This window comes from Streptomyces angustmyceticus, assembly GCF_040701845.1.
In the GTDB taxonomy this organism is placed as follows: Bacteria; Actinomycetota; Actinomycetes; order Streptomycetales; family Streptomycetaceae; genus Streptomyces; species Streptomyces angustmyceticus_A.
Genome location: NZ_JBFBHQ010000020.1, coordinates 1 through 57,239, shown reverse-complemented (window position 1 = coordinate 57,239; position 57,239 = coordinate 1). Strand labels below are relative to the sequence as shown.

The 57,239-nt window shown below is 71.9% G+C and carries 51 protein-coding genes and 1 riboswitch (1 of these 52 running past the window's edge); of the genes, 29 read left to right on the top strand and 22 right to left on the bottom strand.

What is annotated here, in order from left to right:
- From AB0411_RS28890 to AB0411_RS28845, 10 genes are all read left to right on the top strand, one after another.
- Nucleotides 1-448, top strand: partial view of a sugar-binding transcriptional regulator gene (locus AB0411_RS28890; protein WP_366420221.1) — the 3' end only. The gene continues 569 nt to the left of window position 1, outside the view; only the last 448 of its 1,017 coding nucleotides appear in the window; its start codon lies beyond the left edge, outside the window; the stop codon is at nt 446-448.
- Nucleotides 449-565: 117 nt separating this feature from the next.
- Nucleotides 566-1,033: a ribonuclease domain-containing protein gene (locus AB0411_RS28885; RefSeq protein WP_366420220.1), complete on the top strand. Its 468-nt coding sequence runs from the start codon at nt 566-568 to the stop codon at nt 1,031-1,033.
- Nucleotides 1,030-1,473 carry a barstar family protein gene (locus AB0411_RS28880; protein ID WP_366420219.1) on the top strand — a complete coding sequence of 148 codons (444 nt, stop codon included), beginning with the start codon at nt 1,030-1,032 and terminating at the stop codon, nt 1,471-1,473. Before AB0411_RS28885 ends, AB0411_RS28880 begins: the two co-directional genes overlap by 4 nt.
- Nucleotides 1,474-1,662: 189 nt before the next feature.
- Nucleotides 1,663-3,126 (top strand): GuaB1 family IMP dehydrogenase-related protein, encoded by a 1,464-nt coding sequence (locus AB0411_RS28875; RefSeq protein ID WP_366420218.1) that lies wholly within the window; start codon nt 1,663-1,665, stop codon nt 3,124-3,126.
- 378 nt (nt 3,127-3,504) lie between these two features.
- The gene (locus AB0411_RS28870) at nt 3,505-4,977 is read left to right on the top strand and encodes an amino acid permease (protein ID WP_403151137.1); all 1,473 of its coding nucleotides are present in this window, start codon (nt 3,505-3,507) and stop codon (nt 4,975-4,977) included.
- A 10-nt stretch (nt 4,978-4,987) separates the two neighbouring features.
- Nucleotides 4,988-5,443 carry an Lrp/AsnC family transcriptional regulator gene (locus AB0411_RS28865; RefSeq protein ID WP_086719805.1) on the top strand — a complete coding sequence of 152 codons (456 nt, stop codon included), beginning with the start codon at nt 4,988-4,990 and terminating at the stop codon, nt 5,441-5,443.
- 243 nt (nt 5,444-5,686) lie between these two features.
- A complete protein-coding gene (locus AB0411_RS28860; RefSeq protein ID WP_366420216.1) occupies nt 5,687-6,502 on the top strand; it encodes a carbon-nitrogen hydrolase family protein in 816 nt (271 codons plus the stop codon).
- 92 nt (nt 6,503-6,594) lie between these two features.
- Nucleotides 6,595-8,295, top strand: coding sequence for a flavin monoamine oxidase family protein (locus tag AB0411_RS28855; RefSeq protein WP_366420215.1), 1,701 nt, complete (start codon nt 6,595-6,597; stop codon nt 8,293-8,295).
- 121 nt (nt 8,296-8,416) lie between these two features.
- Nucleotides 8,417-10,123, top strand: a complete 1,707-nt coding sequence (locus AB0411_RS28850; protein ID WP_366420214.1) for a right-handed parallel beta-helix repeat-containing protein — start codon at nt 8,417-8,419, stop codon at nt 10,121-10,123.
- A complete protein-coding gene (locus AB0411_RS28845; RefSeq protein ID WP_366420213.1) occupies nt 10,120-10,527 on the top strand; it encodes a hypothetical protein in 408 nt (135 codons plus the stop codon). Before AB0411_RS28850 ends, AB0411_RS28845 begins: the two co-directional genes overlap by 4 nt.
- Nucleotides 10,528-10,763: 236 nt before the next feature.
- On the opposite strand, the gene AB0411_RS28840 is transcribed toward AB0411_RS28845, so the two are convergent.
- From AB0411_RS28840 to AB0411_RS28830, 3 genes are all read right to left on the bottom strand, one after another.
- Nucleotides 10,764-11,693: a TIGR03619 family F420-dependent LLM class oxidoreductase gene (locus AB0411_RS28840; protein WP_366420212.1), complete on the bottom strand. Its 930-nt coding sequence runs from the start codon at nt 11,691-11,693 to the stop codon at nt 10,764-10,766.
- Between the two features lie 100 nt (nt 11,694-11,793).
- Complete coding sequence (locus AB0411_RS28835) at nt 11,794-12,429, bottom strand: DUF5995 family protein (RefSeq protein WP_437043756.1); 636 nt, start codon at nt 12,427-12,429, stop codon at nt 11,794-11,796.
- Between the two features lie 293 nt (nt 12,430-12,722).
- Nucleotides 12,723-14,096, bottom strand: coding sequence for a uracil-xanthine permease family protein (locus tag AB0411_RS28830; protein ID WP_366420210.1), 1,374 nt, complete (start codon nt 14,094-14,096; stop codon nt 12,723-12,725).
- 298 nt (nt 14,097-14,394) lie between these two features.
- On the opposite strand from AB0411_RS28830, the gene AB0411_RS28825 reads away from it, so the two are divergent.
- Nucleotides 14,395-14,883, top strand: coding sequence for an acyl-CoA thioesterase (locus AB0411_RS28825; protein ID WP_366420209.1), 489 nt, complete (start codon nt 14,395-14,397; stop codon nt 14,881-14,883).
- Between the two features lie 46 nt (nt 14,884-14,929).
- Here AB0411_RS28825 and AB0411_RS28820 read toward each other — a convergent pair whose 3' ends face one another.
- Nucleotides 14,930-16,159, bottom strand: a complete 1,230-nt coding sequence (locus AB0411_RS28820; RefSeq protein WP_366420208.1) for an MFS transporter — start codon at nt 16,157-16,159, stop codon at nt 14,930-14,932.
- Between the two features lie 70 nt (nt 16,160-16,229).
- Here AB0411_RS28820 and AB0411_RS28815 point away from each other — a divergent pair, with 70 nt between their 5' ends.
- Complete coding sequence (locus AB0411_RS28815) at nt 16,230-17,507, top strand: ROK family transcriptional regulator (RefSeq protein ID WP_366420207.1); 1,278 nt, start codon at nt 16,230-16,232, stop codon at nt 17,505-17,507.
- A gap of 86 nt (nt 17,508-17,593) precedes the next feature.
- Here AB0411_RS28815 and AB0411_RS28810 read toward each other — a convergent pair whose 3' ends face one another.
- Nucleotides 17,594-18,373 carry an SDR family oxidoreductase gene (locus AB0411_RS28810; protein WP_366420206.1) on the bottom strand — a complete coding sequence of 260 codons (780 nt, stop codon included), beginning with the start codon at nt 18,371-18,373 and terminating at the stop codon, nt 17,594-17,596.
- Between the two features lie 173 nt (nt 18,374-18,546).
- Nucleotides 18,547-18,677, top strand: a riboswitch (FMN riboswitch).
- A 181-nt stretch (nt 18,678-18,858) separates the two neighbouring features.
- Between AB0411_RS28810 and ribD the strand changes: the two genes are divergently transcribed.
- The 11 genes from ribD (at nt 18,859) to AB0411_RS28755 (ending at nt 28,240) form a co-directional block, all read left to right on the top strand.
- A complete protein-coding gene (gene ribD / locus AB0411_RS28805) occupies nt 18,859-19,953 on the top strand; it encodes a bifunctional diaminohydroxyphosphoribosylaminopyrimidine deaminase/5-amino-6-(5-phosphoribosylamino)uracil reductase RibD (protein ID WP_403151198.1) in 1,095 nt (364 codons plus the stop codon).
- Nucleotide 19,954: 1 nt separating this feature from the next.
- Nucleotides 19,955-20,590: a riboflavin synthase gene (locus tag AB0411_RS28800; protein WP_366420204.1), complete on the top strand. Its 636-nt coding sequence runs from the start codon at nt 19,955-19,957 to the stop codon at nt 20,588-20,590.
- Entirely contained in the window at nt 20,587-21,240 is a 654-nt protein-coding gene (locus AB0411_RS28795) for a nicotinamide mononucleotide transporter family protein (RefSeq protein WP_366420203.1), read from the top strand. The genes AB0411_RS28800 and AB0411_RS28795 overlap by 4 nt, the downstream gene beginning before the upstream one ends.
- A complete protein-coding gene (locus AB0411_RS28790; RefSeq protein ID WP_366420202.1) occupies nt 21,237-22,601 on the top strand; it encodes a bifunctional 3,4-dihydroxy-2-butanone-4-phosphate synthase/GTP cyclohydrolase II in 1,365 nt (454 codons plus the stop codon). Before AB0411_RS28795 ends, AB0411_RS28790 begins: the two co-directional genes overlap by 4 nt.
- A 75-nt stretch (nt 22,602-22,676) precedes the next feature.
- Complete coding sequence (gene ribH / locus AB0411_RS28785) at nt 22,677-23,162, top strand: 6,7-dimethyl-8-ribityllumazine synthase (RefSeq protein ID WP_086720683.1); 486 nt, start codon at nt 22,677-22,679, stop codon at nt 23,160-23,162.
- 81 nt (nt 23,163-23,243) lie between these two features.
- Nucleotides 23,244-23,516: a phosphoribosyl-ATP diphosphatase gene (locus AB0411_RS28780; protein ID WP_086720687.1), complete on the top strand. Its 273-nt coding sequence runs from the start codon at nt 23,244-23,246 to the stop codon at nt 23,514-23,516.
- A gap of 52 nt (nt 23,517-23,568) precedes the next feature.
- Nucleotides 23,569-24,417, top strand: coding sequence for an ATP phosphoribosyltransferase (gene hisG / locus AB0411_RS28775; protein WP_366420201.1), 849 nt, complete (start codon nt 23,569-23,571; stop codon nt 24,415-24,417).
- 70 nt (nt 24,418-24,487) lie between these two features.
- Complete coding sequence (locus AB0411_RS28770; RefSeq protein WP_366420200.1) at nt 24,488-24,940, top strand: PH domain-containing protein; 453 nt, start codon at nt 24,488-24,490, stop codon at nt 24,938-24,940.
- A gap of 174 nt (nt 24,941-25,114) precedes the next feature.
- On the top strand, nt 25,115-26,488 hold the full coding sequence (locus AB0411_RS28765) for a hemolysin family protein (protein ID WP_366420199.1): 1,374 nt from the start codon (nt 25,115-25,117) through the stop codon (nt 26,486-26,488).
- Complete coding sequence (locus tag AB0411_RS28760) at nt 26,485-27,615, top strand: hemolysin family protein (protein WP_366420198.1); 1,131 nt, start codon at nt 26,485-26,487, stop codon at nt 27,613-27,615. Before AB0411_RS28765 ends, AB0411_RS28760 begins: the two co-directional genes overlap by 4 nt.
- A 148-nt stretch (nt 27,616-27,763) precedes the next feature.
- Nucleotides 27,764-28,240 (top strand): GNAT family N-acetyltransferase, encoded by a 477-nt coding sequence (locus AB0411_RS28755; RefSeq protein ID WP_366420197.1) that lies wholly within the window; start codon nt 27,764-27,766, stop codon nt 28,238-28,240.
- A gap of 149 nt (nt 28,241-28,389) precedes the next feature.
- On the opposite strand, the gene AB0411_RS28750 is transcribed toward AB0411_RS28755, so the two are convergent.
- On the bottom strand, nt 28,390-30,285 hold the full coding sequence (locus AB0411_RS28750) for an AAA family ATPase (protein WP_366420196.1): 1,896 nt from the start codon (nt 30,283-30,285) through the stop codon (nt 28,390-28,392).
- A 478-nt stretch (nt 30,286-30,763) separates the two neighbouring features.
- Nucleotides 30,764-31,348: a uridine kinase family protein gene (locus tag AB0411_RS28745; RefSeq protein WP_366420195.1), complete on the bottom strand. Its 585-nt coding sequence runs from the start codon at nt 31,346-31,348 to the stop codon at nt 30,764-30,766.
- Nucleotides 31,349-31,554: 206 nt separating this feature from the next.
- Between AB0411_RS28745 and AB0411_RS28740 the strand changes: the two genes are divergently transcribed.
- Both AB0411_RS28740 and AB0411_RS28735 read left to right on the top strand, forming a co-directional pair.
- Nucleotides 31,555-32,961 (top strand): peptidase C39 family protein, encoded by a 1,407-nt coding sequence (locus AB0411_RS28740; RefSeq protein ID WP_366420194.1) that lies wholly within the window; start codon nt 31,555-31,557, stop codon nt 32,959-32,961.
- Between the two features lie 265 nt (nt 32,962-33,226).
- The gene (locus AB0411_RS28735; protein ID WP_366420193.1) at nt 33,227-33,370 is read left to right on the top strand and encodes a hypothetical protein; all 144 of its coding nucleotides are present in this window, start codon (nt 33,227-33,229) and stop codon (nt 33,368-33,370) included.
- 292 nt (nt 33,371-33,662) lie between these two features.
- Here AB0411_RS28735 and AB0411_RS28730 read toward each other — a convergent pair whose 3' ends face one another.
- From AB0411_RS28730 to AB0411_RS28675, 12 genes are all read right to left on the bottom strand, one after another.
- Complete coding sequence (locus AB0411_RS28730; protein ID WP_366420192.1) at nt 33,663-34,637, bottom strand: hypothetical protein; 975 nt, start codon at nt 34,635-34,637, stop codon at nt 33,663-33,665.
- Nucleotides 34,634-37,219 (bottom strand): hypothetical protein, encoded by a 2,586-nt coding sequence (locus AB0411_RS28725; protein ID WP_366420191.1) that lies wholly within the window; start codon nt 37,217-37,219, stop codon nt 34,634-34,636. Before AB0411_RS28725 ends, AB0411_RS28730 begins: the two co-directional genes overlap by 4 nt.
- Complete coding sequence (locus tag AB0411_RS28720) at nt 37,216-37,671, bottom strand: DUF6507 family protein (protein WP_366420190.1); 456 nt, start codon at nt 37,669-37,671, stop codon at nt 37,216-37,218. The genes AB0411_RS28725 and AB0411_RS28720 overlap by 4 nt, the downstream gene beginning before the upstream one ends.
- Nucleotides 37,672-37,796: 125 nt before the next feature.
- Nucleotides 37,797-38,108 carry a pore-forming ESAT-6 family protein gene (locus AB0411_RS28715; RefSeq protein WP_366420189.1) on the bottom strand — a complete coding sequence of 104 codons (312 nt, stop codon included), beginning with the start codon at nt 38,106-38,108 and terminating at the stop codon, nt 37,797-37,799.
- A 48-nt stretch (nt 38,109-38,156) separates the two neighbouring features.
- On the bottom strand, nt 38,157-38,489 hold the full coding sequence (locus tag AB0411_RS28710; protein ID WP_093642562.1) for a hypothetical protein: 333 nt from the start codon (nt 38,487-38,489) through the stop codon (nt 38,157-38,159).
- Between the two features lie 191 nt (nt 38,490-38,680).
- Nucleotides 38,681-40,099, bottom strand: a complete 1,419-nt coding sequence (locus AB0411_RS28705; RefSeq protein ID WP_366420188.1) for a DUF6177 family protein — start codon at nt 40,097-40,099, stop codon at nt 38,681-38,683.
- A gap of 82 nt (nt 40,100-40,181) precedes the next feature.
- A complete protein-coding gene (eccCa, locus tag AB0411_RS28700; protein ID WP_366420187.1) occupies nt 40,182-44,156 on the bottom strand; it encodes a type VII secretion protein EccCa in 3,975 nt (1,324 codons plus the stop codon).
- A gap of 36 nt (nt 44,157-44,192) precedes the next feature.
- Nucleotides 44,193-45,431 (bottom strand): MinD/ParA family ATP-binding protein, encoded by a 1,239-nt coding sequence (locus AB0411_RS28695; RefSeq protein WP_366420186.1) that lies wholly within the window; start codon nt 45,429-45,431, stop codon nt 44,193-44,195.
- Nucleotides 45,432-45,487: 56 nt separating this feature from the next.
- Nucleotides 45,488-46,843, bottom strand: a complete 1,356-nt coding sequence (eccD, locus tag AB0411_RS28690) for a type VII secretion integral membrane protein EccD (RefSeq protein ID WP_366420185.1) — start codon at nt 46,841-46,843, stop codon at nt 45,488-45,490.
- 159 nt (nt 46,844-47,002) lie between these two features.
- Nucleotides 47,003-47,353 (bottom strand): hypothetical protein, encoded by a 351-nt coding sequence (locus AB0411_RS28685; RefSeq protein WP_403151093.1) that lies wholly within the window; start codon nt 47,351-47,353, stop codon nt 47,003-47,005.
- Nucleotides 47,354-47,661: 308 nt separating this feature from the next.
- A complete protein-coding gene (locus AB0411_RS28680) occupies nt 47,662-48,339 on the bottom strand; it encodes a DsbA family protein (RefSeq protein WP_366420184.1) in 678 nt (225 codons plus the stop codon).
- Nucleotides 48,340-48,753: 414 nt separating this feature from the next.
- Nucleotides 48,754-50,913, bottom strand: a complete 2,160-nt coding sequence (locus tag AB0411_RS28675) for a SpoIIE family protein phosphatase (protein ID WP_366420183.1) — start codon at nt 50,911-50,913, stop codon at nt 48,754-48,756.
- 319 nt (nt 50,914-51,232) lie between these two features.
- On the opposite strand from AB0411_RS28675, the gene AB0411_RS28670 reads away from it, so the two are divergent.
- The 3 genes from AB0411_RS28670 to AB0411_RS28660 all read left to right on the top strand — a co-directional run bounded on the left by AB0411_RS28670 (nt 51,233) and on the right by AB0411_RS28660 (nt 52,511).
- On the top strand, nt 51,233-51,658 hold the full coding sequence (locus AB0411_RS28670; RefSeq protein ID WP_366420182.1) for a hypothetical protein: 426 nt from the start codon (nt 51,233-51,235) through the stop codon (nt 51,656-51,658).
- A gap of 219 nt (nt 51,659-51,877) precedes the next feature.
- Entirely contained in the window at nt 51,878-52,114 is a 237-nt protein-coding gene (locus tag AB0411_RS28665) for a hypothetical protein (RefSeq protein WP_366420181.1), read from the top strand.
- 118 nt (nt 52,115-52,232) lie between these two features.
- Nucleotides 52,233-52,511: a DUF6343 family protein gene (locus AB0411_RS28660; RefSeq protein WP_366420180.1), complete on the top strand. Its 279-nt coding sequence runs from the start codon at nt 52,233-52,235 to the stop codon at nt 52,509-52,511.
- A gap of 340 nt (nt 52,512-52,851) precedes the next feature.
- Here the strand turns inward: AB0411_RS28660 and AB0411_RS28655 are convergent, their stop codons facing one another.
- Complete coding sequence (locus tag AB0411_RS28655) at nt 52,852-54,036, bottom strand: NAD(P)/FAD-dependent oxidoreductase (RefSeq protein WP_366420179.1); 1,185 nt, start codon at nt 54,034-54,036, stop codon at nt 52,852-52,854.
- Between the two features lie 286 nt (nt 54,037-54,322).
- Nucleotides 54,323-54,889, bottom strand: coding sequence for a TetR/AcrR family transcriptional regulator (locus AB0411_RS28650; protein WP_366420178.1), 567 nt, complete (start codon nt 54,887-54,889; stop codon nt 54,323-54,325).
- Nucleotides 54,890-55,508: 619 nt separating this feature from the next.
- On the opposite strand from AB0411_RS28650, the gene AB0411_RS28645 reads away from it, so the two are divergent.
- Nucleotides 55,509-56,552, top strand: a complete 1,044-nt coding sequence (locus AB0411_RS28645) for a PP2C family protein-serine/threonine phosphatase (RefSeq protein WP_366420177.1) — start codon at nt 55,509-55,511, stop codon at nt 56,550-56,552.
- 102 nt (nt 56,553-56,654) lie between these two features.
- On the opposite strand, the gene AB0411_RS28640 is transcribed toward AB0411_RS28645, so the two are convergent.
- On the bottom strand, nt 56,655-57,239 hold a 585-nt coding region (locus AB0411_RS28640), incomplete at its 5' end, for a L,D-transpeptidase (protein ID WP_366420176.1).

The window sequence follows — 57,239 nt, the reverse complement described above, 5'->3', positions numbered from 1 at the left end:
GACCGCCGAGGCGCTGCGCCGCCAGACCGGCATCGCCCGTGCGTTCGACTACTTCGACAAGGTCACCGTCGCCTGCGTCTCCATCGGCTCCTGGGAGCCCGGCGTCTCGACGGTCTACGACATGCTGTCGGAGCAGGAGCGGGAGCACTACGCCTCGCTGGGCGCGGCCGCCGAGATGTCGGCGCACCTCTTCGATGCCCAGGGCCGCCGGATCGGCCGGGACCTCGGCGAGCGCTGCATCACCGTCGAGGCGGACCGGCTCCGCCGGATCCCCGAGGTCGTCGCCATCGCCGGCGGCCGGCGCAAGGCCGACGCGATCGGCGCGGTGCTGCGCTCCGGGCTGGTGACGAGCCTGGTCACGGACACCGCCGCAGCCGACCACCTGCTGCTGGAGACCGGCCCCGGCCCGCGCCCCGCACTGGACCGGGCGGACCCTGACGGGGCGTGACCTCCGGCGGCCGGGCCCCCGCGCGGCCGCCGTGCGCACCTGCCCCGCGCCCCGTCCCGGCCACCCCTGGCGCGGTACCGACGAGCAGGCTGCGCGGCCCTGTGACAGCATCGGCGCATGGTGATCCGCTCCGCCCCGCGCCGTGCTGCCGCCGTCCTCGGCGCGCTGCTCGCCGGGCTGCTCCTGGTGCTGGCCGGGTGTGCCACGGGCGGTGGCGCGGGCGGGAGTTCGTCCGCCGCGCCGCGGTCCGGTGCCACGTCGGCCGCCGGTGCCCCGAGCCGCTCCGGCGTGCCGGACTGGGCGCGGGGCATGCCGGCCGTCCCGGCCGGTGCGCTGCCCCCGCAGGCACGGCACACCCTCCGGCTGATCGACGCCGGCGGACCCTTCCCGTACCCGCAGGACGGGACCGTCTTCGGCAACCGAGAGCGGCTGCTGCCCCGTCAGCCGCGCGGTCACTACCACGAGTACACGGTGCCCACGCCCGGTTCGCCGGACCGCGGGGCCCGCCGGCTCGTCACCGGCCGGAGCCACGAGACGTACTACACCGACGACCACTACCGGACCTTCAAGGCGGTGCTCCGATGACGGGTTCAGTGCCCAGGCCGCTCGCGGCGGTGCTCGACGGCAGTACGCCCGCGGGGGTGCTGCCCTGGCCCGCGGAGCGTTCGGTGGCCCAGGCGCTGGCCGCCGCGCGGGACGCCGGCTGGACCGGTGCGTCCCTGGACCTGGAGGGGGTCGCGGACAAGGCCGCCTTCATGGACCGGTGCGCCCGCGCCCTGCGGCTGCCGGACTGGTTCGGCAGCAACTGGGACGCGCTCGCCGACTGCCTGACCGATCTGTCCTGGTGCCCCGCCGGCCGCGGCCGGCTGCTCGTGGTGACGGGCTGGCAGGGCTATGCGGCCGCGGCGCCGGACGAGTGGAGCGTCGTCGAGGGTGTACTGGCCGATGCGGTGGGCTACTGGCGGGACACGGACACCGGCCTGGCCGTGATCATGGCCAGGGGGCGGGACCGGCAGGGCGTCTAGGGCACGTCCCGGCGGCGGTGCACCGGGCCTGACCGGCGGCGATGCGGCGCGGCCCGTCCGGGCGCCCGCGGACCCCCGTTCCGGGGCGGCCCCCTCCGCCGTCACGGCGCGTTTGGCGGATCGCACACACGGCCGGGGGATGGCTCGGATTATCGCATGAGCCCTGGTCAGGGCCCGTATCCTGGCCGTATGCGATTCCTCAATCCGAAGAACGGCGCGCTCGAAGAGAGTTCTTCGGTGCCCTACGACCTGACCTACGACGATGTGTTCATGGTGCCCGGCCGCTCCGCCGTGGGCTCCCGCCAGGGAGTGGATCTCTCCTCCCACGACGGGACCGGTACCACCATCCCTCTCGTGGTCGCCAACATGACGGCGATCGCCGGCCGCCGGATGGCCGAGACCGTCGCCCGTCGTGGTGGCCTGGTCGTCATTCCGCAGGACATCCCGCTCGACGTCGTCACCGACGTCGTCACCTGGATCAAGCGCCGCCACCTGGTCCTGGACACCCCGATCGTGCTGTCCCCGGTCGCGACCGTCGCCGACGCCCTGGCGCTGCTGCCCAAGCGGGCGCACGGCGCGGGCATCGTCGTCGAGGGGGGCCGCCCGGTCGGCGTCGTCACCGAGCACGACCTGGCCGGGGTGGACCGCTTCACCCAGGTGGCCGAGGTCATGTCCAGGGACCTGCTGGTCCTGGACGCGGACATCGACCCGCGGGAGGCCTTCAACCGCCTCGACGCCGCCAACCGCAAGCTCGCGCCCGCGGTCGACGCGGACGGCATGCTGGTCGGCATCCTCACCCGCAAGGGCGCGCTCCGCGCCACCCTGTACACCCCCGCCACGGACGCCAACGGCAAGCTGCGGATCGCGGCCGCCGTCGGCATCAACGGCGACGTGGCCGGGCGGGCCAAGGCGCTGCTGGAAGCCGGTGTGGACACGCTCGTCGTGGACACCGCGCACGGCCACCAGGAGTCGATGATCAACGCGGTCAGGGCGGTCCGCGGGCTGGACCCGCAGGTCCCGATCGTGGCGGGCAACATCGTCGCCGCCGAGGGCGTCCGGGACCTGATCGAGGCCGGCGCGGACATCATCAAGGTCGGCGTCGGACCGGGCGCGATGTGCACCACCCGGATGATGACCGGCGTGGGCCGGCCGCAGTTCTCCGCGGTCCTGGAGTGCGCCGCCGAGGCGAAGAAGTTCGGCAAGCACGTCTGGGCCGACGGCGGGGTGCGCCACCCCCGCGACGTCGCGATGGCGCTGGCCGCGGGCGCCTCCAACGTGATGATCGGCTCCTGGTTCGCCGGCACCCTGGAGTCGCCCGGTGACCTCCAGCACACCGCCGACGGCCGGCCGTACAAGGAGAGCTTCGGCATGGCCTCCGCGCGTGCGGTGCGCAACCGTACGAGCGACGAGTCGGCCTACGACCGGGCCCGCAAGGCCCTCTTCGAGGAGGGCATCTCCACCTCGCGGATGTTCGTCGACCAGGCGCGGCCCGGCGTCGAGGATCTGATCGACTCGATCATCGCGGGTGTCCGCAGCTCCTGCACCTACGCGGGCGCCGGCTCCCTGGCGGAGTTCGCCGACAAGGCCGTGGTCGGGGTGCAGAGCGCCGCCGGGTACGCCGAGGGCAAGCCGCTGCACGACAGCTGGAACTGACCCGCCACGGGGTGTGACGCCCCTCCGGCGCCGCCGCTGACCGGCCCCGCACCCCCTCGGGTGCGGGGCCGGCCGCGTTTCCGGAACCCGGGCCCCCGGTCCGTCCCGCACCGCGGAACACGTACGATCGGACCCTGGCGCGCAACGAACGGCCGCCCCCTGCACCGGTGCGCAATGATCCTTCGCTGTTGCGCAAGGAAGCTGCATTACGGCAGGTCAGCGGCGGCCCGTAAGGTCAAGCGCTGTACGTGGAGTGACGGAGTCCGTCTGCTCGGCGGTCTCCTGCTGCGGGGTGCTCCGGCATGCCCGTCTTCCGACCGCTGCCGGTCGCCGCGCTCCGTACGAAATCCGATCGGCAGCGATAAAGGAGCCACCTCAGTGTTGGAGCACGGCGCATCCCCACCCGCAGGGGACAGCGACCCCCGACCGCCCTCCCCCGGAGGACTCGGCACCCGGTTGATGCGGCGCAAGCCCGTCGAGCGGCTGGTCGCCGAGGGCGGCAAGGGCGAGGGGGGCACGCTCCGCCGCTCGATGGGCCTGTGGCAGCTGACCATGATCAGCATCGGTGCCACGCTCGGCACCGGCATCTTCGTGGTCCTCGGTGAAGCCGTCCCGGACGCCGGGCCCGCGGTCATCATCTCCTTCGTCATCGCCGGCATCACCGCCCTGTTCTCCGCGCTGTCCTACGCGGAGCTGGCCGGCACCATCCCGGTCTCCGGATCGTCGTACTCCTACGCGTACGCCACCCTCGGCGAGCTGGTCGCCTGGGTCTGCGGCTGGTGCCTGATCCTGGAGTACGGCGTCTCGGTCGCCGCCGTCGCCGTCGGCTGGGGCCAGTACCTCAACGAACTGCTCGACGGCACGATCGGCATCACCATCCCGGACGCGCTGTCCCAGCCGCCCGGTGACGGCGGCGTCTTCAACCTGCCGGCGCTGCTGGTCGTGCTGCTGGCGATGGTGTTCCTGCTCGGCGGGGCCAAGGAGAGCGCCCGCGCCAACACCATCATGGTCCTCGTCAAGATCGTCGCCCTGCTGCTGTTCTGCGGCGTGGCCGTGCAGGGCGTGCGCTCCGGCAACTACGCGAACTTCATGCCGATGGGCATGGCGGGCGTCAGCGCCGCCGGCGCCACCCTGTTCTTCTCGTACATCGGCTTCGACGCCGCCTCCACCGCGGGCGAGGAGGCCAAGAACCCGCAGCGCGACATGCCGCGCGCGATCATGCTCTCGCTGGTGATCGTCACCGCGCTGTACTGCCTGGTCGCGGCCATCGCCGTGGGCGCGATGCCCTGGCAGAAGTTCGAGGGCTCGGAGGCCGCGCTCGCCGGGATCATGAAGAGCGTCAGCGGCCAGAGCTTCTGGGCCGTGCTGCTCGCCTTCGGCGCGGTCATCGCCATCGCCAGCGTCGTGCTGACCGTGCTCTACGGCCAGACCCGCATCCTCTTCGCGATGTCCCGGGACGGGCTGGTGCCGAAGGTGTTCGCCAAGGTGCACCCGAAGAGCGGTGCGCCCCGCGCCAACACCGTGATCGTCTCGCTGTTCTGCGGGATCCTCGCCGCCGCGGTGCCGCTGGGCCAGCTGGCCGACGCCACCAGCATCGGCACGCTGTTCGCCTTCGGACTGGTCAACATCGCCGTCATCGTGCTGCGCCGCACCCGGCCCGATATGCCGCGCAGCTTCCGCACCCCGCTCTCGCCGCTCTTCCCGGCGATCGGCTTCCTGCTGTGCCTCTACATGATGAGCAGCCTCGGCACCGTGACCTGGGTGGTCTTCGGTGTCTGGATGGTCGTGGGCCTTGTGGTCTACTTCGGTTACGGCTTGCGCCGCTCCCGATTGGCCACCGCAGAGAAGTGATCCACCCGCAGTGCGACTGAACGATCTCGACGAACGCATCGTCCACGCCCTCGCCGAGGACGCCCGCCGCAGCTATGCCGACATCGGCCAGGAGGTCGGGCTCTCCGCGCCGGCCGTCAAGCGCCGGGTGGACCGGCTGCGGGCCGACGGCGCGATCACCGGCTTCACGGTCCGCGTCGACCCGGCCGCGCTCGGCTGGGAAACCGAGGGGTTCATCGAGATCTACTGCCGCCGCAACACCTCGCCCGAGGCGATCCACCGCGGCCTGTCGCGCTACCCGGAAGTGGCGTCCGCCTCCACCGTCACCGGTGAGGCGGACGCCGTCGTCCAGGTCTTCGCCTCCGACATGCGGCACTTCGAGCGGGTCCTGGAGCGGATCGCGGGCGAACCGTTCGTGGAGCGGACCAAGTCCGTCCTGGTGCTCTCGCCGCTGCTGCGGCGGTTCAGCTCGGGGGCGCCGGGCTAGGGGCGCCGTGGCCCCGGTGAACGCCATGGCGACGGCCGCGCCGACCGCCCCGCGAAGCGCCCCGCGGGCCGGGATCCGCACCGATCAGCAGGTTGCGGCGAGCCGGGCGCAACGAATCACCGCACAGTCACTTGAACGCGCAATGAATCGTCCCTCGGCGCGCAATGGTGGCGCCTTGTCCGGGATCGTCGGCGGACCGTACCGTCAATGCGTCCACCCGCACCGTCCTCGCCGAGGGGTCCCATGACGTCGCTGCACACCGCCCTGCTCCAGAGTTCGGGCCGGCCCGGCGATGTCGCGCGCAACCTGCGGGTCCTCGACGACGCGGCCCGTGCGGCCGCGGCCACCGGCGCCGGGCTGCTGGCCTGCCCCGAGCTCTTCCTCACCGGCTACGCCATCGGCGCCGACGTGCACCGCCTCGCCGAGACCGCCGACGGTGACAGCGCCCGGGCCATCGGGAAGATCGCCGCCGAGCACGGCCTCGCGGTGCTCTACGGCTACCCCGAGCGCGCCGCGCAGGACGAGCCCGACAGCGCCGCCGTCTACAACTCGGCGCAGCTCATCGGCCCGGACGGCGAGCGCCTCGCGAACTACCGCAAGACCCACCTCTTCGGCTGCTTCGAGCACGAGTGGTTCACCCCGGGGGAGCGGGCCGTGGTCCAGGCCGAGCTGGCCGGGCTCCGGATCGGCCTGCTGATCTGCTACGACGTGGAGTTCCCGGAGAACGTCCGGGCCCATGCGCTGGCCGGCACCGATCTGCTGCTGGTGCCCACCGCGCAGATGCACCCCTTCCAGTTCGTCGCCGAATCCGTCGTCCCGGTCCGCGCCTTCGAGAACCAGATGTACGTCGCGTACATCAACCGGGTCGGCGCGGAGGGCGAGTTCGAGTTCGTCGGCCTCAGCTGCCTGGCCGGTCCGGACGGTGTCGTGCGCACCCGCGCCGGCCGCACCGAACAGCTGGTGCGCGCCGAGGTCGACCCCGCCTTCCTGAAGGAGTCCCGGGGGGACAACCCGTATCTGCACGACCGCCGGCCGGAGCTGTACGGCCCGCTGACCTGACCCCGCCCCGCCCCCCTCGATCCGCCGCAGGCCGGCCCGCCGGCCCGCGCCGCCCTGCCTGCTGTGCCCTGTCTGCAAGGAGTCCGCCCCCCATGACGTCCACGGTGCCCACCGCCGCCCACCACGCGGATGCCCAGCCGCCCATCACCATGTTCGGCCCGGACTTCCCGTACGCCTACGACGACTTCCTCGCCCACCCGGCGGGCCTCGGCCAGGTCCCCGCGACCGAGCACGGCAAGGAGGTCGCGGTCATCGGCGGCGGCCTCTCCGGCATCGTCACCGCCTACGAACTGATGAAGATGGGCCTCAAGCCCGTCGTCTACGAGGCGGACCAGATAGGCGGCCGGCTGCGGACCGTCGGCTTCGACGGCACCCCGGCCGACGCCGCGGGCCTGACCGCCGAGATGGGCGCGATGCGCTTCCCGCCGTCCTCGACGGCGCTCCAGCACTACATCGACCTGGTGGGCCTCGCGACCACGCCGTTCCCCAACCCGCTGGCGGCGGACACCCCGTCGACCGTGGTCGACCTCAAGGGCGAATCGCACTACGCCCGCACGGTCGACGACCTCCCCGAGGTCTACCACCAGGTCATGGACGCCTGGAACGCCTGCCTGGAGGAGGGCGCGGACTTCTCCGACATGAACACCGCGATCCGCGAGCGGGACGTCCCGCGCATCCGCGAGATCTGGTCCCGGCTCGTCGAGAAGTTCGACAACCAGACCTTCTACGGCTACCTCTGCGACTCGACGGCCTTCAAGTCCTTCCGCCACCGCGAGATCTTCGGCCAGGTCGGCTTCGGCACCGGCGGCTGGGACACCGACTTCCCCAACTCCATCCTGGAGATCCTGCGGGTCGTCTACACCGAGGCCGACGACCACCACCGCGGCATCGTCGGCGGCAGCCAGCAGCTGCCGCTGCGCCTGTGGGAGCGCGAGCCCGCCAAGATCGTGCACTGGGCGCCGGGCACCTCGCTGTCGTCGCTGCACGACGGGACGCCGCGGCCCGCGGTGACCCGCCTGCACCGCACCGCGGGCAACCACGTCACGGTGACCGACGCCGACGGCGACATCCGCACCTACGAGGCCGCCGTCTTCACCGCGCAGTCCTGGATGCTGCTGAGCAAGATCGACTGTGATGACGCGCTGTTCCCCATCGACCACTGGACGGCGATGGAGCGCACTCACTACATGGAGTCCAGCAAGCTCTTCGTCCCCGTCGACCGGCCGTTCTGGCTCGACAAGGACGAGGACACCGGCCGCGACGTCATGTCGATGACGCTGACGGACCGGATGACCCGCGGCACCTACCTGCTCGACAACGGCCCCGACGAGCCCGCCGTCATCTGCCTCTCCTACACCTGGTGCGACGACAGCCTCAAGTGGCTGCCGCTGGACGCCAACGAGCGGATGGAGGTCATGCTGAAGTCGCTGTCGGAGATCTATCCGAAGGTCGACATCCGCAAGCACATCATCGGCAACCCGGTCACCGTCTCCTGGGAGAACGAGCCCTACTTCATGGGCGCCTTCAAGGCGAACCTGCCCGGCCACTACCGCTACCAGCGGCGCCTGTTCACCCACTTCATGCAGGACCGCCTCCCCGAGGACAAGCGGGGCCTCTTCCTCGCGGGCGACGACATCTCCTGGACCGCGGGCTGGGCCGAGGGTGCCGTACAGACCGCGCTGAACGCGGTGTGGGGCGTGATGCACCACTTCGGCGGCGCGACGGACGCCTCGAACCCGGGCCCGGGCGACGTCTACGACGAGATCGCACCGGTCGAACTGCCCGAGGACTGAACGGCGTTCACCACCGGCCCCGCCCCGCCGCGAAGGCGGAACCCGCGCGAAGGGCGGGGCAGCCGGCCGCGCCGCGGGTAACATCGACGGCTCCGGTTCGGCTGCGTGGGGGATGGCGCGAATGGTCGCGAAGTACGTCGTCTCACCGCAGGGCGGGCGTCGCACCCACCCCGACATCACGTCCGCCCTCGCCGCCGCGGCCGGCCGGGGCCGGGCGGCCCTGATCGAGATCGCGCCCGGCCGCTACGAGGAAGCCCTCACCGTCCGGGGCGAGGTCCGCCTCGTCGCGGCCGGCGGTCCGGGCTCGGTGGTGGTGAGCCGGCCGCGCGGTGCCGTCCTCGACACCTTCGGGGCGGTCCGGGTCCACGGACTCGTGCTGACCGGCCGCGACGCCGACGTGGTCGGCTGCCATACGGGAACGCTCACGCTGGAGCACACCGAGATCCGGGCGCACCACGGCGTCGGGGTGCACGCGCGGCCGCACACGTCCGTGACGCTCCGGGACAGCACGGTCCTCTACGGCCGGACCCTCTTCGCGGGGGCCCAGGGGCACATCGAACGGTGCCGGTTCACCGACGCGGCCGACAACGCGGTGGCGGTGATCGAGGGCGCCGACGTCTCGGTCCACGACAGCCGGATCGCGGGCAGCCGGATCCACGGCGTGCGGGTCAGCGAGGCACGTGCGCGGGTCACCGGGTGCGAGCTGACCGGCACCGGCAAGGCGGCCCTCATGGCCGACACCCGGGCCGAGCTCACCGTGACCGGCTGCGCGATCAACGCCGTGCACGCCGAGGCCCTGATGTTCATCGAGCAGTCCAGGGGTGCGGTGGACGGCACGCGCGTCACCGATGCGCACCACGGGATCGGGGTGGCGAGCGGCGCCGACCCGGTGGTCCGCGGCTGTGTGTTCACCGACTGCCGCGACACCGGCATCAACGTCCAGACCTCGGGCCGCGGCAGGTTCGAGGACTGCGAGGTCGTCGGCGCGGGCAACGTCGCGGTGTTCTCGACCCAGGGCGGCGCCCCGCAGGTCCACGGCTGCCGCATCGCGCACGGCAATGTCGGCATCGCCGTCACCGACGCCGCCCGCGGCAGCTTCACCCGGATCGGGATCGAGGATCTGACGGGCACCGCGCTGCGGGTATACGACGCGTCCCGGGCCGAGTTCACGCAGGTCAGGGTGGAGCGCTGCCCGACGGCACTGGACACCCGGGGCAACGCGGGCACCACGGCCGTCGTCACCGGTGCGGTGTTCCGCGACTTCGACATGGCGGCCGCGGCCGTCCTCGGCCAGTCCCGGGTCACGCTCACGAACGTCTCGGCGGAGCGCGGGCTGCTGGGCTTCGGCGCGGGCGAGGAAGCCCAGCTGATCCTGCACGACTGCGATGTCGCGGCGGTGAGCGCCGGTGGTGCCATCGGCTTCGGCAAGGCGAAGCTCGTCGCGCGCCACCTCACCGTGACCGGCTCGGAGGCGTTCGGCCTCTGCGGCAAGGACTCCGCCTACCTGGACGTCGCGGACAGCGAGTTCGCCGACTGCGCGGCCGCCGGGGCGAGCTTCGACGACACCTGCGGCGGCCGGCTGGTGGACTGTTCCGTACGCGGCACCCGCGGCGTGGCCGTACAGGACAACGGCCGCGTCGACCTGGTCGCGCTCCGCACCTCGCTGCCGGTCGTCCGGCGGACCACCGAGCCGCCCGCGCCCCCGCCGACGATCATCAACAACTACCACGGCCCGGTCTTCCACGCCGCGGTCCACGGTGCGCAGTTCGCCTGGAACAACAACCACGCCGACCAGCAGCAGACCAACGAGGACGGTTCCCGCACATGAGCGAGCCACAGCACGTCCACCACCACGACGGGCCGGTGTTCCACGGCACCGTCTCGGGCGCCCAGTTCGCCTGGAACAACGACACCGCCACCCAGAACCAGCAGAACAACAGCACCGTCGCCCCGGGCTTCGAGGCACTCGCCGAGCGGATCACCGCCCTCCTCGGGGACCTGCCGCAGGCCGGCCTCCCCGACCAGGACCGCGAGGACGCCGAGTCCGCGGCCGCGGAGGTCCTCGCGGAGATCACCGGTCCGCAACCCCCCGAGGAAACCAGGCTCCGCCGCGCACTCGCCCTCCTCAAGGGAGCCCTGGCCCCGGTCGCGACCGGCCTGGCGACGGGCACGGCGGTGGGCGCACAGGAGTGGGCCCGTACGGCGATCCAGGGGTTGACGGGGCTCGGCTGACCGGCGGCTGCGCCATCACCCGTTCCGGGCGCCCGGACGCCGGGCCGGGCAGCGCGCCGCCCGGGTGGGGGCCGACCGGGTACGAGCGCGAACGCCGAGAAGGCGACCAGGAAAGGCGTCCGAAGGGACGGAGCGCGGAGGGACCGGCAGCGGCTCCCCGGAACGCATCGGATGTGACACGACGCCGCGGCGGCGCCGCACCACAGGGGGGCGACGGCAAGAGCCGGCGACGGGCCCTAGACACCACCCGCCCGCGCCGCCGCATACACCTCCGTGGCCACCGCCGTCAGTTCCTCGGCGTTGCGGGCGCCGTCCTGCAGATCGATCAGGATCTCCTCGATGCCCACCGCGGCGTGGGCGGCCAGGTCCGTCACGATCTGTTCGACGTTGCCCTGGAAGGGGCGGCGCTCCCGGCCCTCGTGCGGTTTGGCCGTGTGCCGCGCGTTCACGCGCAGCACCGTGTGCACCGGCGCTGTGCGTCCCCGCTCGGCGGCCAGTTCCCGTAGCTTGTGCCACTGGGGGGCGAGGGCCTCGGCGCCCGCGCCGACCGGCATCCAGCCGTCCGCCCGGTCGACCAGGCGGCGCAGCGCACGCGGGCTGTTGGCGGGCAGCAGGATGGGGATCGGCCGCCGCGGCTTGGGGCCGACGACGGAGGGGGCGATGGTCGTCAGCTCCCCTTCGTACGCCACCGGGTCAGGGCCCCACACCGCGTGGCAGACGTCGATCAGCTCGTCGAGGACCGCGCCGCGCCGCTCGAACGGGGCGACGGCGGCGGCCGCGTACTCGTCCAGCGACCAGCCCGTGCCGAAGCCCGCGACCACCCGGCCGCCGCTCGCGGCGTCCAGCGAGGCGAGAGCGCGGGCCAGCTGGAAGGGGACGTGCAGCGGGGCGATGAGCACGCTGGTGCCGAGCCGCGCCCGGTCCGTGGCGGCCGCGGCCAGGGCCAGCGTCACCAGCGGGTCGGCCACCGAGCGGTACGCGTCGGGCCAGGGGAGGCCCGGGACGCCGAACAGCCCTTGGGAGGCGGGCTCGGGGAACAGGATCCGCTCGAAGACCCAGAGGCTTTCGTAGCCGGCCTCCTCCGCGGCCCGCGCGACGGCGGGAACGTCGCGTCCGATGTCGTACTGCCGCATCTGCGGAAGGCCCAGACCGAGCCGGACGGCCATAGCTGCACTCCTTCGTATCGGCCCCCTCGGTCAACGTACCGCCGCCGTACGGGAGTTCCGGGGATGCGTCGTGGCACGGCGGCCGGGGCGTCCGGCGGGTTCAGCCGGGCAGCGGAGTCAGCAGCATCCGCCCGACCAGTCCCACCCCGGCGTCCAGCCGCTCGGTGAGCTCCTCGGCCACCTCCGGCAGCCGGCGCACGCTCCACAGCGCCCTGGCCGCCGCCCAGGCGCCGTCCCTGGCCTTGTCCAGGCTCCACGATCCGATCAGATGCGTCAGCGGATCGGCGACGTCCAGCACGTCGGGACCGGGCATCAGCCGTTCGCGGATCCGCTCCTCCAGGCTCGTCAGCAGCTCGCCGACCCGGTCGAAGTCGGCCTCCAGCGCGGCCGGTTCGCACTCCAGCGCCCGGCAGGTGTCCAGCACCGCCAGCGCCAGATCGTGGCCGATGTGGGCGTTGATCCCGGCCAGGGCGAACTGCAACGGACGCACCCCCGGGTGACGGCGGAGCTGGAAGAGCGGCCGCCAGCAGGCCGGCGGCCGCAGCCCGGCGGCGGTGGCGTCCACCGCGTCGAAGTACCGCCGCGCGAAGCGGAGGTCCAGCTCGCCCGCGGCCGCCGGGTCCTGGAACCCGCCGCCCCCGAGGCGATGCGCCACGGCCTCGGTGACGGCCAGATAGACCCCGTTGAAGACGGCCACCCCGTCCTCGGCGGGCAGCGCGGCGGCCAGCGCCCGCATCCGGGTCAGTACCTCCGCGACACTCGTGGTGGTCGCGGTATGAGGGCTGGCGGGGGGCCGGGCGGCGGGGCCCGCGGCCGGGTCGGGCCGGCCGCGGAGGGGGGAGCGCCGAGTGGTGGTCATCCACTCAGCGTGACAGTCCGGTTACGCATGGAGAGGTGTGCGCGCGGCGGTTGACCGGAACGGGGTAACGGGCGGCGCGCCTCGTTGTGCCGCGCGCCGCCGACTCCGCTTCCGGGGCTCGGCCGGCTGCCGTCCTCGCCCGCCGCCGGTCCCGGCCGGCTGCCGCCGGGTCAGTCCTTGTCGTACGACGAGGTGCCCTCGTCCAGCAGCGGCGCCTGCGGCTTGAGGTGCGCGGGGGCGCAGGCGCGCAGCGCGTGGTAGCCGGTGAGCACCACGATCGTGCCCAGGGCGATGCCGCTCAGTTCGAAGTTGGTGCTGATCCGCAGGCTCACCCCGCCGACACCGATGATGACGCCCGCGGCGACCGGCACGAGATGGAGCGGATTGCGCAGATCCACCTTGTTGTGCACCCAGATCTGGGCGCCGAGCAGGCCGATCATGCCGTACAGGATGACCGTGATGCCGCCCAGTACCCCGCCGGGGATCGCCGCGACGATGGCGCCGAACTTCGGGCACAGGCCGAAGAGGAGCGCGAAGCCGGCGGCCGCCCAGTAGGCGGCGGTCGAGTAGACGCGGGTCGCCGCCATCACGCCGATGTTCTCGGAGTACGTGGTGTTGGGCGGGCCGCCGAGCGCGGTGGAGAGCACCGATGCCGCGCCGTCGGCGGAGATCGCGGTGCCCAGCTTGTCGTCCAGCGGGTCGCCGGTCATCTCGCCGACGGCCTTGACGTGTCCGGCGTTCTCCGCGACCAGCGCGATCACGACGGGCAGCGCGACCAGGATCGCCGACCACTGGAAGCTGGGCCCGTGGAAGTGCGGCAGCCCGATCCAGTCGGCCTTGCCGACGGCGGAGAAGTCCAGCCGCCAGTGGTCGGTGACCTTCCCCGAGCCGTCCACCGAGTGGATCATCCCGAAGGCCCGGTCGAAGACCCAGGAGACGGCGTAGCCGAAGACCAGCCCGAGGAAGATCGCGACACGTGACCAGAAGCCGCGCAGGCAGACCACGGCGAACCCGGTGAACAGCATGGTCAGCAGCGCCACCCACTGGTCCTGCGGCCAGTACGTGCGCGCCGTCACCGGCGCCAGGTTGAAGCCGATCAGCATCACCACCGCGCCGGTGACCACCGGCGGCATCGCGGCATGGATGATCCGCGCGCCGAACCGCTGGACGGCCACGCCGACGAGGAACAGGGCGACCGCGACGACCAGGACCGCGCCGGTGACGGTGGCGCTGGTGCCGCCCTGCGCCCGGATCACGGCGGCGACCCCGACGAACGAGAGCGAACAGCCCAGGTACGAGGGGATCCGGCCGCGGGTGGCCAGCAGGAAGATGACCGTCGCCACACCGGACATCATGATCGCGAGGTTGGGGTCCAGCCCCATCAGTACGGGGGCGACGAAACTCGCGCCGAACATCGCGACGACATGCTGCGCGCCCAGGCCCACGGTGCGCGGCCACGACAGCCGCTCATCCGGCCTGACCACTGCTCCAGGGGCCGGGTTGCGCCCGTCGCCATGCACGGTCCAGCGCACGCCGAGGCCCATGACTGCTCCACTTCTTCACACGGTGATGACCGGGCAATGTTAGTGCGGGGTAAATCCGGTTCATCCCGCTACCTCACGATGTATCCCGGTTGGCCGCCGCTATGGCCTCCGTCACGGCGGCCCTCGCCACCGCGGCCCGCTCCGGCCCTGGTCACGGTGCCCCGCATCCCGCCGGACCGAGCATGCTAAGCAGCCGCTTACGATGGTTCCGGCTCGTCACAGGAGCCCCACCCGTATCACCAGCACCATCCATCTCTACAGCGCCCGCCGGCGCACCCCGACCCCAGGAGCACCACCCGTGAGCGTCGAAGCCCTGCAGACCACCACCGTCCCGTACGGCGAACTGGTCCCCGTCACCGTCCACTTCGACGACCTCGACGCGCTCGGCATGCTCCACAACTCCCGCTACCCGCTGCTGGCCGAGCGCGCCTGGGCGGAGTACTGGCACGGTCACGGGTTCGGCTTCGACGGCGACTGGGCCGCGGCGGGCGACATGTGCAACGTCATCAAGGAGATGCGCGTCTCCTACGAGCGTCCGGTCACCCGGCCGGGTCGCTACGCGGCGCACCTGTGGGTCTCCCGCCTCGGGCGCACCGGCCTCACCTACGGCTTCCGGCTCTGCTCGGCCGACGGGACCGAGACCTACGCCCAGGGGCACCGGGTGCTGGTCCGCATCGATGCGCAGACGCTGCGCCCCACCCCCTGGTCCGACCGCGCCCGGACCCTCGCGGCCCGGCTCCTCCGGCCGGAGGAGCCGGACGCGGGCACCGAGGCGGACGCGGCCTGAGCCCTCGTCGGGCCGTCGTCGAACCGCCGCCGTCGAGCCGCCGGGCTCATGACCGTTCCAGATCGCCGGTCAGTGCGGCGGCGGTGCCGGACGCCGTACGGCTCGGCACCGCCAGTACCCGCGCGCCCACCACCAGCCCGCACGCCAGCGCCGTGACCAGCGCGAACGACACCGTCAGCGACGTCGCTTGGGCGATACCGCCGATCGCGGACGGGGCGATCAGCCCGGAGGTGTAGGTGATCGTGGCGACGCCCGCGATCGCCTGGCTGGGTGCCGGGCCGCTGCGTCCGGCGGCCGCGAAGGCCAGCGGCACCACGACCGCGATCCCGAGGCCCATCAGGCCGAACCCGCCCATCGCCATGGCCGGATGCCGCGCCGCGATGATCAACAGGCCGCCGGTCGCCGCCAGCACCCCGCCGGCCCGCACCGTGCGCACCGCGCCGAACCGCGCCACCACCCTGTCCCCGGCCAGCCGCGCGGCGGCCATGGTGCAGGCGAAGGCGGTGGTCGACGCGGCCGCCAGGCCCGCGTCGGTGCCCAGTGCGTCGCGGAGGTAGACCGCCGACCAGTCCAGGCCGGCGCCCTCGGCGAAGACCGCGCAGAACCCTATGGCCCCGATGAGCAGCGCCGACCGCGGCGGCAGCGCGAAGCGCGGCGGCGGATGCTCCTCGGGGGCGCTGCGCAGATCCAGGACGCCCCGGCAGGCGAGCGCGCCGAGCAGGGTCAATACGAGTGCCGCACCGGCCAGATGGAGCCGGGCGTCCCACCCGGCGTGCGCGGCGACGGTACCGGCCGCCGAGCCGAGCAGGGCGCCCGCGCTCCACATGCCGTGCAGCCCCGACATGATCGGCTTGCCGAGCCGGTCCTCGGTCTCCACGCCCAGCGCGTTCATCGCGACGTCCGACATCCCGGAGGCCGCGCCGTACAGCAGCAACGCCGGGCACAGTGCGTACACGTCGGGGGAGAGGGCGGGCAGGACGAGCGACAGGGTCCACAGGGCGAGCAGGCCGCGCAGCGCGGTGCGCGCGCCGAAGCGGTGGCTGATCCGGCCGGCCAGCGGCATCGCCAGGGACGCGCCGATCGCGGGGAACGCGAGGGCCAGGCCGAGCTGGCCCGGTGAGATCCCGGTGTGGTCCTGGATCCAGGGGATGCGGGTGGCGAAGTTGCCGGTGACCGCGCCGTGGGCGAGGAACACCAGGGCCACGGACCGCCGCGCGCGGCGCAGTTCGGCGTGGGGGAGCGGGGTGACGTCCTGGGAGGCACCGTTGCCAGTCATGGGGCGTAAACTATCAGGAACCCTGCCTGATAATAAGGGTGTTCGTCCGCCGGGATGAAAGACTCACGTCATGCATGCACCGCGCACGGCAGCGGCCGGCCGCACCGCCTCTCCGGCCACCGCACGGCTCATCAACGACCGACTGGCACTGCAACTCCTGCAGTCCGAGGGACCCTTGACGGCAGGTCAGCTCAAGTCGCTGACCGGCCTGTCCCGGCCGACCGTGGCGGACCTCGTCGAACGTCTCCAGGAGGCCGGGCTGATCGCCGTGGTCGGCGAGAGCGGTGCGCAGCGGCGCGGCCCCAACGCCCGGCTCTACGGGATCGTCGCCGACCGGGCCCATCTCGTCGGCCTGGACCTGCGGACCCACAGCGTCACCGTCGCGGTCGCCGACCTCCTGGGCGAGGTGCGCGACGAACGCACCGTCCCCATCGGCCCCGACGACACGCCCGGCGCGGCCGTCGCCACCGCCCTCGCCGTCATGGACAAGTCCCTGGCCGCCGCGGGCGCCCACCAGCCGCACACCATCGCCGTCGGCGCCCCCGGTCTGGTCGACCCGGCCACCGGGCGGCTCGGCGGCACCGACTGGATCCCGAACTGGCATGCCGCGCTGGTCGGCGAGCTGCGCGCCCGGCGTGCCGTCCCCGTCCTGCTGGAGAACGAGGTCAACCTCGCCGCCATCGCCGAGCAGCGCGACGGCGCGGCCCGCGACCGCGACACCTTCGTCCTGCTCTGGCTGGGCCACGGCACCGGTGCCGCCGTGGTCCTGGACGGCACGCTGCGGCGCGGCGCCTCGGGCGGCACCGGCGAGATCGGCTTCCTGCCGGTCCCCGGCACCGCCGCCCTGCCCACGGCGAGCGGCTGCGACGGCGGCTTCCACTCCCTGGCCGGCTCCGCCGCGATCTGCGCCCTCGCGGCGGAACACGGCCTGTCCGCCGCACCCGGCACCGGGCCGGGGCCCGCGACCGCACCCTCGTCCGACGCCGTCGCCCCACCCGCCGAGGCCGAAGCCGATGCCGACGCCCCGCCCGCCGAAGCCGTCGTGCGGGCCGCCCTGTCCGCCGGCGACGCGGGCGCGGCCTTCCTGGACGCGCTGGCCGCGCGGATCGCCCTCGGCGTGGCGGCGGTGTGTGCCGTGCTCGACCCCGGGTGTGTCGTCCTCGGCGGCGAGATCGGCTGCCGAGGCGGCGAGGAGCTCGCCGGACGGGTCGCCGGACAGCTGGCCCGGCTCTCCCCGCTGCGCACCGATGTGCGCGCGGGGACGGTCGGCGGGCGGGCGGTGCTGCGCGGCGCCGTCCTCGCCGCCCGCGACGCCGCTCAGGACGAACTCTTCACGCCCGCCGGCTGACCCGGGGGAGGGGGCCGGGAGCGCGCCGACCGCGGCAACTCCGGCCCCCGCCCTGCCGTGTGGCACGTACGGCACGCGGCGGCCGGTCAGCGCCGCGCCGCCTCCCCCCTGCGCGCCGCGAGGAACTCGGCGTAGGTCCGGCGCCCGTCGGCGTGTTCCGGGGCGAGGTTGCCGCCGCGGCGCAGTGCCGCGGCGCAGGCGCCCGGCAACCACAGCGGCATCAGCAGCCGGCGCCGCCCGCCCGCCTCCAGCGTGGCCCGTACGAGATCCCGGGCGTCCAGCACCTCGGGGCCGCCCATGTCGGCGACCCGCCCGGCCGGCCCGCCGGTCGCCAACTCCGCCAGCCGGTCCGCGACTTCCCCCACCTCGACCGGCTGCACCCGCACGCCCGTCGGCACCGGGAGCACCGGCGACCGGGCGCCCGCCTTGATCACGTCGAGCACCAGGTCGTGGAACTGCGTCGTCCGCAGCACCGTCCAGCCGAGGCCGGAGCCCTCGATCAGCCGCTCCACGGCGAGCTTGGTGCGGTAGTAGCGGATCGGGACCCGGTCCACGCCGACGATCGAGATGTAGACCAGGTGCGCCACGCCCGCCGCCCTGGCCGCCTCGATCAGCCGTCCCGCGGCCTCGGTGTCCCCGCCGGACGGCGTCGAGGCGCAGTGCACGACCGTCTCCACGCCCGCCAGCGCCTCGGGCAGTCCCGTCCCGTCGCGCAGGTCGACCGCGTACGACCGCGGCCGCGGCCGCGCCGTGCCGGTGTGCGGCCGCCGGCTCAGCGACCGGACGTCATGGCCGTCGCCGAGCAGCCGGTCGACCAGGGCCCGCCCGAGGGTGCCGGTGCCGCCGGTCACCAGAATTGTCGCCATCGCGGATCAGTCCTTGAGGGGAGAAGGGATGCGTACGTCTCCGTTATGACGAAGCACGCGGGCCGCTCTGTGACACGCGGCGCGCCGGAGGGCTGTGAGGCAGCCCACAGCGCTTCGCCCGCATGGGCGACTACCGGCCGTGGCAGACTGAAGCTGTACTGACATAAGAGCAGCAGCGCACTCCGGGGTCGGTGTAATTCCGAACCGGCGGTAACAGTCCGCGACCCGTCCGCAGCCAGCGGCCGGTTGAGCAGGTGAAATTCCTGCACCGACGGTGAAAGTCCGGATGGGAGGCAGTGCGCGGCGGGCCAGCTTCGGTACACCGCCGTCGGCGGCGCGTCCGGTTTTTCCGGACGGGTTCTCCTTTCCGGCGCGGTGTTCCCGTGGTGTTGTTCCGCTTTCTGTCGTCCAGACACCCCCGGAGTCCGTGCCCTGAGAGGCAGGAGGACCCGGTGGCCACCGCAGCCCCCGTCGAGACCGCGGCGATGCGCCGAGCCATCGAGCTCGCCGCGCGCGGCCTCGGGCACACCAGCCCGAACCCGGTCGTCGGCTGCGTCGTCCTGGACTCCGCCGGCCGCACCGCCGGTGAGGGCTGGCACCAGCGGGCCGGCGGCCCGCACGCCGAGGTCCACGCCCTGCGCGCCGCCGGCGAGCGCGCCCGCGGCGGCACCGCACTGGTCACCCTCGAACCCTGCAACCACACCGGTCGCACCGGCCCCTGCGCCCAGGCGCTGATCGACGCCGGGATCACCCGCGTCGTCTACGCCGTCTCCGACCCCAACCCGACGGCCACCGGCGGCGCCGTCACCCTGGCCGACGCCGGCATCGACGTCGAGGGCGGGCTGCTCGCCGACGAGGCCGCCGCCGGCAACGAGGCCTGGCTGACCTCGGTCCTGCGCCGCCGCCCGTTCGTCCTGTGGAAGTACGCCGCCACCCTCGACGGCCGGATCGCCGCCGCCGACGGCACCAGCCGCTGGATCTCCTCGCCCCAGTCGCGCGCCGATGTGCACCGGCTGCGGGCCGCCGCGGACGCCGTCATCGTCGGCTCCGGCACCGCCCGTGCCGACGACCCGCAGCTCGGCGCCCGGATCAGCGGACTCGCCGACGACGAGATCAGCCAGCCGCTGCGGGTCGTCGTCGACTCCGGCGCCACCGCCGTCAAGGCCGGCGCCCGTGTCCTGGACGGCACCGCGCCCACCCTGATCGCGGTCGCCGAGGACGCCGACGCCGGCCACCTCGAAGGGCTCGCCCCGATCGTCCGACTGCCGCGCGCCGCCGACGGGCGCGGCCTGCACCTCCCCGCACTGCTCCAGGCCCTCCACGAGCGCGATGTGCGCTCCGTCCTGCTCGAAGGCGGGCCCACGCTCGCCGGGGCCTTCCTCGCCGCCGGCGCCGTCGACAAGGTCGTCGGCTACCTCGCCCCGGTGCTGCTCGGCGCCGGACCGGCCGCCGTGGGCGACGCCGGAATCACCACCATCGCCCAGGCGTTGCGGCTCGACGTGACCGGCACCGAACGGCTCGGACCCGACCTGCGCATCACCGCCACTCCCATCCGCCACGCCCTGAACGAGGAGAACTGACGTGTTCACCGGAATCGTCGAAGAACTGGGCGAGGTCGTCGCCGTCGAGGACCTCGGCGACAGCTCCCGCTTCCGACTGCGCGGCCCCGTCGTCACCGACGATGCCAAGCACGGCGACTCGATCGCCGTCAACGGTGTCTGTCTGACCGTCGTGGACACCGCCGACGGTGAATTCACCGCCGATGTGATGGCCGAGACCCTCAACCGCTCCAGCCTCGGTGCGCTGGCCGCCGGCTCGCGGGTCAACCTGGAGCGCCCGATGGCGCTCGGCGGGCGGCTGGGCGGGCACCTCGTCCAGGGCCATGTCGACGGCACCGGCACCATCGTCGACCGCACCCCCGCGGAGCACTGGGAGATCGTCAAGGTCGCGCTGCCGGCCGCGCTGTCCCGCTATGTCGTCGAGAAGGGCTCCATCACCGTCGACGGTGTCAGCCTCACCGTCGTCGAGGCCGCCGACGACTACTTCACCATCAGCCTCATCCCCACCACCCTCGCCCTGACCACCCTGGGCATCAAGAAGGCCGGCGACCCCGTCAACCTCGAGGTCGACGTCCTCGCCAAGTACGTCGAGCGGCTGCTCGGCCGGGGTTCCGCCGACCGCGGAGACCTGGACGAAATCAAGGAGATGGACCGGTGAGCGTCCTCGACACGCTGAACGGCCAGGCCTTCACGGCCTTCGGGCAACACGTCATCTGGTCGGACATGATCGGCAACACCATCGGTCTGGCCGCCCTGGCACTCGGCTGGCGGCGCTCGATCTGGACCTGGCCCGCCCAGTTCCTCTCCGGCCTGATCCTCGTCGCCGCCTATGCCTCCGCCCACCTCAGCGGCGGCGTCGGCAAGCAACTCCTCGTCATCGGCGTGGCGTTGTGGGGCTGGCGGCAGTGGCAGCGCGGCCGCAAACAGGCGCAGGACGGCTCCATCGCCGTCCGCTTCGCCGGCTGGCGCGAGCGCGGCCTGCTGCTGGGCGGCACCGCCGTGGGCACCGCGGCCGTCGGCACCCTGTTCACCCTGCTCCCGCAGCTGTCCTGGAACCCCTGGCCGGACGCCTACATCTTCGTCGGCACGCTCGCCGCGATGGTCGCCCAGGCCCGCGGACTGGTCGAGTTCTGGTGCGCCTGGCTGCTGGTCGACCTGGTCGGCGTCCCGCTCGCCTTCAGCAGCGGCCTCGCCTTCTCCGGTCTCGTCTACGTCGTCTATCTCGCCCTCGTCGTGTGGGGCATGCGCGACTGGTGGCTGCGCTCGCGCGCCGCCGATCGCACCGTCCTGGAAGGAGCAGCGGCATGACCGCAGTGCAGAGCTGGTACGACGCCGAGGCCGAGGCCCTGGCGCTGGACCCCGTCGAGCAGGCCATCGCCGACATCGCCGCGGGCCGCCCCGTCGTGGTCGTGGACGACGAGGACCGCGAGAACGAGGGCGACCTGGTGGTCGCCGCGGAGAAGGCCACCCCCGAGATCGTCGCCTTCATGATGAGCGAGTGCCGCGGACTGATCTGCGCCCCCATGGAGGGCACGGAGCTGGACCGGCTGGAGCTCCCGCAGATGGTCGAGCACAACACCGAGTCGATGGGGACCGCCTTCACCGTCTCCGTCGACGCCACCGCGGCGCACGGCGTGACCACCGGCATCTCCGCCGCCGACCGCGCCACCACCCTGCGGCTGCTCGCCTCCGGGGAATCGGCCGCCGACGACTTCGTCCGGCCCGGCCACATCTTCCCGCTGCGCGCCCGGCCCGGCGGCGTGCTGGTCCGCAACGGCCACACCGAGGCCGGCGTCGACCTCGCCCGGCTGGCCGGACTGCGCCCGGCCGCCGCCATCGTGGAGATCGCGGGCGAGGACGGCACGATGCTGCGGCTGCCGGAGCTGGTGCCGTTCGCCCGCAAGCACGGACTGTCGATCATCTCCATCGAGGACCTGATCGCCTACCGGCAGTCCTCCGAGCCCACCGTCCGCCGCGAGGCCGAGACCCGGCTGCCCACCGCCCACGGCGAGTTCACCGCCTACGGCTACCGCTCCACCGCCGACGGCGTCGAGCACATCGCGCTGGTCGCCGGCGACCTCGGCGACGGCGAGGACGTCCTGGTCAGGGTCCACTCCGAATGCCTGACCGGGGACATCTTCCACTCCCTGCGCTGCGACTGCGGCCCCCAACTGGAGGCCTCCCTGCAGCGGATCGCCGAGGCCGGCCGGGGCGTGGTGATCTACCTCCGCGGCCACGAGGGGCGCGGCATCGGGCTGTTGTCCAAGCTGCGCGCCTACGAACTCCAGGAACGCGGCCGCGACACCCTCGACGCCAACCTCGAACTGGGCCTGCCGGCCGACTCCCGCGACTACGCCGCGGGCGCGCAGATGCTCCAGGACCTCGGGGTGCGCTCGCTGCGCCTGATGACCAACAACCCCGAGAAGACCTCCGCCCTGGTGCGGTACGGCCTGCACGTCACCGGCCGCGAGCCGATGCCCGTCAAGGCCGGTGAGCACAACCTGCGGTATCTGCGGACCAAGCGGGACCGGATGGGGCACGACCTGCCCTGGCTGGACCCCGCGGCCACCGTCCCCCCGCCCTTCGAAGGCGCCAGGACGGGGGAGACCCCGCGCACCAAAGCGGGCGGCGCCACGCCTCCCGCCGCCACCACCTGCGACAACCAGTAGCCACCCACCCGGCACCACGCCACCACCCGGCACCATCACCGTCGGACCAGCATCAACACCCGTAAGAGGAGAACCGTGAGCGGCAAGGGCGCACCCGAACTGACCGTGAAGAACTGTGGCGACCTGCGGGTGGCCGTCATCGCGGCGCAATGGCACGAGCAGGTCATGAACGGCCTGGTGGACGGCGCACTGCGCGCCCTGACCGAGCTCGGCATCGACGAGCCCACCCTGCTGCGGGTCCCCGGCGCCTTCGAGCTGCCGGTCGTCGCCAAGGTGCTGGCCGGCCGCGGCTATGACGCGGTGGTCGCCCTCGGCGTGGTCATCAAGGGCGGCACCCCGCACTTCGACTACGTCTGCCAGGGCGTCACCCAGGGCCTGACCCAGGTGTCGGTGGACACCGGCGTCCCGGTCGGCTTCGGCGTGCTGACCTGCGACACCGAGCAGCAGGCGCTCGACCGCGCCGGCCTCGAAGGCTCCACCGAGGACAAGGGCCACGAGGCCGTCACCGCCGCCGTCGCCACCGCCGCGACGCTGCGGACCGTGTCCGAGCCCTGGCGCTGATCGCCCGCCCGTCGCCCGCCTCCCCTGTCGGCCGAGGCGCTGCACGCCGGAGCGGCATCACCGCGTAGGGTGGTCACCATCATGTCCAAGAAGACGTTCGAGGAGCTCTTCTCCGAGCTCCAGCAGAAGGCCGCCACGGGCGACCCCGCCACCTCCCGGACCGCCGAGCTGGTGCAGGCCGGCGTCCATACGATCGGCAAGAAGGTCGTCGAGGAGGCCGCCGAGGTCTGGATGGCCGCCGAGTACGAATCCGACGAGGCCGCCGCCGAGGAGATCTCCCAGCTCCTCTACCACCTCCAGGTCATGATGGTCGCCAAGGGCATCTCCCTCGACGACGTCTACGCCCACCTCTGATCCCTCACCCGCACCCTCCGCAACACCCCTCAGTGCAAAGGAACTCGCTCTCATGCTGCGCATCGCTGTCCCCAACAAGGGTTCACTGTCCGAGCCTGCGTCGGCGATGCTCCATGAGGCCGGCTACCGCCAGCGCAAGGACCGCAGGGAACTGGTCCTCGTCGACGCCGAGAACGAGGTCGAGTTCTTCTTCCTGCGCCCGCGCGACATCGCGGTCTACGTCGGATCCGGCAAGCTCGACATCGGCATCACCGGCCGTGACCTGCTGCTGGACTCCGGCTCGCCGGCCGAGGAGATCCTCCAGCTCGGCTTCGCCGGCTCGACCTTCCGCTACGCCACCCGCCCGGGTACCGCCAAGGACGTCAGCGAGTTCGGCGGCATGACGATCGCCACTTCGTTCTCCGGCCTGGTCCGGCAGCACCTCCTCGACAACGGCGTGGACGCCTCCGTCGTCCACCTCGACGGCGCCGTGGAGACCGCCATCCAGCTCGGCGTCGCCGAGATCATCGCGGACGTCGTGGAGACCGGCACCACCCTGCGCAACGCCGGGCTGGAGATCATCGGCGAGCCGATCCTCAAGTCCGAGGCCGTGGTCATCCGCGGCACCGGCGCGCCGGACGACGACCCCAAGGTGCGCCAGTTCCTGCGCCGGATGCAGGGCGTCCTGGTGGCCCGCCGCTACGTGATGATGGACTACGACATCCGGGTCGAGCACGTGGAGAAGGCCGTCGGCCTCACCCCGGGCCTGGAGTCGCCGACCGTCTCCCCGCTGCACCACGAGGGCTGGGTCGCGGTCCGCTCGATGGTCCCGTCCAAGGACGCCCAGCGCATCATGGACGAGCTCTACGACCTCGGCGCCCGCGCGATCCTGACCACCGGCATCCACGCCTGCCGACTGTGACCCGGTTCCGGCCCCGGCAGCCCCTGACCCCCGTACGCACCGCTGCACCCACGACGGAAGACCCGACGACGTGTCCGCGCCCCTGCCCAGCCTCCCGGTGACGTTCCGGCCGACCCGCACCCGGGTCGTCCTCTACGCCGTCGGCGCCGCCCAGCTCGCCGCCCTCACCGTGATCGCGCTGCTGCTGCCGAAGCTGACCGGCGGCGAGCGGCTCAGCTTCGTGGTCACCGGACTGCTGGTGCTCGCCGTCCTCCTGCTGCTCAGCCGCCCCAAGGTGGTGGCGCGGCAGGAGGGCGTCACGGTGGTCAACCTCACCACCCGTCGTGAACTGGCCTGGGCCCAGGTCCTGCGCGTCAACCTCCGCGAAGGCGACCCCTGGGTCCACCTCGACCTCGCCGACGGCACCAGCCTGCCCGCCATGGGCATCCAGCCCGGAATCGCCAGGGACCAGGCCATCCGGGACGCCCGTGCGCTGCGCGACCTCACCGAGAAGCACGGTGCTGTCGACCACACGGCCGGTTGAGCCTGCCCTAATCAGGGCCGCGCTGTTTACTCTGTTCTCCGGGGCGCACCCTGCGCCCCGCCCCTCAGTGGGCCCACACCGACCCGAGGAGTGACTCCCTCCGGCAATGGACGGATCGTCCTGTAGTACCTGCGCCGCCCCTCCCCAACCCCCGCATACCACGGAGGCGGCGGCATGACCGGCCCCCTGCTGCTGCTCGCCGCGGCTCTCGTCCTGATCCTGGCCAACGGTTTCTTCGTCGCTGCCGAGTTCGGACTCGTCACCGTCGAGAAGGCGGACGCCGAACGGGCCGCGACCGACGGCGACCGCCGCGCCCTCACCGTCGTCTCCGCCCTGCGGGAACTCTCCTTCCAGCTCTCCGGCACCCAACTGGGCATCACGATCACCTCCTTGGTGGTCGGCATGCTCGCCGAACCCGCGCTGGCCGAGCTGCTGTCCGGCCCGCTGGCCGCCACCGGCCTGCCCCGGGGCGCGGTCCCCGGCACCGCCGTCGTCATCGGCATGCTGCTGGCCTCCGCGGTCCAGATGGTCGTCGGCGAACTCGTGCCGAAGAACTGGGCGGTCTCCAAGCCGCTGCCCGTCGCCCGCGTGGTCGCCGGCCCCCAGCGGGCCTTCTCCCGCTTCTTCCGCCCGGTGATCACCCTGCTGAACACCGTCGCCAACCGACTGGTGCGCGCCCTGGGCGTGGAGCCGACCGACGAGCTGGCCTCCGCCCGCACCCCCGGCGAACTGGTCTCGCTCGCCCGGCACTCCGCCCGCGCGGGCGCCCTGGAGCAGGACACCGCCGACCTGTTCGTCCGCACCCTCTCGCTGGGCGACCTGACCGCGGAGAACGTCATGACGCCGCGCGTTCGGGTGAGTGCCCTGCAGGCGTCCGCGACCGCCGAGGACGTGGTGAACCTGACCCGCGCCACCGGCCTCTCCCGCTTCCCCGTCTACCACACCCGTATCGACGAGGTCGTCGGCATGGTGCACCTCAAGGACGCGCTGGCCGTTCCGGCGCACGACCGGCTGCGCATCCCCGCGGGCCGGATCGCGGTACCGCCGCTGCTGGTGCCCGAGACCCTGCCGGTGCAGACCCTGCTGGAGCGGCTGCGCAGCGAACAGCCGATAGCGGTGGTCGTCGACGAGTACGGCGGCACGGCCGGGGTGGTCACCCTGGAGGACATCATCGAGGAGCTCGTCGGCGAGGTCCGCGACGAGCACGACGGGGTGGACCTGCCCGAACTGGGTCAGGCCCCACCCGAGGAGGGCCGCCCCACCTGGGACGCCGACGGCGGCTGCCGGGTCGACACCCTGCGCAAGATCGGCCTGGAGGCCCCGGAAGGGCCGTACGAGACGGTGGCAGGACTGGTGGCACACATACTCGGCCGGATCCCAGCCCCCGGCGACATCGCGGAACTCGACGGCTGGCGGCTGCGGGTGCGCCTGGTGTCGCACCACCGCGCCGAGCGGATAAGGATCGTCCGGACCGCCACCGTCACGGTGCCGCCCGCGCCCGAGGCACCCCGTGAGGCCCTCGCGGCGGTCGCGGAGGTGGCCCGATGACTCTGGTCCAGCTGCTCTTCGCGGTCCTGCTCGTCCTCGCCAACGGCTTCTTCGTCGGCGCCGAGTTCGCCCTGGTCTCGGTGCGCCGCAGCCAGATCGAACCGCTGGCGACCGAAGGCTCCACCCGTGCCCGGCAGGTGCTGCACGGCCTGGAGAACCTCCCGCAGATGATGGCCGCCGCCCAGTTCGGCATCACCGTCTGCTCCCTGACGCTCGGTGCGGTCGCCGAGCCCACCGTCGCCCACCTCCTGGAACCGGTCTTCGAGGCGGTCCACCTGCCCGCCGCCCTGGTCCACCCGCTCGGCTACGTCATCGCCCTGGCGGTGGTGGTCTTCCTCCACCTCGTCATCGGCGAGATGGTCCCCAAGAACCTGGCGATGGCGGCCCCCGAGAAGACCGCCCTGTGGTTCAGCCCGGGGCTCGTCGCCTTCGCCCGGCTGTGCCGCCCGGTCACCGCGCTGCTCGGCGCCTGCGCCCGCGGGGTGCTGCGGCTCTTCCGCGTGGAGCCGAAGGACGAGGTCGAGGCGGTCTTCACCAGTGAGCAGCTGAACCATCTCGTCGAGGACTCGGTCCAGGCCGGCCTGCTCGACCCGGCCGAGCAGGAACAGCTCTCCGACGTGCTGGAACTGGGCAGCCGGCCCGTCACCGAGGTCCTCCTCGACCGGGCGGCCCTGGTCACCGTCGAACCGACCGTGACGCCCCGCCAGGTGGAGGAACTGACCGTACGGACCGGCTACTCCCGCTTCCCGGTGTGTGCGCCCGGCGGCGCGTACATGGGCTATCTGCACGTCAAGGACGTCCTCGACCTGGAGGAACGCGACCGCGCGGTGCCCCAGCGCATCTGGCATGCGATGACGACGCTGCGCGCCGAGCTGCCCCTGGACGACGCCCTCACGGCCATGCGCCGCGCCGCCTCCCATCTGGCGGCGGTCGCCGACGCGACCGGCCGGGTGCTCGGCCTGGTCGCCCTGGAGGACGTCCTGGAGATGCTCGTCGGCGAGGTCCGCGATCCGGCCCACCACCGCGCCCCCGCCACCCGGGGCCGCAGGGCCACCGCCCGCAACCGGGTCAGCGAGCCCCGCGAGGAGGCCGCCCTCCCGTCCGAGGACCGGGCGATGGCGCGCTGAGCGGGGTGCTCGTGCCGGGTCCGGCGCCGCCGGGCCAGGGGGCCCGGGACCCAGGGGTTCCTGGGGCCCGGTGCCCCTGGGCATCCCGCTCCCGCCTGCCCGCGAAATTCCGTGGCGCGGGCAGGTCGGGAGCGCGCAGGATGCGGACATGCTGACCCTCCGCGCCGCCTCGACGGACGACCTCGCGGTACTGGCGACGCTCCACGCGGTCGTCCACGACGCGCATGCCCGCCACCGGCCCGACCTCTTCGTCGGCGAGCCGTCGCCCGGCGCCCTCGAAGCGCTCCTGACCACGTGGCTGTCGGAACCGGACGTGACCTTCCTCATCGCCGAGACGCCCGACGGCGAAGCCCTGGGATACGCCATGGCCCGAGTCGTCAGACGGGAGGGCGGCACGCTCGTCCTGCCGGAGACGTTCCTCTCGCTTCAGCAGATCGCCGTGGCCCCGGGCGCCTCGCGCCGCGGCGTCGGCTCGGCGCTGCTGGACGGAGTGCGGGCCCTCGGGCGCGCCGCCGGCTGCCGGCGACTGGTCACCGACGTCTGGGACTTCAACGACGGTGCCCGTTCCTTCTACCGGGCCCGTGGCTTCAGGCCCCTGAACAGCAAGCTCGAACAGGAGCTCTGACCAGCCGCTCCGACCAGCGGCTCCGACCAGCGGCTCCGACCAGCCGCGGAGGTCCGGGCCGGAGCGCCGCACGGCGGGGCGCTCACCGGATCACCCGGCGGGTCCCGCGGATCCGGCCCCCGCGGGTCCAGTCCCTAGAGATCCAGCCCCTAGAGATCCAGCCCCTTCGGCGGCGGCCCCTGGATGTCCGGGCCGCGGCCGGAGAGGACCTCGCCGTAGGCCTGCATCAGGTCGGGCAGGCGGAGGGTGGCGAGGTCGTCGCGGGTGGGGGTGCCGCGCCAGGTGGAGAGCCGCAGATCGCGGTAGGCGCAGCTCTTCTCGTAGAGGGTGCGCAGGAAACGGCCGTTGCCGAGTTCGTCGATCCAGCCCTGGTCGACGACGTGGCCGCTGATGCTGCACAGCTCGTCGCGGGACTCCTCGTCCCAGCGGTCGCCGTTCTCGGCGGCCAGCACCTCGCCGATCGCGGTCAGTTCCAGCGGCCGGTAGCTGGGGAAGTCGACGCGGCTGGTGAAGCGGGAGGACAGGCCGGGGTTGGCGGCCAGCAGCCGGTCCATGCCCTCCGGATAGCCGGCCAGGATGACCACGAGCCGGTCGCGGTTGTCCTCGGCGCGCTTGAGCAGCACCTGCAGCGCCTCGTCGCCGTAGGCGTCGCCCTTGCTGTAGCCGGAGTTGGACAGGCTGTACGCCTCGTCGACGAACAGCACTCCGCCCAGCGCCGAGTCGATCAGTTCGTTGGCCTTGACGGCGGTCTGGCCGAGGAACTCGCCGACGAGATCGGAGCGTTGGGCCTCCACGAGATGGTCGCCGCCCAGCAGCCCCAGGGCGTAGAAGACCCGCCCGAGTATCCGTGCCACGGTCGTCTTGCCGGTGCCGGACGGGCCGGAGAAGACGAAGTGTCGTTTCGGCGGCTGCACCGGCAGCCCCTGGCTCGCCCGCAGCCGGGCCATGCGCAGCTGGGCCGACAGCGCCCGCACCTGCCGTTTGACCGGCTCCATGCCGACCATCCGCTCCAGTTCCGCCAGCGCCTTCTCCAGCAGCACCGGATCGGCGGGCCCGGCGGGCAGCCGCTCGGCGCCGCGCGGCACCGGTGCGGTCGCCTTGACCCGGGCCGGGGCGCCGCTCCCCGCCGGAATGCCGCCGACTTCCCCGTCCGGTCCCTCCGGATCGCCGGTCACCAGCAGATCCCGGCCGTCGACCGGGTCGAGCGGGGCCAGATCGGCGGCGGCCTCCTGGCCGAGGCCGGAGGCGGAGACCGTCGCGAGGTCGGCGTCCTCGTCCAGGCCGTCTCCCTCCGCGATGGCGGCGAGGCGGGCCGCGGTGTCCATGAACGCCGGGTCGACGCGGTGCACCGCGCGGTAGAGGGGCAGGGCCGCGGCGCTGCGGCCGGTGCCCTCGTGGGCGCGGGCGAGCCAGTAGCGCAGCTCCTTGCGCTGCGGCTGCTCGCTGCGGCAGCGCATCAACGCGGCCGACAGCAGCGGCTCGGCCTGTCCGTACATCTCCAGCCGCACCCGCGCCATCCCGCCGAACAGCCCCGCCTCGATGCCCAGCACCGGATCGCCGAGCAGCGGCTCGGTGTGCCGGACGAGCTGGTCCCAGTCCTTGACGAGGTAGGCGCGGCAGGCGTGCAGGAAGCGCACCTGGGGGTCGGTGTCGACCGGCGGGCAGCCGGCCAGCGCCTGGTCCAGCTCGGCGACATGGCGGCCGTCGAGCCAGTGGGAGGCGTGGGCCAGCAGCAGGTCGCGGCCGGTCTCCAGCACCGGCTGCACCCACCAGCCCAGCCAGTACCAGGAGTTGAGGGTGCGTCGGTGGCGGGCGCGCATCTCGCCGAAGCGGTCGCGGTGCCGGTGCATCCTCAGCAGCGCGATGGAGGTGTCGGCGCGCAGTGCGTGCAGGCCGAGCCAGGCGTCGGCCATCGACGGATCGAGTCGTACCGCGGCCCGGAACTCCTCCTCCGCCTGCGGATAGGCGCCCACGGTGTAGGCGTCGACCGCGCGCAGCCAGGCGAGTTCGGCCGGGGCGGGCGAACCCTGAGTGCCGACATCCATCCCGTCCCCCCACACAAAACGTCCCCCGAGTACCGCCGGGCGCGTGCCCGGCCGCGGCCCGGCGAACCGGCGTACGACGGGCGGGAGTTGACCTTCGCCGCGCGCACCTCGGTGCCGGCCTGCGGTGGCACAGACTCGCATGGTACCTGCGGGATCGGTGCAGGTCGTAGAGGGCGGTGCGGGGCAAGAGCGACCGGCGGTGCGCGGCGCGGCGGCGCGAAGAATGCGGTGACCCAGGGTAAGGGAGGGACGGCGCCGCGCGGCGATAAGAGATGGTTTTGCACAGAACGAAGCCCCCGATCACGGGGGAACAACCGGGGGCTTCGCATCTGCGGGCGGTCCCGTAGAACCGCACATTGAGAACGTAAGTCCTGTACGCCCCCCAGGTCAAGCCGAGTTGGGGCACTCGGCGGGACCCTGTCGGCGCCGTTCGACCCGTCGGCCGCCGTCCGCTACGGAGCGTGAGATATCGGGCCGGTCAGGGCGCCCCGGACGGTCCCATGAGCACCTCGTACCCCACCTGCGTCTGGTGCACCAGGAAGTCGGCATACGGACGCGAAGGATCCGCTGCGAAGTGCGCGCGCTCCGCCGGAATCCAGCCACTCCAGAACGTGGCGAGCCCCGGCCCGTCCCGGAGGCGTCCCCTGCCCCAGGAGTGCTCGCTCGCCAGTTCCATCCACAACAGGGCCGCCAGATACGGGCGCAGCGCCCGCCGGCCCGCGCCCACGCCCTCGACCAGCACCAGCGGCGCGGGTGCCAGCTCGCGCTCCTCGGTGAACTCCCCGCGCACCCAGTCGTAGACGCCGTAGCGTGCCGTCCCGCCCCGGGACAGCGGCCGGAGGATCTGGTCGGCGAACCGCCCGCTCCAGGCGAACAGCTCTTCGTGGGTGGCGAGATCGTCGGTGTGCACCACCGGCGCACCGCCCAGCTCCCCGGCCAGCCGCCCGGCGAACGTGCTCTTGCCCGACCCCGCGTGCCCGTCCACCGCGATCAGCCGCACCGGCCCGCACGACGGGGGCAGGGCGTGCAGCCGGGTGGCGAGCGAAGCCAGATCATGATCCATCGCGCCAGCGTACGTGCGGGGACCCGGCGCCTTGGCCGCGCCAGTGGTCCACACCAATATTCGTCGGGCGACGCGCCTCGCAGCGCCTTCCGAAGCGGGCCGGGAACGGGAATAGTTGAGCCACTGCTGACCCGCCCGTGCCCGCCCGCGGCCCCGGCCCGACCTTCCGCACCCACTCGTACGCATCCGACTGGGGGACCACCACCATGACCAGCTCCGCGCCCCGGCGCACCGTCCTGGCCGCCGCGCTCGCCGCCGCGGCGGGTGCCGCCACCCCCTCGGCGCAGGCCGCCGACGCCTCCCGCAGATCCGCCGCGGCCACCACCGCCCCGGCCGTCGCCCGCACCCCCGACGCCCCCGTGCGCCGATCGAAGAGCCTCGTGGACTATCACGCCTGGACCACCGCCGCCGACTGGACCACGGGCCACGCCCGGGGTACCGCCCTCGCGCACGGCCCCCGGCCCGGCATCCGCCTCGCCCGCCCGGCCGGCACCTTCGCGTACAAGGATCCGCACACCGGCAGGACCGCCCCCTGGGAGTACGCCACCTGGACCTCCCCGGTCCACCGCCTCCGGGTCCCGGCCACCGAGGTCATCGCCTCCTGGAACGCGCACACCCCGCCCGGCACATGGATCGCCGTCGAACTGCGCGGCACCTACACCGACGGCAGCCGCACCCCCTGGTACGTCATGGGCCGCTGGACCTCCGGCGACAGCGACGCCGACATCCGGCGCACCTCTGTCGACGACCAGAAGGACGGCAAGAGCAGCATCTCGACCGACACCTTCGCCATCGACACCCCGGCGACCGGCCTCCGCCTGACCTCCTACGAGCTCCGTGTCACGCTCTACCGCAAGCCCGGCGGCACCCTCACCCCCACCGTCTGGCGGCTGGGCGCCATGGGCTCGGACATCCCCGACCGCTTCGAGGTACCGGCGTCCGCGCCCGGCCTCGTCGGCCGCGAGCTGACCGTCCCGCGCTACTCGCAGGAGATCCACAAGGGCCAGTACCCGGAGTACGACAACGGCGGCGAGGCCTGGTGCAGCCCCACCTCCTCCCAGATGATCGTCGAATACTGGGGCCGCAAGCCCACCCAGCAGCAGCTGTCCTGGGTCAACCCCGCCTACGCCGACCCCCAGGTCTGCCACGCCGCCCGCTACACCTTCGACTACCAGTACGACGGCTGCGGCAACTGGCCCTTCAACGCCGCCTACGCCGCCACCTACCGGGACCTGCAGGGCATCGTCACCCGCCTGTCCTCCCTCACGGACGCCGAACGCCTCGTCCACGCGGGCATCCCCGTCATCACGTCCCAGTCCTTCCTGAAGACCGAACTCGACGGCGCGGGCTACGGCACCGCCGGCCACCTGATGACCGTCGTCGGCTTCACCAAGAACGGCGACATCATCGCCAACGACCCGGCCTCCCCGGACAACGCCGCGGTCCGGCGCATCTACAAGCGCCGGCAATTCGAGAACATCTGGCTGCGCACGAAGAGGAAGAACGCCGACGGCAAGGTCGTGGGCGGTTCGGGAGGCGTCTGCTACCTCTACTTCCCGTCGAGCCCGGCACCCACGCAGCGACGGCTACTGGCCGAGCTGGGCATCCGCTGAGCAGGCGCACCCCGACGGTGGCCCCGAGGACCTGACGGACCTGACGGCAGCGCTCACTGCCGCCGAGGGCGAGGCAGCCGTACCGGTCCACCGTGATCTTGATGGAGCTGTGGCCCATCCACCGCGAAACCTCGTGGATGGGGACACCGTTACTCGCGAGAGGCGTGTCGAACGGTTGCGCATGCCCGAGTGGATCGACGTAGCGGCAAAGGAGGCCCTGCTACTGCAGCCGACATAGCGGCGGACGCGGGCTCCGTTCCCAGAAGTGGCCCTGGAAGATCTGAAGCAGGCCGCCAAAGAGATGGTTCGCGTACTGGAGGACGACCCGCGCTACTGCCGTGAGAACTTCCCCGGCCGTCTGGAGGACATGGTCTTCGCGAGCGACGTTGCCGAGGCTGGCAAACTCTGAGACAGGAGGCACACCGAGCATGTCCGCTACGTCAATTATGTTTTCGGCGCCCCTCCTCAATCCATCCTTGGAGATTCGGTTCGCTTTCCTCTGTCACGTCTTGCGCCTTCCACTGGGTTCAGCTACTTGGAGGCTGGCAATATTCGATGAATATGGGAGAGTCGATTCCAGCCCCGGCGCCGTCACCTCCTCGAGCTCCCAGAACCAGCCGCATTGCTTAGATATACGGCGAGGCAACCGTCTTGGAAGCGTCGCTCTGCCGGAGAGCCTCGCTGGCCGCTTACCCGGCGGCTCAGTGCCGGCCGGAGTACTCCTGCAGCATGTCGAGCGAGTCGATGTCGTGCTGCTCGGACACCCCGGGGGACCCAGCCACTTCCCGGAGCGCGGCCAGAGGTGGCACCCCGGCCTGACGCGCCTTCGCGAAGCGCAGCAGCCATGGGACGCCCTCCTCGAAGGCGGCCTCGCCCGCCGCGGTCCGCGGCTCATAGCCCGCCGCATCTTCGGCCGTGCCGGCCCAGAGGTAGCCCATCACCCGGTCTCGGCTCAGCACCTTCACGTACCGGACGGGGCCGTCGGTCCAGCTCTCGTAGCCTTGCTCCGCATATCCATCCGGCAGTAGCCTCATCAGCTTCTGCCAGCGCGCCGGGACTTCGAACGTCCCCCACGAGTCGTCATAGTCGGCGCCCTCTTCGGACAGGTCCTCAAAACCCGTGGCCGTGGGGCGGGCATGCCGGGTGGGATCACCGGGATCGGGCGCGCTTCCGAGAACCTCGGACATCCCCCGTAGGACCGCTGCAAGACGTGGCGCATTCTCCGCGTGCACTGCGGGCTGCGCGCGCTCGCGTAGGTCGAGTGTCAGCCATGCGTCTGAGAACGTCGACAAGGTGACCATGCCGCCGCCCTCACCCCACGCATCCAAGCCCAACGAAAACAGCTTCTCAGCCCGATGGCCAGCGCCGGACTCGAACCAAACTCCGGGAACATTGCTCTGCACAGACAGCAGGCGCCCTGCGACCAGCCCGACGTGGTCCACCGCAGCCGCCTGGCCGACTAGGGAGGAGCCCTGCCAGGTGAGCAGCGGCTGCGCGACGGCATCGCGAGGAGCAAGGGAAAGCGTCGTCTGCCCCCATCCTGCGGCGATCTCATGGTGGACCATCTGCGCATGAACGGCGGTGAAGAGTTCCAGGGCGTTCGCGGCACCACGCCGGTCGGAGACGTCCACCGTGACATCCCAGAACCATTCGCCCACCGGCTCAGTAGTAATCACAGTATGTCCTTAGGGTCTGTCTTTGCTCCGGGAGGTATCACAAGTGAGCCGTCGTCGAGCCTGATGACGAACGTCGTCCCGGCACCGAGGCCGTTGCCGTTGCGGCCGACTCGGTGAACGTCCATGAGCGCCTGGAAGGAGCCGTTCTCCATCCACTGGGCGACGCTACCTTGGCCGTCCACAAACATGATGCGGTGGTCGACGTCGGACTTGGCCAGCTGGCCGAGGTACTTCCCACGCATGATCTCACCCACCGGGTCGAGAGGTTCGTTCAGGCGCTTCATCTGGTACCCGTACACCTCGCCGTTCTCGGCACGCACATGCACGTCGATATCTCCGCCAGCCGCGTTCTTCACCTCGAAGTTGATCGACTCGGCAGGTACCCCGCTCTTGCACAGGTCGTCGGCGAAGATGATCTGGTCGACGCCGGGCTCGACCATTCCGATCTTTTTCGCCCCGAGACTCGACACCACCTGGGAGAAATTCTCACTGCGGTTGAACCGCCCGGAAGCAATGACGTCGGCCACCGCGTGGCCGCGCGGATTCTCGGCCAGGCGGGTGAGCGCCAGTTCGAGAACATTCGGCTTGGGGCGCGTGGCGCCTGGGAGCCCCTTGATCGCTTCGCGCAAACGCTGCTCCAGCTCACCGCCGCGCTGCATGGGCATCATCGACTCGGAAGCCTCGCCGGGGACGTGCTCAGCAGGTACTTGCAAGCCTTCGTCGCGCAGGCCGATCTGACCGGCGCCGCCGCTGTCCGAGCCGCCGCCGTTACCGAATGAGGCGTCAGACGAGCTCGGCCGATCATGGCCGCCAGACTGTCCGTCGTGATCACTCTGGTGTGGGACCCCCTGCCTGTCGCCGGAGCTGTGTTCGGGCCCGGTTGGCGTAGTGTCCGAGGCGTGCGCCCCACCCGAGGGGGATGGTTCGGTGTGACTGTTGGTGGGCGTGTGATTGCCCGCGTTGCCGCCCAGGGCACTGTGGTCGCCGACGCGGCCGTTGTCGTCTGGCTTGGCGCTGCCGTGGCCCGCGTTGTCGCCGGCGCGGGCCGGGTCGGAGACTTCCGAGCCGGCGCGGGTGAAGTCGTCGCCCCGTCCGCCGACGCCGGCCGGGACCCGCTGTTCCTGGTGGGCCGGGGTCTCGATCCGTGGGTTGTCCGCGCCTGCGGTGGGTGTGGCGGGCTTCTCCTGGTGGGCGTCCTCGGCGCGTTGGAAGAGGCTGCCGTCCTCGTTGTAGAGGTCGGTTTTGGGGTCCATGTACTTGCCGGTGAATGGGTCCTTTACCGTCCCTGGCGGGAAGGTGACCGTGCCCTTCGGCAGCTCGATTCTGCCGTCCGGGAGCTTGGTTGCTCCTTCTGGGATGGCGGCGTCCTTGGGCAGTTGGATCGTGCCGTCCGGCATCTCGACGGCGCCTTCGGGCAGGCTGTAGGCGCCCTCGGAGATCTTCGGGGTCTCGACGTGGCCGAGGCCCTTGAGGTGGGCCACCATGTCGCCGACCTTGGACAGGCCCGCGCCTGCGCCCTTGATGACGTAGGTCATCGGGTCGACGGCGCTGCCCACCTTGCTGACGACGGACAGACCCTTGGCGAGGGCGCCCGCCTTGCCCGCGCCCTGCACGGCGGCACCGCCACCGCGGGTGAAGATGGCGGTCACGATGTTGAAGGTGACCGCGCCGGCGGCCCGGGAGCCGTTCGATTCCCACTGGTCCCAGGCCACGAGAGCCTTGCCGGTGTCCAGCACCGCGGTACGGGAGTCCCGCAGCCAGGAGGGGAGCATCTTCCCCGGCGTCATCCAGTAGGCGACGTTCAGACCGGGCGTGGTGGTGATCGCCACTGCGGTGGAGAGTTTGGCCAGACCGGCCCACGCCTCTCCGGCGGCCTCCCCGCCGTGCCCGCCGAAGAGGGTGTAGATGCCGTCGATGGTGCCCCCCACGCCGTCGACGATGAAGCCCTTGCCGAAGTCGTAGGCGTGCTCCCACACCTGCCACCAGGGAACGGACTCCTCGACCGCGTCGCCCCAGGGCAGGCTCTTGGACGCCTTGAGGGCTTCGGCGTCGTAGCCGTATCCCTTCTTGTGGGAGGCGTCGATCGTGTGGAGTGCCTTGCCGCCCACCAGCGCGACGATCTTGGCGTGGCAGTCGCGTTCGGCTTCCTGGAACGCGGCCCAGACCTCGGCGATCTTGTTGCGGCGGTTGAGGTTCTCGTCGGTCAGGTCGCCGTCCTCGCTCCAGTCGTCTTCGGCGGCCTCGTTGTCGCGGAAATCGGCGGCTTCCCGCTTGAGCTGCTCCAGCCGGTGGATCAGCGGCCTGATCTCGCGGGCGTAGGTGCCCAGAGCCCCGGCGATGACATGCATGTCGTCACTCAGGTCGTGTGCCGTGCGCTCCACCGGCTTGGTGACGCCGAACAGCTGCTCCGCCTCGGGCGCCTTGTAGAAGGCGGCCAGTCCGCCGAAGGACTTGTGGACATCCGAGCCGGCGGTTCGGACCTTGGAGCCGCCATGCGACAGCGCCTTCGTCTTGGCTTCCAGGACGTCCAGATCACCGGTGAAGACCGGTACATCGGCCGGGTCGACCGGTCCGCCGCTCACTTCTTCTTCCCCCCGAAGTCCTTGAGAGCGTCCAGACGCACCCCATGGGCTGCGCTCTGTGCGTTCTTGGCCGCCTCCAGATCGCCCTGGACGTACTCATTGGTGGCTTTGGCAGCGCCCAGAACGGCCGCTTGGCAGCGATCGGCCATGCCCTTCATGTGCGGCTTGCGCTTCGTCACGTACTCGACCAGAGCCGCGGCGACCGGCCCCGTCGCCGTCTGCGTGAACAGGGGGGTGGCCGCCGGTCCCAACGGCTTGTTCGCCGGCGCCCACGGCCCGGGCGACAGCGGCGTTCGGGCCTGCGTGCCCGGCACGGCCGTACCCGCCGCCTGAGCCGCTTCCTGGATGTCCGAGAGCAGTGTGTTGAGGACTTTCCCCAGGTCTTCGGCATGCGTGCCGACGACCTTCAACTGGCCCTGCACTCCCTGTGGCTGGATGTCCCATGACGCCATGAACGCCCCCCTGCGTACATACTTCTTGCCCCGTCGCCGCGACTCGCGCGGCGACGCCCCCGTGGTCGGCGATCCGTCGGTGCGCTCCGACGGATCGCCTTGTCTGTCGATGCGCTGAGGCCGGCTCAGCCGATGTTGTCGACCGCGGCCTTCGCGCGTGCGAGCGTCTGGTGCGCGGTGCCGTCGTTCTTCTCCAGCGTCGTCTTCAGCAGCTGGATGATGCTCCTGACCTCCTGCGAGGCGCGGTTCCAGCGCAGTTCCTTGCCGTGGTACTCCTCCGCGACACCGTCCGCGGCGAAATCCGACATCGCCGCCTTGACCTGCGCATCACGCGCCACGATCACCTGCTCCAGGCGCGCGATCACCGCCTGGATGTTGCCCTGCGCCTCCGCGGACGCACCCGAGTCGTACGAACGACGGTCCATGCCGGCAGCCATCACAATCACTCCCCCTGAGATCTGAGTACTTGAGCCGCGATCGGGTTGTCAGCGGCCCGAGAATCGGGCCGCGTCGAAGTTCGCCGCCGACATCTGCGACCGGGCGTTGTCGGCCTGCTCCTGGTCACCGGAGCCGAAGGCCGTCTCCATGCCCGACTGACCGCCCACGATCGCGGCCAGCGCACTGTTCAACGACGCCGTGATCTCGTCTGCGCGCGACTTGAACGAGTCGAAGGCCGCCTTGCCCGATCCGTTGAACTTGCCCTCCAACGGCTGTGCTGCTTGCACGAGTTGGTGGATCAACGTTCCCAGTTCCGTGCTCGACCCCTGCGACTTCGACCTCAGGGTCGAGAGCGTCTGCGCCCCCATGTCGAACTTCATCAGGCCCCCCGCCAGATTTGACGATCGTATGTGCGGTCATGCCTATCAATTGCGAAGTCATTGGTGCAATCCGCAATCCCGATGCTATGGCCAAGGTCTGACAACGGCTCAAAACAGCTGGGGGCGCACCCGCCTACCCATGCCTGCAACGTGTTCGGCCGGGAGGAGGTCCACGCGCCGGCCAGGTGCTCTCACTCGCCTTTCAGATGCCGCATCAGACGCTCGAAGTCCTGCCAGCCCGACAGGTCCAACGGGTCTCCGGGCAGCGGGTAGTACATCGCGGGGCGGGTCTTCGGGCCGAGGGGGACAGGCGGCTGGGCCAAAGGGGTGTGCCGGGCGCGGTCGCCGGGCATCTGGCGGACCTCGTCCGCGCCGAGCACGAAGGCCACTGGGACGCCGGGTCCCTCGAAGCGGGGCGGCACCGCCAAGTCCCGTCGGGCTTTGCGGATCTGGACGAGCATCGACAGGAGGCGGTGGCGGGTGGCGAGCACCTCCGCGGCCCTGGGCAGGGAGGCCACCGGCGGCTCCTCGTCGGGACCGTAGCCGAACATCAGCGTGACGTACTCCTCCACGCCCGCCTTCGTCCGGCTGATGCGCACCGTGGCCAGGCCCGGCCGGTCCGGGCTGCCGACCACCACGAACCAGGTCGGCTCGGGCGCCCGCTCGTAGGCGAGGTCGGTCATCTGGCGCGGGGACCATGGGAGGTTGGCGGGCTCCGCGGTTCCCCACCCCGCCGGGGACTCGCCGGTGAGTTCGCGCCATATCGACTCCAGCGCACCGCCGAGGACCAGACGTTCGTCCGCGGGGTGGACCGTGCGGAAGGTGATGGCCAACTGCTGCTCGCCGGTGTCGGTGACCTCCTGGTAGGAGGCGGCTACCGGGGTGCGTGGGTCGTCGGCGGTCGCGTCCGCTGCCGCTACCGGTTGGAACATGTCGTCCTGCCAGCGCAGGACGGCTCCGGACTGTCCGTCGTAGTAGCCGTCCCGCTCGTCGCGCACGACCCAGCGGGAGGGCCAGTTGCTCAGGCCGGCGCGAACGGCGGGGGAAAGCGTGGTTCCCGGCGGGGTGACGACCTGGAGGCCCAGCTCCGCGTCGGCGGCTGTCTGGAACGCGTCCTGGAGCCAGGCCGTCATGGCGACCACCGGGCGGTCCTGGATGACGACGGCGACCTTGTCGGTCAGGACGTCGACCGCGGGCCGGCCGGCGGCGGGCGTGGGCGCAACGCTCACGCCTTCGGTCTTCACCACGGCCAGGGACCGCGCGGCTTCAGGGGGCCAGGCGGATCCGTCGGCCAAAGCGGCCAGCCGGGCCGCGAAGGTGCCCGCGAGCCGCTCGGCTTCTTCCACACCGGTGGTGGCGCGGGCCTCTGTCCACCAGTACGGAAGTGGTGGCGGGCTGGCTCCGAGCAGCCGCTCGGCCTCACCCGCGACCTGTATGAGCAGCGGTGCTTCGACGGAGACGAGAGGGCGTCCCTGCTCGTCGCACAGTCGCACGACGGCGCCCTCGCCCGCCGTGTCCACCAGCTTGTCGGGGCCTCCGGAGAGCAGGCCCGCGAGCATGGCCCACGGGTCGGGCATGCGTGGGGTGAGGGCGATGACGTCCTTGGTCATGTGGTCGTCCGGTCCTTCGGCGTTCGGGGCATGGCTGCCGTACGGCTCGTGGTCCGCGTATGCGGAAGAGCCCTCCGGCAGGTCACGCGGGGGAGTAGACGGTCTGGATCAGGCGGTTGCTCCGGCCCCTGCGGATGAGGACACCGCGGCCCGGCGGCTGCCAGGAGGCGTGGACGCCGGGGAACAGCTGGCCTTCGCCGCGGTCACCTGCCATGAGGAGCGCGGAGGCTCCCGACTCGCGCAGGCCCTGCACCAGGGGCTCGTAGATGCCGCGTGAGGCGCCTGCGACGCGGCGGGTGAGGACGAAGTGGAGGCCGATGTCCACCGCGGAGGGGATGTACGGCAGGAAGGGGGCCAGTGGCTCCTGGCCGGCGGTGGTCAGGATGTCGTAGTCGTCGATGAGGACCACGATCCGTGGGCCGCCGCCCCAGCTGCCCGGCTCCAGGTCTTCGAGGCGCGCGCCGTCTTCGGGCAGCCGCTTGTCCAACACGGTGGCGATGCCGGTGGCGAGGCCCGCGCACAGTTTGGCGTTGTACGCGTAGCCGCCGTTGAACTCCTCGGGGATCGCGCCGCGCAGGCCGCGCCTGGGGTCCATGACGGCGAAGACCAGCTCGTCCTCGCCGTGACGCTCGATGAGGCCGTTGGCGAGGGTCCTCAGGAGATTCGTCTTGCCGCACTCGCTGTCGCCCATGATCAGCAGGTGTTGGTCGTGCTGGAACAGGTCGAGCAGTACGGGCTCGAGGGCCGTCTGGTCCAGGCCGATGGGTACCCGCCGGGGTTCGGCGACCGGTCCGGGCAGGAGGTGGGGCTCCAGAAGGTGCGGCAGCACCCGTACCGGCTGGGCGACCTCGCCGCTCCAGGTGGCGCGGATCGACCGGGCCGCACGCTCCAGCACCGCGCCCAGGTCCGCGGTGTCGGCGAGCGAGTCCGTACGGGGGAGCGCGACTTGCGCGAAGAGCTTGCCGGCGGTCAGGGCGCGGCCGGGCTCATCGGGCGAAAGGGTCACTGCCAGCTTGCTGTCGATGCTGGACTCGCTGGGGTCGTTCAGCCGCAGCTCGACGCGGGTGCCGAAGTTCGACTGGACGGCGATGCGCACGTCGTTCCAGCGGAGCATGCCCGCCACGACGTGGATGCCGTAACCGCCACCGCGTTGCAGGATGTCGGCGACGGCGTCCTCCATCTCTTCGAAGTCGTCGCGCAGCGCGCCGAAGCCGTCGATGACGAGCACGATCTCGGCGGATGCCAGCTGGGGCAGCCGGCCCGCCGCGTGCAGGTCGCGCAGCTGCTCGACGGAGTCGATGCCGTGCTCGCGGAAGAGCTCCTCCCTGGCCGCGAGCATCGTTCGCACCTCGTCGACGGTGCGGGCCACCCGCTCACGGTCGACGCGACCCGCGACACCACCGACATGAGGAAGGCCCGACAGGGCCGCCAGGCCGCCGCCCACCAGGTCGAGGCAGTAGACCCCGACTTCCTGGGGGGTGTGGGTCAGCGCGAGGGACAGGACGAGGGTGCGCAGGAGGGTGGTCTTGCCGGATTGGGGGCCGCCGATGACGGCGGCGTGGCCGCCTGCCACCGTCAGGTCCAGGTACCACTGGCCCTGCCACTGCCTGGCCGGATCGTCGAGCAGGCCGAGTGGTACCTCCAGCGGGGCGCGGCGCCCCGCGAGCTGCGTACCGCGGGTGCCGACATCCAGCGGTCCGGCAACCCTGTCCAGGGCGATCGCATCAGGCAGGGGCGGCAGCCAGATGCGGCGCACCGTACCGCCGGCGCTGGCCAGCTGCTCGACCATGACGCCCAGCTCGGTCGGCCCCATCTCGCGGCGCCGCACCGTCTGCTCCGGTGAGCCCGCGTCCTCCGCTCCGGCCGTGGCGTTGAAGGTCTCATAGGGCAGGGCGAGGGGCCCGGTGTCCTCTTCCTCCCCGCGCTGCACGGGGCCGCGGTAGGCCCCCGAGACATAGCTCGCCTTGAAGCGGTCGTAGTGGCTGGTGTCGACCTTGAGGTAGCCGAATCCGGGCAGCGGCGGGAGGTGGAAGGCGTCCGTGGTGTCCAGGACCGTACGGGATTCGTCGGCGGAGAAGGTACGCAGGCCGAGCCGGTAGGAGAGGTAGGTGTCCAGGCCCTTGAGGTGGCCGCTCTCGATGCGCTGGCTGGACAGCAGCAGGTGCACGCCGATGGAGCGGCCGATGCGGCCGATGGACAGGAACAGGTCGATGAAGTCCGGTTTGGCGGTGAGCAGTTCGCCGAACTCGTCGATGACGACGAACAGGTGCGGCAGCGGGTCCAGGTCGGGCCGGCGACTGGCGCGCAGCGCGGTGTAGTCACCGATGTCGGCGAGGTTGCCCGCGTCCTTGAGGACCTGCTGGCGGCGTTTGACTTCGCCGGCGAGCGAGGCGTGGACGCGTTCGACGAGGCCGGCCTGGTTCTCCAGGTTGGTGATGACACCGGCGACGTGCGGCAGGTCCGCGAACGGCGCGAAGGTCGCACCACCCTTGTAGTCGACAAGGACGAGCGCGAGGTCCTCGGGCGGGTGTGTGGCCGCCAGGGCGAGGACAATGGTGCGCAGGAGCTCCGACTTCCCGGAGCCGGTGGCGCCGACGCACAGACCGTGCGGGCCCATGCCGAGCTCGGAGGACTCCTTCAGGTCCAAGAGCACCGGCTCGCGGGAGTCGTTGATGCCGATGGGGACGCGCAGGAAGGAACGTTCGCCGCGCGGCGCCCACAGGTGCGAGAGGTCGAGTTGCGCCACGTCGTCGAGGCCGAGCAGATCGGCGAAGTCGACGGGTCCGGTCAGGGGGGCGTCGGTGAGCGATTCGGCGGACAGGCGCAGTGGCGCCAGCATCCGGGCCAGGCCTTCGACGAACGGGATACTGATCTCGTCCACGGTGCCGTGGGCGCCGACCGGCTCCTGCGCGCGAAGGTCCTCGATGATGACCTGATCGCCGTCGACGGTGAGCCGGACGCCGACGTGTCCGGGCTCCTGGACCCGCTGCTCCAGCAGGTGCAGGACGGTGACGCCCATCTCGCGCAGGCCGACCGCCTCGTCGGGGAGCGGCAGATCGACGGCGTCCGCACCGTGCCCGTCGGCGACGACCAGGAGCCGGGACGTCATGGCCAGGGCGTCCTTGTCGGACAGGCCGCGGCGCACCTCGGCTGCGTAGGAGGCGCGGCGGCGCAGTTCGGGGCCGAGCAGCCGGGTGAGTCGGGGCGCTGAGGGGGCGATGCGGCGAGCGGCGACGGGCCCGTCGAACTGCTCGGTGTCGAGCAGATGCGGCATCCACTTGGCCCACGCCCAATCGTCGATCCGGTCCCCGGGCACGGCGAGCGCCATCGCCACGTCGTCGGGGGCGTGCAGGGCGGCGGTCTGGACGAGCAGGGCGCGCGCGACGCGCAGGCAGTCCTCCCGGGGGCCGATGACGCTGACGTTGCCGACGCGGTCGAGCGGGACGGTGAGGGGGAGTTCGGTGCCGGTGCGGAAGCGGGCCATCAGCGCCGACGCCTCGTTGAGCATGAAACGGTCGGGCGGGGTGAGGACCGACGAGCCCTGCTGGGCGAGCTGCAAGTCGCGTACGGGCATCTCGCCGGTGCCGACCCGCACGTGCAGGAAGTCGCCGTCGACGCGGCGGCGCTCCCACAGGCGAGCCGGGTCGCGCACGATGTCGTAGAGGGCGGTCGGCGGCGGGTTGAGGACGCCGGCGCGCTCGCGCCTCTGGCGCTCTTCGGCAGAGAGCTCCTCGCGCTGGTCCTCCAGATAGGCCAGATACGCCTCGCGTTGGGTGCGGCGGGTGCGCTGGGCCTTGCCGCGCTGCGAGAAGACCAGCGCGACGGAGCCGATGACGGTGACGACGAGGATGATCGCGCCGAGCCCCGCGAACTGGCTGTTGCGCACCACCGTCATCATCACCACGGACGACATGACACCGGCGACGGGCAGCAGCGACATCGCGATGTTGCCCGCCTTCCCCTCCGGGAGGTTGGGCGGGGCCTCGATGACGCGTGCCTCGGAGGCGGCCGGAGGCCTGGTGGCCCTGGCGGGGCGGTGTATCAGTCGGGTACTCATCGTCGTCCGTCATTCACGATCGGGCTCGGCATGTGGTCAGTGACGCTTTTGGGCGAGAGAAAGCTGGAAGACGTCCGCGGCGAGGCGGGCAGCGGCTTCCCTGGTCGGGTGAGCCAGCAACTCGGTCCGGACTCGCCCACCGGCTGCCAAATGCCGGTCATAGGGCAGAACCTGAACGCTTGCCCCGGTGGACCTGAGCCTCTGGGCGGCCTCGTCGAGGTCGACTCCCGAATGTGCTACCAGTTCGGTGAGTACGACGACCGTGCCGGCGATCACCTGGCGAGGCAGCCCCTGCATCCACTGGAGCACCGCGAACGTACTGGTGACGCCTTCCGGCGTGGCGGGCGCGGTCAGCACCCGGCCATGGGCGGCGGCCAGCGCGACCCGGGCAACCTCCGTGGGCAATGTCTCGCAATCGATGACCATCACACCGAAGTAGCGGCGCAACGCCACTACGGCCCGCTCGTACGACCGGCTGTCCAGCATGACGCCGATCTGTCCCTGGCTTGCGGGCAGCAGCCAGGCGTTGTTGGGGAGTTGGACGAGATAGCCGGTGACATCGAGCAGCGACATGTCCGGCTTGACGATGTCCGCGATATCGCTGGTCGTCCAGCGCAGCGACTCGGCGCCGAGACGCAGCGGCAGCGAGCCGAGCGCCGGATCGGCCTCCAGGAAGAGGACCGGGTCCTGCCGGTAGTGCGCGTAGGTGGTGCCGAGCAACGCGGCGACGGTCGACTTGCCCGACCCGCCCCGGATGGAGGTGACGGCGATCTGCCGACCGGTCGTCACGGGCTGCTGCAGTGCCGCAGCGGTGCGGGTGATCTCGGCGACCTCGCTCGCGGCCGACGAGGAAAGCGTACGGCGCAGGGCACGTGCGGCACGCGCGGCGAAGGACTCGCCGTGCCGCGGCTTGCTGCGCAGCGCGTCGGCCGGCCCCCCTTTCAGCACGGGCCGCGAGCCGGGACCGCTCTGGGGCTGGGGGCCCGGGGCGTACGCGGCCGGGGCCTGCTGCTCCTGCCGCTGTTCCTGGTACCCCGCCTGCCGCGGCCAGTCGCCGGGACGACCTGCGTGCTGCTGCCCTTCGTAGGGGTAGGCGGCCTGCCGCGGCGCGCCACCGTCAGGGGCGGCGTCCGGCGCCTGAGTGCCCTGCGCAGGCAGTGCACGGCCCGGCGCGGAAGCGCGGTACGCCTGTCCGCCGGGGCCTGGTGCACCTTGCGCGCCGCCGCCCCTCAGGTCGCGCAGCACATCACCCTGCCAGCCGTCTCCGCTCGGCATACCTGTTCCCCCTCCGCTGTCCCGCCCGCAGCCGCCGGCACATCGACTCAGAACTGTCAGAACTGGTTGAGCAGTTGCCCGTACACACCGAACACCCCAAAGGCGAGCGGGAAGAGCCCCACCATGCCGATGGACTCGACCAGATCGCCCATGCGCCGCAGCCGCACCTGCACGTGCTCGGGCACCTGCACCGCCAACACGACCAACGGCAGCACCGCAGCCGCACACAGCACAGCCAGCGGCCCGACGCCCCCCGCATGCTCCATCCACCACGTCACCAGGCGTACCACCAGGCACGCCGCGGCAGCGAAGAGCGCAACGACCTCAACGACCAGCGGGAACGCTCGCGCCCTCGACACCAGCACCACGACAACGAGCGTTGCCAGCACCACGGTCCATACGGTCGGCTTCTCGGCCAGCGTGAGCAGCCATCCGGCGGAGGCTGCCGACATCGCCGTGACGACCGTCGAGAGGGCCAGGCCGCGGTGCGTCGCCGCAAGGGCGGTACCTACCTGGTGACGGCTGACGGAGACACCGCCCGAGCGGCGGTCGTCGAGTGCGGTGAGCCCAGATGCCATCAGCGCCAGCCGCGGCAGCACACCGAGCACCACCAAAGAGAAGACAGCCATCACGGCACCGAGCCGGGCCGGATCACCCTGAACCGCGGCCACCGCCTCCCACGCAACGGCGATCGTGGCAGTGGTCACCGCACCGACGAGCCCACCCTTGCCCAGCGGAGAGAAGTAACCAAGGAACACAAGCGTCACGACCAGCGCACCCGCCACGGCAGCGAGCCGCGCGGTGCCCGGCCAGCCGAACGCATCGGCAGCCGTCCATCCCGTGAGAACACCGAGCCCGCCGGCGGCGAGCAGGAGCGCGGTCGCCAGTCCCCGGTTCCCCCGTCCGACCTTGGCGACGAGCGCACCGGCCGCCAGGAGCACAGGTGCTACAACGGACAGAGCACCGACCAGGGCGCCAAGCGGGAACTCACGGCGGGCGAGCAGCGCGGCGATCACGGCGAAGACGACCGTTGCCACACCCGCACTGGCCCGGCGCGCAGCAGGACGCCAGCGCCAAGACCGCAGATCGAGGTCGTCGGCCACCTGATCGCTGACGTCGTGCACCACGGGAGCCGGCGGCGCGGAATGCGTCGTCACCAGTCGGAGCACGGCGCCGTCGGCCACCCCGGCCGATGCCAACGTGCTGTCGTACGGCAGGACAGAGCCGTCGGAGGTAATCAACTGCCGGGCCACGGGACGCGATGCGGGCCGATCGCCCAGCAACGGCAGGACATCCGGGATCAGTTGCCCTATCGGCGTATCGGAGAGCAGGACGACATCGGCCCGGCGTCGCTCACCGACCAACGTCACTCGGCTCAGTTGCGTCCGGGAACTCGCTGCTCTGCTCACCACTTACCGGAACCTATCATCGCGCGGTTGACGAACTCTTCGGCCAAACGGGACGTGCTTCCCCTCTGGCCCTGCGTCAGAAAGTCCCTCTCCCGCCACGGGAGCTCTTCGCGCATTCGCTGGGAATGCCGCAAATTCTGTCCGAATCCGATCCGTTGGCTTCTAGGGTTTCGCCGGCCTTGTCGGCTGCCCGTACTGCTGCACCTGACGCTGCTGCTTGTCCTGCTCGGCCTTCTGCGTGGCCAGCGTGTGCTGAAGGAACGACCACCCCACGCACCCCGCGCACAGGACAGCCGTGATCGCGATCCCCGCGAAGACCTTCCCCAGCCGCTCGTCCGCCGTGCGACGTCCCCGCTGCGCACCGAACAACAGGGCATCCCGCATCCTGCGCCGACGTACTGCCACCGACTCCAGCAGCTGACTGTCGTAATCCCGCGCCATTTCCTCGTCCGTCGCTTCACGTCGCCTGCCGTATTCGCCATGGTCGATGAGCCCTCGGCCAATGGCGGCCATACGCCGGCCGTTGTTCCGAGAGCCTCATGCATGATGGCGCACTTCTGTGCCCGCCGCGGGCCGGCCGGCTCGTCGAGCACCGTCATGCGCCCGGTCGAAGCGGTGCACGGCGCGCCGACTCCAGGCCGGATCGCGGGCCGCTTTTCCCGGGTCGAACCCCGGCTGTGGGCCGGTCGGTTGGCCCTGGGGCCGCTGTCGGACCGGCCGCGCAAGAACTGCTGAACGATCGCGGAGCCGCCGCCGGCGCCCTGCGCCTGGCCGAGGAGGAGTCGGCCCTCCTCGGCAAGCCGGGCGGAGGCGGTGTCCGATCAAGGAGTGGCAGCTGCGGCGACGTGTTGTGCTTCCTCGGTCACCAGGGAGGTCAGCTTGCCGGGCGTCAGTTGGGTGGTGGGGCCGGGCAGGGGGCGGCCGTTGATCTGGACGACCGGGGCCTCGCCCAGGCCGGCGGAGGCGAAATCGGACTGCGACTTCGCCACCCAGCCCTTGCGCTGACCGCGGTCGACGCACAGTCGGAACGCGTCCTGATTGATCTTCCCCGCCTTCTTCGCGAGGTCCGACAGCAGGTTCCGGTCCTTGAGCGCATCGTCGGTGGGAGCGGGCTGGTGCTGCCACACCTGGTCCATGAAGGGGGTGAAGCGCCCCTGGTCCTGAGCGCAGGCGGCCGCGGCGGCCGCTTCCTGCGCGCCGCTTCCGCCGTACTGCTTGTCGCTCTGAGTGACAAGGCGGTAGTTGATCTGGAGCCGGCCGGACGCGAGGAGGTGGGAGAACGTGGTCGCGTATCGCTGGGCGAAGGCCCGGGACTGCGGGCTGCGCGGGTCTTCGTACACGGTGAGCGTCACCGGCACGGTCGGTCGGACCGGCAGATCGAGCTTCGTTTCGCCGGCCGGCCCCACCGCGTGCTCCGGCGCCTCCACCGCGGTCGCCTCGTGAGCGCGCGCAAGCCGGCCGACGGCTGCGGCCGCACCGCAGACCACGGCGAGGCCCACGGCTACCGCCCCGTAGAGGCGCCAGTTCCTCCGCGGCGCACCGGCACCCGTCCGAGTCGCCTTGCCGTTGTGTTCATCTATCCCCGCAGAGGACAAAGTGCGTGCCCTTCATTACGTCAATCGACGGGCTCGGCCGTCCTGCCGTTCGCGCCGTCGCATTTCGAGCAGCAGCAACCGCATCACACGATCGCTGTTTCGGTCATTCGTTTGAGTGTGCCAAAGGGGGAGTTCGCAGCCGTCCGATGTGTCGTGTGCGGCTCCATCCGCTCCGACCGTCCTGGCCGCCGCCACAGAAGCCGGTACCCGGGTGCGCCCCTTGCTGTGAGACCGAGGGGTCCCGTTCCACGGCGAGGGGCGCATCCATGGCGGCGTGCCGGGCGGCGACGGTGCCAGTGGGTCGGGTGCGGTGGGAGGTCAGGCCGCCTGGCACTGGGCGTCGTTCGCCGGGAGGTGTTCCTCGGCCCAGACGATCTTGCCGTCGGTCGTGTACCGGGTGCCCCAGCGGCGGGCCAGCTGCGCGACGAGGAAGAGGCCGCGGCCGCCCTCGTCGGTGGTCCGCGCGTGGCGCATGCGGGGGGAGCTGCTGCTGACGTCGGAGACTTCGCAGATGAGCGCATCCTGCCGGATCAGGCGGAGCCGGATGTGTCCGTTGCCGTAGCGGACGGCGTTGGTGACGAGTTCGCTGACGATCAGCTCGAAGGGGAAGATCAGACTGTCCAGTCCCCAGGCGGTGAGGCGGTCCGCGGTCAGCGTGCGGGCGTCCGCGACGACTGTCGGGTCGGAGGTCAGTTCCCAGGTGGCCACTTGGTCCTCGCTGAGGGCGTGGGTACGGGCGAGGAGCAGCGCGACGTCATCGTCGGGGCCGCCGGTGAGCACGTCGTTCAGGACGGTTCCGCAGAGTTCGTCGAGCCTCGCCCGGCGGGCGGACAGCGCGGTGCGCAGCCGGGCGAGGCCCCGGTCCATGTCCTGGTCGCGGGTCTCTATCAGGCCGTCGGTGTACAGGGCGAGAACGCTGCGGTCGGCGATGTCGAATTCCGCGGACTCGAAGGGCAGGGCGCCCAGGCCGAGCGGAGGCCCGGCGGGCAGGTCGGGGACGGTCACCGAGCCGTCCGGGGCGATGACCGCGGCAGGAGGGTGGCCGGCCCGGCACATGGTGCACTTGCGCGTGGCCGGGTCGTAGACGGCGTACAGGCAGGTGGCGCCGAGTGCGGCGGGGGCCAGTGACGGGTCGGCGGTCTGTTCCTCGTCGATCAGGCGCAGTACCAGGTCGTCCAGGTGGGCCAGCAACTCGTCCGGGGGGAGGTCCATGTCCGCCAGGGTGCGGACGGTGGTGCGAAGCCGGCCCATGGTGGCCGCGGCGTCGATCCCGTGGCCCACGACGTCTCCGACGACCATGGCCACCCGGGCCCCGGACAGGGGTATCACGTCGCACCAGTCGCCGCCCGCGCCATCGGAGGCATGGGCGGGCAGGTAGCGCCAGGCGACATCGAGCGTGCTGCCGCCGGTGAGACTGCGCGGGAGCAGGCTGCGCTGCAGGGCCAGCGCGGTGCTGTGCTGCCGGGTGTAGCGGCGGGCGTTGTCGATGCTCACCGCCGCGCGGGCCACTACCTCTTCCGCGAGGAGCAGGTCGTCCTGCTCGAAGGGGTCGCGCAGCTGCCAGCGGATGAATCTGACGACGCCCAGAACATCGCCGAGGGCGAGGACCGGGGCGAGTATCAGGGAGCAGAGACCGAATTCCCGGATTTTCGCGGCGCGGGCCGGGTCTGTGGCGAACCAGCTGCTGGTCGAGGCGCCCGGCATGGCTTCCAGGCGGGAGCGCCCGTCCAGCATGCACTGCATTTCGGGTGAGTGAGGGTGGAATTCGACGGCCTGCCCGGTCGCCGCGACCGACTCGGGAACACCTTCGTGGATCGACTGCTGGCCCGCACGGCGCATCTGTGGCGGATGGAGGTGAGCGCCGGGGCGCGGTGTGTCGCCGCGTATCACCGACTCCAGGAGGTCGACGGCGACGAAGTCGGCCAGCCGCGGCACGCTGATGTCGGCCAGGGTCTGCGCGGTGTCCATGACGTCCAAGGTGCTGCCGGTCTGCGCTCCGACCTCGTTCAGCAGGGCCAGCCGCTCCCGCGCCCGCCAACGGTCGGTGACGTCGAGGACGATGAAGGAGACGCCCAGCACCCGGTTCGTGGCGCTGTGCAGCCGGAAGACGGACAGCGAGTAGGCGTGCGGCCGATGGGGGTGCTCCTGCGTGCCGCCGCGCAGCAGGTGATCGACCAGGGGCCGGCCGGTGTCGAGCACCTCCTGCGCGAGCGACTCGATCCCCTCGACATCCAGCCTGAAGTCCAGGTGGGGCAGCACGTCCCGCAGGCGCTTGCCCAACCGCTGGTCGCGGGGGAGACCCCCGAGGCGCTCCAGAGCCTCGTTGACCCAGACGAAGCGCAGGTCCCGGTCCAGCACGGCCATACCTGCCGGCGACAGGGCGAGGATCCGCTCCAGCATCGGCGGGTTCGCATGCCACCACTCGTCGGAGGGCCCCGGGCCACGGCCGACTGCACCTGCGCTGTCAGAGGTATCCATGTGCCTGCACCGTCGTCTAGGAGAGGCACCACCTGACGGGTCCGGCGCGCTGGGCCTCCAGATGCGTCAGAGGTTCCTGATTCAAGGGTCTCACCAGCCTCCACAGCCGTCGCACCGTGCTCGGTCGCTCACCTCTTCACATGACGCGGTACTGCGAGCCGGAGAGCACCCGGCCACGACCATGCGAGCGAAAACACCGGCACCCCGCGCCGCGCCGCCTCGCTCCCCGGTGTCCTCGGCCGAAGCTACGTACGGATGAGGTCATCTGCCTGCCAGATCGGCGCTGACGCATTCGGGGTCAGGCCGGAGGAGAGAGTCCATGTGCGACGACGCGAGCGAGCCGCCCACGCCGCCCCAACCGGGGCTCTGCGATCTGTGCGGCCTTCCCCTTCCCACCACGCAGGTCTCCGCCCTGGTCCGCGACTCCTCCGCCGTCCATCCCTACAACCCGGACCATGACGGCATGCGACGCCTGACAGCCTGCGGCCCCGGCCACCTCGACGAACTCCGGCAGCGCTACCAGGAACGCCGCTACACCAAGGAAGAGCTCTGGGCCGGGAAGATCGCGCGTGCCCTGCGCCTGCAGCCGGACCTGGACGAGGAAGAGCTGGCCGAGGTGACCGGCCTGAACTTCCTCCAGATCGAGCGCACCCTCACCTGGGAGAGCGAACGATTTCTCAGGCAGCAGGCACCGGAGGACCGAGAGGGCCCGGAATCCGGCCCCCACGACGACGAAGCACGCTGACCCAGGCGCCGCCGACGGTGGCCGACGGGGACCGGACAGCGCGCGGCCCGGGCAGCGGCTGCGGATACGGGTTCGCCCCTCGGCTCTCCTCCCGTCGCACCGGCAGCGCGGACTGCGCCGTCTGCCCTCTGCAGCGAGCAGAGCCCCGGAACCCATGAGGTCATGGGGATACCGCTCCGCCCGGAGGAGCCTGACCACGCACGCCCACGAGGAGGGCACATGGCAGCCTGCGATGTCTGCGGCAACGACTACGCGATGGCCTTTGAGGTCCACGTGGCCGGCGGCGCCGCCTACACCTTCGACAGCCTCGAATGCGCGGCGCACAAGCTCGCTCCCCTCTGCGACCACTGCGGCTGCCGCATCCTGGGCCACGGCCACCAGACCGACGGAAAGTTCTACTGCTGCGCCCACTGCGCCCGCGCCAAGGGCCACACCGCGCTCACCGACCACGCATGAACGGCCACGGCCTCGTCCCCGCGGTCGACGTCCGCGCGGCGCGCCGCCCATGGGCAGTAAGGCTCAGCCCCGCGGACACACCGCAAGCCCGGGGCGGTACCGCTCTGAGGAGGCAGCCATGAAGCAACGACGCACAGGCACGGAGCCGGTGACCGCGCAGAGTCCGCTGCGATTGCGGCGGACGCTGGCCGCCGGCGCGCTGGTGCTCCTGGTCGCGGCCACGGTGCGACTGGCGCTCGCCGCGCACGCTGCCGGGCCGCACAGTTCCCCCGGCCCCACCGTGCTGCTGGTGCTGGCGGTGGTGTGCGGCGTTCTCGCCCTCTCCGCCCTGGTGGATCTCGTGGTGCTCACGCGCCGCCTTCGGCGGGCGGGCACGGAGGACAAGAGCGCCCCGTAGGCACGCCGAGCAGGGCGAGGGCGGCAGCAGGACCCGGCCCTGCCCGACGACCCGACCAGGCCCCTACCTCTGCACCGCCGGAACCAACAGCTCGTCCGCACATGCGCTGCGCCTGCTGGGCGGCTGGTCGGCGCCGGATGCCGCGGCCCGGGACGGCCACCGCGAGAACATGTGACGAGGACCCCGCCCTCGCCCGGTCCGCCCTGCGGCTGCGTGCGCTGGGCGGTCCTGGCCGGCGCGGCACCGCTCGCGACGGCGAGCCCGGCCGGCCCGTGCGTCCGTCGTGCTCGGGCGGCCCTTCCCAGGTCACGGCGGTGGAGGGCCGCCCCGCCTGAGGTGTCTAGTCCGTGGTGCCGGAGGCGGTGCGCAGATCGCGGTTCCAGTCCAGTTGGACGGCCAGTGTGTCGTCGCCGGGGCGCTGTGGGGACGGTGCCCCGGCGGTGCGCGGCGGGGTGCGGGTGCCGCGGGAGATCTCTCCGCTGGCGGTGATGTTGTGCTCGACGCGGGGGCGGCGGCACGCCTCGTAGAGGGAGAGCGCGCTGTCCGGATCCGGTGTGTCCCGCAAGGACTTGGCGAGGACGACGGCGTCCTCCAGCGCCATCGAGGCCCCTTGGCCCGTCGCCGGTGAGGCCGCATGCGCCGCATCGCCGATGAGCAGCGTCCGCCCGGAGCGCCAGGGGGTGCCGGTCGGGATCTCGGTGGCGTTGGTGGCCATGATGTCGTCGCTGGAGGCCGCGACGATGCCCGCGGCGGGGGTGGCGTCCTTGCGCAGCATCGCGACGAGCTGTTCGCGCCAGCGGGACGGTGCGGGGTGCGCGAGGTCGTGGGCGGGGACGGCGTCGCCGCCGACGCGGGCGAACCAGTACGTCTCCCCGTCCGGCGAGACCGCGTAGCCGAAGGCGGCGGTGCTGCCCCGCACCATGGTGATGTGCCCCGTGTCCTCCGCCTCCGGGACACTCTCCGGGGCGTTGCGCGTGTAGCCGTAGAAGACGCTCTGCCCGGCATAGACGGGCTCCGTCCCCGGCGCGACCGACTGCCGGACGGTCGAGCTGAGGCCGTCCGCGCCGATGAGCAGGTCGCCGGTCGCGACGCTGCCGTCGGCGAAACGCGCGGTCACCTCGTCCGGCCCGTTCTCGACGGACACCAGCCGCGCCCCGTGGGACAGCCGGATTCCCCGGCGGACGGCCTCGGCCTGCAGAGCGGCGTTCAACTCGCCCCGGCGCAGGCACCGGTAGCGAAGCAGCGCGTCGTCGGCCACGCCCAGGGGCACATGGGCCGGCCGGCCGCCCTGGGCGTCGAGAACCCGCATCGACCGCAGCGGCCAGCCGAGCGCGGTGACCACGTCCGAGGCGTCGAGTTGCGCCAGTGCGCGCATGCCGTTGCTCGCCAGGGTCAGGAACGCCCCGATGTCCGCGGCCGTGTCGGGATGCGCTTCGTGCACGGTGACGTCGAGCCCCGCTTTGTGCAGGGCCAGCGCGGTCGCCGTACCGGCGATGCCACCACCGATGACCAGAATGCGTGTCACGTACCAGTCCGCTCTGCTGCGTAGGTCCCCTCGGGCGTCCCTGTCCATGATGCACCCGGTCGTGTGAAGTCGCCGTGTTCCGGGCGCCTTTGGGGACGACGGCGCCGCTGACGGATCCCGGTCCGGTCGAGCCTGTCAGTCGGCTGGGCGCATTACGGACCGTCAGCCCCGCGTCCCGTTCACGGGCCGGCGGTGGGCGGTCCGGGGGGCGTGCGCGGCGAGGGTGTCCGTCCGACGGCGGCCTTTCCAGGATCCTGGCGCGCCCGGAGCGGCGCCGAGGCGAGGGTCAGGCGTGCTGCGCCCCGCGTGCCAGCAACAGCAGGGCGTCGACGAGTTCCTCGGCGGGCGCACCGGTGGCCAGGCTGCGCAGCTGCAGTCCGAAGACCAGCGCGACGGTGGTGCTCGCCAGCCGCTCGGCTTCGGGTACGCCGAGGCCGGTGAGGATCCGGGCGGCCAGCTGGTCGTATGCGGCGAAGCACTGCGCGGCCGCGATGCGCAACCGCTCATCACGGCCGGCCTGGACATAGAGCTCGAAGGGGGCGATGTGCCTGCTGTCGGTCCGGGTGCACCCGGCGACCTGGCCGACCGTGGCGGAGGCCCGGTCGATGTCCATCCCGTCGGTCCGGCACTGGTCGGCGAGCTCGGTGAAGCGCCGGGTCTCCTCCGCGACGAAGTGCAGCAGGCTCTCCCGCAGCATCTCGTGCCGGGTCGCGAAGTGGTAGGTGACCGAGCCGAGGGAGACCTTGGCCTCCTTGGCGATCCGCCGGTTGGTGACCCCGGCGACGCCGTCCTCGGCGATGGTGCGCAGGACGGCGTCGATGATGCTCTGCCGGGTTCCGGGGGGCTTGGACATGGCGGTCATTGTGCCACCGGTGGGGCGGCGGGGAGGGGCGGTGCGGCGGTCTCCGGGAGCGGCGGGGAGGGGGCGGTGCGGCGGTCGTCGGGGCCGGTGCGGCGGCCGTGCGCGTCGTGGACGCCGCTGGTCATGCGGTGGCGGCGGGTGCGTGGGACCTGCGGTTGACGTGGTCGTCCCGCCTTCCTGTCGTTCGTTCGGACGAACGGGTTGCGGGAGGGCCGGGTCGTCCCATGCGCACCGCAGGGGCGACCGTTCTCCTGGCCGGGGCTGCCGGGGCCTCGGTCGGGCCATCGCTCGTGACCCGGCCGCCAAGGGGGCAAGCTGCCCCTTTCCGGGCGCCGGGCCGATGCCCGGAAAGCTCGCCGACGAGCTCGGCGCCCGAGCGGGTCGGCGAAGCCTCAGCTCCCTGACCGGCGAAGCCCCTACCCGCCGGGCGGCGAAGTCCGGGCCGGGGCTCGCCCGCCCGGGATCCGGCGGTCGCGGACGCCGACTGCCTCGGGCTCGCCCCCTTCAGCGAGCCGCCAGAGCGCTATGTCCCCTTTGCGTAGATATTCTGTGAAGTGTGATCGAGCCTGGACGGCCGCGGCCCCGTCGTCGCCACGGCCGGGGGAGCCTTGTGCGGCTGTCGCCGGTCATCCTGACCGTCGTCATCGCCAGCCTGGCATATGCCACTCCGCCGGAGATGGCCTTCAGTCGCCTGCTGCCCGCGGCGCCGGCCCTCGCCGCCGCCATGTGGCCGGTGCTCCCCACTGTCCTCCTGGGGACGGTCTGCCTCTTTCTGATGATCGGCCTCAGCATCGTGTTCCCCGGCCTGGGGACGTGGTGGACGGCTGCGGGGATCATCGCGGTCACCGTGGCGGCCGCCTACGGAAGCCATGTCCGGCTCCAGCGGGAGCGGACCCTTTTTCAGGTGCGGCTCGTCGCCGACGCCGCGCAGCAGGTGGTGCTGAGCCCGATGCCGCGCCGCTACGGCAGCGTCGAGATCGAGTCGCTGTACCTCGCGGCCGCGGCGGAAGCCCGTATCGGCGGGGACTTCTACGAGGTGGTCGACACGCGATACGGGGTCAGGCTGCTCATCGGTGATGTGCGGGGCAAGGGCCTGCCGGCAGTGGGCGCGGCGGCGGCGATCGTCAACTCCTTCCGGGAGGCGGCCTACGGCGAGGCCGACATGGTCAGCGTCGCGCGCCGGCTGGATGCCAGCAGCACCCGCTACAACGCCGCCTTTCCTCCCGAGGGGCCGATGGAGCGCTTCGCCACCGCGCTTCTTGTCGAGATCCCGCACGAGGGCGGGCGTATCGAGATCCTCAACTGCGGACACCCCCCGCCGCTGCTCCTGAACCACGGGCGACTCCGTGCCCTGGAGTCCACCTCCCCCTCGCCGTTGCTCAACCTCGCGGAACTGATCGGCGATCACTACACCATCGACACCTTCGACTTCACCCCAGGCGACCTGCTGCTTCTCTATACCGACGGGGTGGCCGAGGCCCGTGCCCGCGACGGCGAGTTCTTCCCGCTGGCGGCCTGGATGCGCCAACAGCCCCCGACACCGCCCCACGAGCTGCTCGCGGCTCTCCACCGCGACCTCCTCCACTACAGCAGAGGACGCCTGGACGACGACATCGCCGCCCTCGCCGTGAGCCTGCGTGCACCCTCGGAGTAGGCCCGGCCCGGATCGCGGCCGTGCGGTGCCGTCATGCGCGGGCGCGACCCGCGGTCCGGCGCGCGGCCCGGGGGCGTGGGGTCGGTGTGTGCCCCGTGGCGGTCAGGTCGCGCTGCCCGCCTTCCAGTCGGACCAGGACAGGTTCCAGCCGTTGAGGCCGTTGTCCGGTTTGATGGTCCGTTCATCGGAGTTCTTGACCACGACGACGTCGCCGACCAGCGACTCGTTGAAGAACCACTTGCCCGGGGTGTCACCGCCGCCGCCCTTGCTGTCGCGCAGGCCGACGCAGCCGTGGCTGGTGCCGGAGTTGCCGAAGATCGACGGGCTGCCCCAGTAGTTGCCGTGGAGGAAGGTGCCCGACGACGACAGGCGCATGGCGTGCGGGACGTCCTTGATGTCGTACGAGTTCCGCTTGTCGAAGCCGACCGTGGAGCCGTCCATGCGGGTCTTTTCGAGCTTCTCCGAGATGACCATCTGGCCGTTGTAGGTCGGGTGCTCGGAGCTGCCGCCGGAGATCGGGATGGACTTGTAGGTCTTGCCGTCCCGCTTGACCGTCATGGTCTGGGTGTTCATGTCGACGGTGGAGACCTGCGAGCGGCCGATGGTGAAGGAGACCGTCTTGGACTGGACGCCGGTGATGCCCTGGCCGCCCTTCACGCCGTCCAGGTCGATCTTCATGGTGATCTT

Coding starts and splice junctions, on each gene's coding strand:
- AB0411_RS28885 (WP_366420220.1), top strand. CDS start 566: ATGGTGATCCGCTCCGCCCCGCGCCGTGCTGCCGCCGTCCTCGGCGCG.
- AB0411_RS28880 (WP_366420219.1), top strand. CDS start 1,030: ATGACGGGTTCAGTGCCCAGGCCGCTCGCGGCGGTGCTCGACGGCAGT.
- AB0411_RS28875 (WP_366420218.1), top strand. CDS start 1,663: ATGCGATTCCTCAATCCGAAGAACGGCGCGCTCGAAGAGAGTTCTTCG.
- AB0411_RS28860 (WP_366420216.1), top strand. CDS start 5,687: ATGACGTCGCTGCACACCGCCCTGCTCCAGAGTTCGGGCCGGCCCGGC.
- AB0411_RS28855 (WP_366420215.1), top strand. CDS start 6,595: ATGACGTCCACGGTGCCCACCGCCGCCCACCACGCGGATGCCCAGCCG.
- AB0411_RS28850 (WP_366420214.1), top strand. CDS start 8,417: ATGGTCGCGAAGTACGTCGTCTCACCGCAGGGCGGGCGTCGCACCCAC.
- AB0411_RS28845 (WP_366420213.1), top strand. CDS start 10,120: ATGAGCGAGCCACAGCACGTCCACCACCACGACGGGCCGGTGTTCCAC.
- AB0411_RS28840 (WP_366420212.1), bottom strand. CDS start 11,693: ATGGCCGTCCGGCTCGGTCTGGGCCTTCCGCAGATGCGGCAGTACGAC.
- AB0411_RS28835 (WP_437043756.1), bottom strand. CDS start 12,429: ATGCGGGCGCTGGCCGCCGCGCTGCCCGCCGAGGACGGGGTGGCCGTC.
- AB0411_RS28830 (WP_366420210.1), bottom strand. CDS start 14,096: ATGGGCCTCGGCGTGCGCTGGACCGTGCATGGCGACGGGCGCAACCCG.
- AB0411_RS28820 (WP_366420208.1), bottom strand. CDS start 16,159: ATGACTGGCAACGGTGCCTCCCAGGACGTCACCCCGCTCCCCCACGCC.
- AB0411_RS28815 (WP_366420207.1), top strand. CDS start 16,230: ATGCATGCACCGCGCACGGCAGCGGCCGGCCGCACCGCCTCTCCGGCC.
- AB0411_RS28810 (WP_366420206.1), bottom strand. CDS start 18,373: ATGGCGACAATTCTGGTGACCGGCGGCACCGGCACCCTCGGGCGGGCC.
- ribD (WP_403151198.1), top strand. CDS start 18,859: ATGCGCCGAGCCATCGAGCTCGCCGCGCGCGGCCTCGGGCACACCAGC.
- AB0411_RS28790 (WP_366420202.1), top strand. CDS start 21,237: ATGACCGCAGTGCAGAGCTGGTACGACGCCGAGGCCGAGGCCCTGGCG.
- AB0411_RS28780 (WP_086720687.1), top strand. CDS start 23,244: ATGTCCAAGAAGACGTTCGAGGAGCTCTTCTCCGAGCTCCAGCAGAAG.
- hisG (WP_366420201.1), top strand. CDS start 23,569: ATGCTGCGCATCGCTGTCCCCAACAAGGGTTCACTGTCCGAGCCTGCG.
- AB0411_RS28765 (WP_366420199.1), top strand. CDS start 25,115: ATGACCGGCCCCCTGCTGCTGCTCGCCGCGGCTCTCGTCCTGATCCTG.
- AB0411_RS28760 (WP_366420198.1), top strand. CDS start 26,485: ATGACTCTGGTCCAGCTGCTCTTCGCGGTCCTGCTCGTCCTCGCCAAC.
- AB0411_RS28755 (WP_366420197.1), top strand. CDS start 27,764: ATGCTGACCCTCCGCGCCGCCTCGACGGACGACCTCGCGGTACTGGCG.
- AB0411_RS28750 (WP_366420196.1), bottom strand. CDS start 30,285: ATGGATGTCGGCACTCAGGGTTCGCCCGCCCCGGCCGAACTCGCCTGG.
- AB0411_RS28745 (WP_366420195.1), bottom strand. CDS start 31,348: ATGGATCATGATCTGGCTTCGCTCGCCACCCGGCTGCACGCCCTGCCC.
- AB0411_RS28740 (WP_366420194.1), top strand. CDS start 31,555: ATGACCAGCTCCGCGCCCCGGCGCACCGTCCTGGCCGCCGCGCTCGCC.
- AB0411_RS28720 (WP_366420190.1), bottom strand. CDS start 37,671: ATGGCGTCATGGGACATCCAGCCACAGGGAGTGCAGGGCCAGTTGAAG.
- AB0411_RS28715 (WP_366420189.1), bottom strand. CDS start 38,108: ATGGCTGCCGGCATGGACCGTCGTTCGTACGACTCGGGTGCGTCCGCG.
- AB0411_RS28710 (WP_093642562.1), bottom strand. CDS start 38,489: ATGAAGTTCGACATGGGGGCGCAGACGCTCTCGACCCTGAGGTCGAAG.
- AB0411_RS28705 (WP_366420188.1), bottom strand. CDS start 40,099: ATGACCAAGGACGTCATCGCCCTCACCCCACGCATGCCCGACCCGTGG.
- eccCa (WP_366420187.1), bottom strand. CDS start 44,156: ATGAGTACCCGACTGATACACCGCCCCGCCAGGGCCACCAGGCCTCCG.
- AB0411_RS28695 (WP_366420186.1), bottom strand. CDS start 45,431: ATGCCGAGCGGAGACGGCTGGCAGGGTGATGTGCTGCGCGACCTGAGG.
- AB0411_RS28685 (WP_403151093.1), bottom strand. CDS start 47,353: ATGGCCGCCATTGGCCGAGGGCTCATCGACCATGGCGAATACGGCAGG.
- AB0411_RS28675 (WP_366420183.1), bottom strand. CDS start 50,913: ATGGATACCTCTGACAGCGCAGGTGCAGTCGGCCGTGGCCCGGGGCCC.
- AB0411_RS28670 (WP_366420182.1), top strand. CDS start 51,233: ATGTGCGACGACGCGAGCGAGCCGCCCACGCCGCCCCAACCGGGGCTC.
- AB0411_RS28665 (WP_366420181.1), top strand. CDS start 51,878: ATGGCAGCCTGCGATGTCTGCGGCAACGACTACGCGATGGCCTTTGAG.
- AB0411_RS28660 (WP_366420180.1), top strand. CDS start 52,233: ATGAAGCAACGACGCACAGGCACGGAGCCGGTGACCGCGCAGAGTCCG.
- AB0411_RS28650 (WP_366420178.1), bottom strand. CDS start 54,889: ATGTCCAAGCCCCCCGGAACCCGGCAGAGCATCATCGACGCCGTCCTG.